This window comes from Colwellia sp. 5_MG-2023 (genome assembly GCF_030547795.1).
Classification (GTDB): Bacteria; Pseudomonadota; Gammaproteobacteria; order Enterobacterales; family Alteromonadaceae; genus Colwellia.
Genome location: NZ_JAUOPW010000006.1, coordinates 115,344 through 168,359, shown reverse-complemented (window position 1 = coordinate 168,359; position 53,016 = coordinate 115,344). Strand labels below are relative to the sequence as shown.

Genomic DNA, 53,016 nt, shown 5'->3' with positions numbered 1-53,016 from the left:
TTTTCTTGGTCGAAAGATCGGATCGTGGAACGGGCACTTAGTTCAATTTAATTAATTCTTATCCCGAGCTGAGGTTAGTTAACGTTTGGCTACATTGACAACCAAAAAAGGGATTACTAAGTTAATCCCTTTTTTATCAGTTATATAAATGGTATTTATATAACTTGCTACTAGTTTTTTAAGTGAAGACATTCATCATTCAGGTATTCCATAGACTCATTAACAAACACTAAAGTTCGCTGGCGATAACAAAAATAGCTATTAATACCTTCAGGAAAATGCCCAGATATGGTATTACCTATTTTCTTTGCTGTATTTATGATGTCGTTATCAATACGAAAAGGGTGCTTTATAATAAAATCTTTGTTGAGACGCCACATAATATCTAAGCCTTCGCTCGATGAATATTCAGAAAGTTTTTGATAAAGTGTTTCCCCTTTTCTAAAAGGACGATTTTCTTCAGTGCCACGCCAGCTTCTAGGGTAAGAACGGGTACTTATCTGTTTAGCTTGTAATATTTTAACTAAATCACCTTCGGGCTCAGGCAAAAAGATAACATTATTTACTATTTTTCTGTCTTCTTTATCGCCATACACTTTAGCATAAAAATTAGATAGTCCTTCCGCTGCAGCATTTGGCCTTTTAGATTTTAGTTGCTTTTTTATCGCGTCACTAGCTTCAGCTGTTAATGATTGTGCATCATCTTGATTTGACGAAAGCAGTAAATCCTTATTGAGAAAAAAAGCAATAGCAAGCCCAATTAAGATAGCTGCAATAATAGCACTTCGAATCCAAAACCCCATATAGGTACACTTCCAATTGCTATAATGTTAAATATAATATAAGGCTATACCATACAAAATAGTTAAAAAATTATCAAAGAATAATCGTATATAGTGTCATTGATTATTCATTACTTGTAGTAAGAGTTATTTGTAAAAAGAAGGTTCATCTGGATTTGGGCGAGTTTTAAATCGTCGATGCAACCACATATACTGTTCTGGTCTTTGAGATATCGCTTTTTCTAATTCTTGGTTTACACGAATTAAATCAGCTTCGTCATCTTTACTTGGAAAGTTATCGAATGGTGGTGAAATTGTTAAAGTATAGCCACTGTCATCTTCATTTCTAATGGGAACAATCATCATTGTTTCAACATTTTTTTGTCGAGCAAAAATTAATGTACCTGTTGTTGTCGCGGTTTTTTTAACGCCAAAAAAGGGTACAAACAAGCTACGGTTTCTACCGTAATCTTGATCGGGTAGGTAAATACAAGCTTCTTTATCTTTCAACGCTTTTATAAGGCCTTTAACATCTTTTTTACCCAACATATATTTATTTGAACGCCCACGTCCACGAAATTGGAAAAACTCCATTAAAGGATTATTATGTGGTCGATAAAACACTACCATTGGGTGTCCATAGCCTATTCCACGAGCATTGATTTCTACACTTAAGTAATGCATTGCAAGCAGCAGAATGCCTTTACCTTCACTTTGTGCTTTTTCTATATGCTCTAATCCAATCACATTAAACTTTCGTTTAATACGCCAATCCGGCCACCACCAACCCATGCCAGTCTCAAATAATGCAATGCCCGTGTTTTCGAAGTTTTTCTTTAATATTACTTCTCTTTCTTGCTCGCTCATTTCTGGAAAGCACAACTTTAAGTTAACATCCGCAATATGTTTTCTTTTGGATCCTATTTTATAAAGTAGACGTCCTAGCATTCGACCTAAGCCTAATTGCCACTTGTAAGGGAGCCACGAAATACTATAAAGAATAAAAACCCCTAGCCAAGTTAACCAGTATTTAGGCAATAAAAAGGCTAGTTTAAAATCAGGCTGTAAAACTTTATTTTTACTCACAGTGTTTTCTCTTGATAGGATTAAGGAGATTATTTGATGTTGATTATATCGATTAACGGCAGTTATGTGAAAGAAGAACTGACGGTTTTATTAAAAGTGCGGTTACTTTTAGTTGTAATCTAATTGTTCAATGTATTTTAAGTAAAACGGTATTAGTAATTAAGGTGCTTTTATTATAAAAAAGGGGACGTATTAAATAGGTCCCCTTAGTTACTTTATTTTTGAATATTACTTTGCAGCCATTAATCCTGTATTAATAGCTGTGATGTCTTCATCGGTAATAGTACCGCCAGCACGTTTTAATAATAATACATTTTGGATGTAAGCATAACGCGTTGACGATAGGTTACGTTTGGCATTGTATAAGTTACGTGTGCTATCTAATACGTCTACAATAGTACGCGTACCCACTTCGAAACCAGCTTCGGTGGCTTCTAATGCTTTGGTTGCACTTAGCACTGATTGTTCAAAAGCTTTAATACTTGAAATACTTGCTACCACTGTGTTGTATGCATTACGAGTAGTACGAACGACCGAACGGTGTGTTTGCATTAAATCTTGGCTCGCTAGGACAAAATTATTTTGCGCTGTACGGACACTGCTTTCTATTGCACCACCAGAATAAATAGGTACATTAAGAGTTACGCCTACAGAATAATCATTTAAAGCTGGAGTATTCACATTAATTGAGTTTATATTGGAGTCGCTATCATTACTGTTATAACTAGCGTCAAAATCTAAAGTTGGATAATGACCGGCTTTAGCTGAACTAATTGTTTGCTTGGCAATTTCAATACCAACTCGCGATGCAATTAAATCTAAGTTTTTTGCTTCAGCTGCTTTTTGCCATTCATCAGCACTATTTGGAGTAGGTGTTGATGTGCTAAAACGATCTGTATTTAATACATTGATGCTTTTAGGGTAGTTATTAGTAATAACACGCAACTCTTCTTCTGCACTAAAAATTGCATTTTTAGCACGAATTTCCTCTGTCACCGCAGTATCATATTGAGCTTGAGCTTCATGTACATCTGTTATTGCTGTTAAACCTACAGAAAATCGTTGCTTGGTTTGTTCAAGTTGGCGAGCAATAGCGGCTTTTTCTGCTTGAGCAAAAACTAGGTCATCTTTGGTGCTTAATAAAGAAAAGTACGCTTGTGCAACACGTACAATTAAATCTTGTTTTGCTACTTGATAAACCAAATCACTTTGGTGTGCTGATTTTTCAGCTATGTTTAAACGTAACCAACTATCATGATGATAAAGTTGCATATTTAAATTCGCGCCATAACCTAACGATTTAAACTCTGTTGTGTATACATCGTTCAGATCATAGTCATAACTTTCGCTTTCACCATCACTGTAATTCGCATATGCGCTGATTTGTGGTAATAATGCTGAACGTGCCAGTGTAATGTCTTCTTTGACTATTTCAAATTGAGCTCGAGCTTTTAAAACAACGGTGTCGTTTAATAAAGCTTGTTGATAAACCGATAATAAGTCTTCGGCTTGAGTATTAGTTGCTGTAATTGAACCTACAAGAGCTATAATTATTGTACTTAAAGTTTTTTTCATGAGTCGAGCTTTCCTTGGGATATGAGTTCCCGTTTATAGTGATATAATGAAATATCGTTATATATACAAGATTATGTTACAGGGGTTTTAAAACTAACCAAATAAAATCAATAATTGATAGTGTAACAAATTATGATTAAAAAGAGAGTGTTTATGCAAGATAATCAAAGTAAATCAATACCTATGTTGCAATATAACCAAAATGACGTATCAATAGCAGCAATTAATACTAAGTATCAAGGTTTTTTTAAAGTAGATGAATATCAGCTTAAGCATAAACTGTTTTCACAAAAATTCAGTGAAAGCATTACACGTGAAGTATTTGAACGTGGTGATGCAGTTGTAGTGATGCTTTATGATGCTATCGAAGATAATTTATTATTTTTAGAACAATTTAGAGCAGGTGCATTACGTACAGAACAAACTCCTTGGTTACTTGAGTTTGTCGCTGGGATGTTTGAAAGTGACGAGGACCCAATTGATGTGGCGATACGGGAAACGAAAGAAGAAGCGGGTATTAGCTTAGAAGCTAGCGCTGTGAGGCCTATAATGAAATACCTTTCGAGCCCTGGCGGAATGAGTGAATGTATTCATCTATATTGGGCTAAGTTCGATAGCAATAAAGTATCACCGGGTAGTATTTATGGTTTAGATGATGAAAACGAAGATATATTACTTCATATTATTTCGCGGACAGAGGCTTTAGCACTATTAAAAGAGGGAAAAATTATTAACGCATCCACCATTATTGGTTTGCAATGGTTAGCGATGAATTATCCCAACCTGTAGGTTGAATTTATGAGGCATATGCTTCAAGATCAACTATTCCTCGGTTTTAATAAATGACATACATATAGTACACGAAGTACAACTATATGTATAAAAAATACAACAGCATAGCCCAGCATAGGATATTAGTGAGTTTTTTCCCAAATAGCACAGTAAATAGAAGAACAAGGTATCAACCTAACTTAGTTAGCTTGATGACCTTGTGTGCTAACAATTATTTTTTATTATTGAAAGTACAAGCTGATCAAACAGCACTTAATCAACAACGCCATTTCTTTATTAATGAGCATCTTACTTATGTGGTTACGGTGAATGAAGTCACTCGCTATACATCACTGATTACTTTTGAACAAAAAATGTTTACTCAAACGGCCAATAAAAGTAAAACATATACTCAGTCGCTTCAACCTCGTATGAGTATTCGTTTATACCACGATGCTCGTATGGCTGAAGTCATTAGTAATCAAGATGTTTTTCAAGTGCAACCTCGTTATGATTACCCAAATAAAGATATGCATCAACAAGATGAAAAACAACAAATCAATCAATTTTTAAACGAGTGGTTACATCTTTGTCTAGAGCATGGTCAGGTTCATTTAGCGCTAAAAACGAACGGATAATAAACACATGAACAATTCAAAAAAAACTTTTATTATCGCTCAATTTAGTGATTGTCATTTATTTTCCGATAAGCAAGCTAAGCATCTAGGTGCCAATGTTTGGCAAAATTTGAGTCGAGTATTAACTGATATTGCTCAACGAACAAATATTGATAGTATTGTTTTTACTGGTGACCTTACTCAAGATCATAGTGAAAATTCTTATCAACATTTTGTGCATGCTGTTAAGCAAGCAAAATTCGCTATGCCGGTATATTTCTTAGCGGGTAACCATGATGATCGTGATTTATTGACGCAACATTTAATAGCGCCTACTTTTCAAACCAATAAAACACTTGATAATGATTTTTGGCAAATACAATTATTAGATAGTAAAAGTGATACACCGTCAGGCTTAATTTCCGCACAAAAATTACAAAGAGTATCGCAGCAAATGGATCGTACTAAATTTCAATTGTTAATGATGCACCACCATCCTATTGATGTCGGCTACTATATTGATAAGCATGGATTATTAGCACAAGAGGATTTTTGGAATAAAATTGCAGAGTTAAATGAAAAAAACGCTAAAATTAAAGGGATTGCATGTGGACATGTTCATCGAGGAGTGCATTTATCTAAACAAAATGTTGATGTCTATACTTGCCCGGCAACTTCTGTGCAGTTTGGTGATACAAAAGAAGAAATAGGCTCTATTTTACCAAGTTATCAACTCCTTTATCTTGAAAGAGATGGTACAATGAGTCGTGAAATTATTGTGTTTTAATATAGCTTTTTTATATAAAAGACTATTGAAGATAGGGAAATATTATTTAGGATGAAATATATAACAATATGAAAAAAAATATTCTTTATCTACATGGTTTTAATTCATCTCCTTATTCATCAAAAGCGGAGCAAGCTCGCCAGTATTTTCAGGATAATTTTCCAGATATTAATTTTATTTGTCCTCAGTTAGCTAATTCACCTACGGAAGTATTGTTGCAGTTAGAGCACATTCTTAAATCAGATAGCTTAATGGGTGTAAATAATAGCACTTGGTTTTTAATCGGCTCATCATTAGGTGGTTACTTCTCTCATTATTTAGCAAATAAATATCAACTTTCTGCGGTATTGATCAATCCAGCAATTAAGCCTTATAGTTTATTAGAGCACTATATTGGTGAACAAATAAACCCTTATACCAATACAGTTTATCAAGTAACAGAGCAACATATGCTTGATCTTAAAGCGATTGAACAAAGTGCTCCAATGGATAGTGATGAGAAAAAAAATAATTACCTAATTATGGTACAAACAGGTGATGAAGTGTTAGATTATCAACAAGCAGTTGAGAAATTTAAATATAGCCGTCTTATCATTGAACAGGGCGGTAATCATAGTTTTGTTGGATTTGATAAAAAACTTCCAATGATTGCAGAATTTTTTCAACTATAAGCCAAGTTGGGAAAATAAAAACGATACATATACTTACATAGATAGAAAATAAACCATGACCGACCAATATAATTCAGATTCCATTGAAGTACTTAGCGGCTTAGATCCTGTACGCCACCGCCCTGGAATGTATACTGATACCACGCGTCCTAATCACTTGGGTCAAGAAGTTATTGATAACTCAGTGGATGAAGCTCTCGCTGGGCACGCTCAAAATATTAGTGTTATTTTAGATACCGATCAGTCACTTGAAATAACTGATGACGGTCGAGGTATGCCAATAGATATTCACCCTGAAGAAGGGGTATCAGGTGTTGAGCTTATTTTTTGTAAATTACATGCAGGTGGAAAATTTTCCAATAAAAACTACCAATTTTCTGGTGGTTTACATGGTGTAGGTATTTCGGTTGTTAATGCTTTATCAACCCGGGTTGATGTAACGATTAGGCGCGACAGTAAAGTTTATGAAATGGCGTTTGAGAATGGTTATAAAGTTGAAGAGCTAGCTGAAACAGGCACAGTAGGAAAACGTAATACCGGAACGCGTGTCAAGTTTTGGCCTGATCCTAAATACTTCGATTCAGCAAAATTTTCGGTATTAAAATTAACACACTTATTAAAAGCTAAAGCAGTATTATGCCCAGGCTTAACGATTAAGTTTCATGATAAAATTGAAAATAAAAAGCATGAATGGTGTTATGAAGACGGATTAACTGACTACCTAAAAGAATCAGTTAAAGGCTATGAAAGCTTACCTGAACAGCCTTTTGTGGGTGACTTTACTACGCAAACCGAAGCAGCAAACTGGGCTGTAACTTGGTTACCTGAAGGTGGTGAAAGTGTTGGCGAAAGTTATGTAAACTTAATCCCAACAGTCGCTGGTGGTACACATGTTAATGGTTTGCGCCAAGGTTTATTAGAATCTATGCGTGAATTTTGCGAGTTTCGTAATTTAATTCCGCGTGGTATCAAACTTACGCCTGACGATATTTGGGATAAATGTAGTTATATTTTATCCATAAAAATGCAAGATCCGCAATTTGCAGGTCAAACTAAAGAGCGTTTATCTTCTCGTCAATGTGCAGGCTTTGTAACTGGCGTTGTAAAAGACGCTTTTAGCTTATGGTTAAATGAACATACCGATATAGCTGAATCGTTAGCTGAATTTTGTATTAGTAACGCCCAAAAACGTATGCGTGCTAGTAAAAAAGTAGTGCGTAAAAAAATAACACAAGGTCCTGCGCTACCAGGCAAGTTAACTGATTGTGGTAGCCAAGATTTATCTCGTACGGAATTATTTTTAGTTGAAGGTGACTCTGCTGGTGGTAGTGCCAAGCAAGCACGTGACCGTGAAACACAAGCGATAATGCCATTGCGAGGGAAAATTCTTAATACTTGGGAAGTAGAATCTGGGCAAATTCTTGCTTCACAAGAAGTACATGATATTTCTGTTGCTTTAGGAATTGACCCTGATAGTAATGACTTATCAGAATTACGCTACGGTAAAGTGTGTATCTTGGCCGATGCTGACTCGGATGGACTTCATATCGCGACATTGCTTTGTGCCTTATTTACACAACACTTTTTACCTTTAGTACAAGCCGGACATGTTTATGTTGCTATGCCGCCCTTGTATCGTATTGATGTTGGGAAAGAAGTATTTTATGCCCTAGATGAAGCGGAAAAGGATAGTATTCTTGATCGAATAGCTGCAGAGAAAAAGCGTGGTAAAGTTAACGTACAACGCTTTAAAGGTTTGGGTGAAATGAATCCTCTTCAGCTTAGAGAAACGACGATGGATGCCAATACTCGTCGTTTAGTACAACTGACTGCGTTAGATGAAGAACACAGCGAAACCATTGAAATGATGGACATGCTTCTATCCAAAAAACGCTCAGGAGATCGTAAAGAATGGCTCCAAACTAAAGGCGATATGGCTGTAGTACAATAATGTTTTAGCCATAAATTGACAAATTTAGTACATAAACCTGTAATTAATAATAAGTGTTTATGCTATTTTCTTACTATTTTTAAGCGATAATTTATGGCAACTTATACTCTTCAATGCCAATGATCTTTTGTGTAAATAAATATATCGATGTTACTCGAAGTTGATGTTATTAAATATTAAATTTAACGTCGTTTAGCTTGAATAGCATTTGTTTAAAAAATTCACTTTATACTAGTTTGATAATTATCACATTTATAGGCCAATTGTATTGTTATTTAAGCGTATTTCACAGTGTTTGATTTTACTATTTTCTTTTGTGTATATTGCAACGAGCTTAGCTGTAGCTATACCAAAGAAAGAAGATAGTGTTGTTGGCTTTGATGAAGCCGCAATAAAAATAGAACAATTAATTGATAACAATATACCTTTAGCGAAATTTGAATTAGAAAAATATGCTAAATTAATTGGTAAATTACCTTTAGAGCAACAAATTACCTATCAGCACTTGTTGACTGATATTTATATTTTGCAAGGGAAGTTTCATTTAGCAAAACAAAGTGCCACCGACGGCCTATCACTAACCTTACAACTTTCTAGCCCTAGTTTATTAATTTCTGAATTACTTTATAACCGCGGTTTAGCCTATGAAAATATTGGTGAAACTGAGCTGGCGGCTAAAGATTATGAAAGTGGCTTAGCATTAGCTAAATCACTGCATGATAATGTTTTAATCTCAACGGGGTTGATGAAATTAGGGGGAATATATTATTTAACTGATCGATATGAAAATTCGTTACTCGTCTTAAATGATGCTTACAGTATTGCTAAGCAAACCGATGACGAAAAGCTCAAGGGAGCTGTGAATTTTGAGTTAGGGACTTTATATACTCACCTAAATAGAAATAAGCAAGCAATGGTTTATTATCAGCAGTCTTACGAACATTATAAACGTTCTAATCAAGCAATATTATCACTGAACGCGTTAGTGAATATTGGTATGAATCATGTTTCTGAAAATGAGTATGAACAAGCGATAATTGCCTATGAAACCATTATTAATGAACCAGATAGTGCTGAAGTTAATAAAATTATGTACAGCGCTTATTTGGGATTATCATGGGCTAATTTAAAGAAAAATAATCCTAACCCTGAAGCAAGTTATCAATATTTATTACTGTCTAAGCAGTATATAGGGAATATTGAACAATATGATATTGAATTACAATATTATGTCGATGAAGCTTTTATATTGTTTGAACTTAAACGCTTTAATGAAGTTATTGATAGTATTAATCGAATTGATAAAATTTTAGTAAGTCAAATGCCGTTAGGTCACTTAAAAATTCAAACACGTATCAATATTGTTGATTTACAATCTAAAACATATTTTGAATTAGGTGATTATCAAAAAGCTTATGAGTTACAAGAACACCGCTTAGTGCTAACTCGGTTATTACGTGATGAAAAAGAAACACAGTCAATTGCAGCAGTACGCTTAGCGCTTGAAGCTAAAGAGGCGGACCTACACAAAAAAGTATTAGAAAATAAACAGGCCTTGCAACAAATATCGTTGTTAGAAGCAGAGCAAAAGCAGAAAAGACAGAAGCTTTATTTACTTTATATCGCCGTTGTTGCCTTAATATTTGCATGGTTATTAGTTAAGTTAGTACAAGGTCAACATAGGTTATATCAAGTATCGAGTATTGATATGCTTACAGGTATTTCAAATCGCCGTGAATTGATGAAGAAAGGTAAAAAACTATTTCAACAATCGAAAACTAGCAATACAGAATTTAGCGCGCTAATGATTGATATTGATTATTTTAAAAAGATAAATGATCAATTTGGTCATGAGTGTGGCGACCTAGTGCTGAAAAAAGTGGTAGAACTTGGCAAAGCATTAATGCGCAAAACAGATGTTTTTGGTCGTTTTGGTGGCGAGGAATTCGTTGCACTTTTACCAAATACGTCTAAATCTCAAGCTAATATTATTGCCGAACGTTTTCGGGTCGCTGTTGAAGCATATATTTGGGATAGTAATGGTTCATTACCGGAATCATTGCATGTCACTATTAGTATTGGTGTCGCTAATAGTATCGACTTTACTAATGGCGAGTCGACTGATCTCTCCACCTTAATTAAAAAAGCGGACGAGCTACTTTATCAGGCAAAAGAGCAAGGCCGAAATAGGGTGTGTAGCTAATGATTATGCGTTGGGCTCTGTTCTTATTTTTTATTGCATCTATTTTGTTAAATGCTGCTGTGGCGGCAGAAGGCTTACCAGGTGAGCATAATAAAGTGATACCAGCTAAAGAGTTTAAACTTCGTAAGGATATTGTCGATTTAGCTGAACAATCCGTCCCTTTACCGGAGAATGTAAGTGCTTTATTGAATGATATATCAATATTAAATAGTGCTGTTAACTATGCTGAACAGTATTTGATTTTATTGATTAAAGCAAAGGTAAAGCAACAAGCTCAGCAACATAACGAGGCGATTTTGTTAATAGAACAAGCTAAATTATTATCAAAATATATTACTAAAGAGCAGTTAATTCGCCCGCTCTTTGCAAACGCTTATTTGGTTCTCGCTGATAGCTACGCTGAAGTTAAAGATTATGATAATGCTTATAAAAACAAGAAGATTTTTGTCGATAAATATAACGAGTATCGCGATAAGACACGCCAAAAAAATATTGAGAAATTAACTGAGAACTCTGAAGTTGCACAAAAAATATCAGAAAATAAATTACTGGCAAATCAAAACAAGTTAAAAGAATTGCGTATTGCCGATGTACATGCCCAGCAAGAAGATCAACAAAGACGATTTTTATTCATTTTTTGTACTATTTTATTGTTTATTTTATTACTGTTAAGGAAACTTAAAGTTAGAAAGAAACTGTTAGTATTAGCGAAAACAGACAGTCTTACCGGCTTATTGAATAGAACCGAGCTATTTAATCAGGGGCATAAACTAGTTCAAGACACCAAAGAGCAAGGTTTAGAGCTGAGTGTATTACTGTTAGATATTGATCATTTTAAATTGATAAATGATAAATATGGTCACTCTGTTGGCGATTTAGTGTTAGAAAAAATAGCCAGCCTTGTAAGTGAAACCATGAGAGCCCGAGACGTTTTTTCTCGTTTAGGGGGAGAAGAGTTTGTTTCTCTTTTACCTAATACTAATCTTGATCATGCCAAAGCAATTGCTATGCGTGTAATAGAGAAAATAGCACAATATAATTTTAATGAACTAGGCGTTAACGAGAATATAACGGTAAGTATCGGTGTGGCTAATCTGAAAGATACTAATCCTGAATTTGATGATATTTTACATGCAGCTGATTTAGCTATGTATCAAGCAAAAGCCGAAGGAAGAAACCAAATGGTTAGTTATGAAGCTATTGTTAGGGACAGAGAAAGGCGTTCTAACAATTAGACTAACTATTTGAATTCACTTGGCTATCAAAATCATATAAGCTGTAGTTAATATTGGCGTTTATTAATTGTTACAAGAGAAATTAATCGCATTAACTTTTGCGATACTAATGTTTATGGGAATAGGAAAATCATTTCATGTCTGATGTGCTCGAATATAGTCCAGACGGGGTAGAACAAGTTCCTCTACGACGTTTTACAGAAGAAGCTTATTTAAACTACTCAATGTACGTTATTATGGATAGAGCCTTACCGCATATCGGTGATGGCTTAAAGCCAGTACAACGTCGTATTGTTTATGCGATGTCAGAGCTTGGTTTATCGGCGACGGCAAAGTATAAAAAATCTGCGCGTACTGTTGGTGATGTACTAGGTAAATTTCACCCGCATGGTGATAGCGCCTGCTATGAAGCTATGGTGTTAATGGCCCAACCATTTTCTTATCGTTATCCGTTGGTTGATGGTCAAGGGAACTGGGGGGCGCCAGATGATCCTAAATCATTCGCGGCAATGCGTTATACAGAATCTCGTTTATCACGCTTTAGTGAAGTTTTACTGGCTGAATTAGGGCAAGGAACGGTTGACTGGGTGCCAAACTTTGATGGCACTATGGAAGAGCCTAAAACTTTGCCTGCTCGTTTACCACATATTATGCTTAACGGTATAACAGGTATTGCCGTTGGTATGGCGACAGATATTCCACCGCATAATGTACGTGAAATAGCGGATGCTTGTGTGCATTTAATTGATGAGCCTAAAGCTGAAGTCTCAGATTTATTAACCTTTGTTAAAGGCCCTGATTACCCGACAGATGCTGAAATCATAACACCTAAGGCTGATATTGAAAAAATATATCAAACTGGGCGAGGTAGTATCAAAATGCGAGCCGTTTATGATATTGAGCATGGAGAAGTTGTTATTACAGCTTTACCTCACCAAGCATCAGGCGGCAAAATATTAGAACAAATAGCAGGACAAATGACGGCGAAGAAATTGCCTATGGTTATTGATCTTCGTGATGAGTCTGATCATGAAAATCCTGTTCGTTTGGTTATTGTTCCTCGCTCAAACCGAGTTGATATTGAACAATTAATGCAGCACCTATTTGCCAGCACAGATTTAGAAAAAAGTTATCGTGTTAATATCAACATGATTGGCTTAGATAACCGTCCAGCAGTTAAAAACCTAAGGGAAATATTATCTGAGTGGCTTGAGTATCGCCGGGAAACAGTACGCCGACGCTTACAATACCGTTTAGACAAAGTACTTGCACGGTTACATATCTTAGATGGCTTACTCGTTGCTTATTTGAATATTGATGAAGTGATTGAGATCATCCGTGGTTATGATGATCCAAAAGCAGAATTAATGTCACGCTTTGCGCTATCTGAAATACAAGCACATGCTATTTTAGAAATTAAATTAAGACAATTAGCTAAATTAGAAGAAGTAAAAATTCGTGCAGAGCAAGACGAGTTACGTAAAGAGCAAGATTATTTAGAAAAAATTCTTAACTCAAAAGCACGTATGAATACGTTAATGAAAAAAGAAATATTAGCCGCGTCTAAAGAATATGGTGATGATCGCCGTTCTAAATTAGTAGAGCGCAGTGAATCAAAAGCATTAACTGAGAAAGATCTTGTGCCAAGTGAAGCTGTAACTGTTGTTGTGTCAGATAAAGGGTGGGCTCGTTGTGCCAAAGGCCATGACATAGATGCTACTGCGTTAAGTTATAAATCGGGTGATTCTTATTTATGTTCAGCTAAGGGACGGAGTAATCGACCTGTTGCCTTTATTGACTCGTCAGGACGAGCTTTTACTACGGATGCTCATACATTACCGACAGCGCGAAGCCAAGGTGAACCACTAACTGGACGGTTTAGTTTGGCGGCAGGCGAAAACTTCGTTCATTGTGTTATGGCTGAAGATGACGCTAAATATTTATTAGTGAGTGATGCTGGTTACGGTTTTGTTAGTAGCTTTAGTGATATGATTAGTCGTAATAAAAATGGTAAAGCGATGATCTCCTTACCGCAAGCGGCAAAAGTATTAGCACCACAATTAATTGAAAATATTGATAGTGATTCATGTCTTGCTATTACAACCGAAGGACGAATGTTAGTCTTTCCTGTACAAAATCTACCGATACTGAGTAAAGGTAAGGGGAATAAAATTATAAATATTCCAACTGCTAGAGCAAAATCTAGAGAAGAGTTTGTAACGGTATTGGCAATAGTGCCAGATGGCGCTTCGGTAACAATTCATGCTGGTCGTCGTAAGTTAACTTTAAAATCAATTGATATTGATCATTATCGTGGTGAAAGAGGGCGTCGAGGTAATAAGCTGCCACGAGGTTTACAACGAGTTGATTATGTAGAAATTGAACCTGTTAATGCTAATCTTGTACAAGAATCAGCGTTAGAGCCTGATAATAATAACGATAGCACACCAACAGAATAGCCATAGTAAATAAAGCTTTTAAGGGGGGAGGATCTCTCTTAAAAGCTTTATTTAAGCGCAATTAACTAAAGTGTAAATAACAATTGTTTTCATTGTTTAATCTCTGATTTAGGAGTATCATTTTAACAATAGTAATTCTCATTAACCTTAATCTTAAGTTTAGTTTTAGATATTTTCACTGTGCTTAACGCATATCTAAAAGCAGAGAATATTCCATTTTTACCTTACTGATCACTTTATTTTATAGTTTGTGTGATAAGTGTAGCTATAAGGCATAACCAATGACTTTAGTTGATGTAGCAAGAAACCAAGTAGTTAAAATTAGTGCACTCCCACTTGATGAAACATTATCCGCTCAACTTTTAGAGCAAGGTTTTACGTTACGAACTGAAGTGGCTTTAGCTCATAAAGCACCTTTTAATGGCCCATTAGCTTATCGTTTACACAACACCAAAATATGTATTCAACGTTCTGTAGCTGCACAAATTCAAGTTACTGCCGTTTAAGTCTATCTAATTAAACTTAGGGTTATCAGTTTTAAATAAAACTGTTTTCAGTAAATCTTATATGAGTTTTTTTTCATGAGTTGTTGTTCTAATTCTTCATCCTGTTCCGAGGAGGTATCACCCTCTAAAGATCTACATTACGCTTTGGTTGGTTTTGCTAATTCAGGTAAAAGTACGTTATTTAACCTTTTAACATCTCGCCATAATAAATCGTCTAAGCAAAACGTTGGTAATTTTTCTGGTATTACAGTATCTGCTAAAAAAGCCTCACTACAATTAAATAATGTTGATGCTTACCTTTCTGATTTACCTGGTTTAAGTTCACTTTCTCAACGTGGCGAACAAGGTAAAGATTTATCTATCTCACAGCAATTTATTCAGCAAAAAGATATCGATTGCATTATTAATGTTGTTGATATTAATCAATTAAGCCGACAGCTGTACCTTACTACCCAATTGCTTGAATTGGGTATACCTATGATGCTTGTATTAAATAAAACCGATAGAAAAAAGCATGCTTGGGTTGATATTGATAAGTTAAGTGAAGAATTAGGCTGTCCTGTTGTTGCTGTAAGCGCTCAAAATAAAAGCACATTTGATATTATAGAAAGAAAACTACTTGTTTGCTCTACACAAGAAAAATCAGCACCAAGTCAAGAAAGTCTTCAACCAGAAAGTTTATCATCAATTCAGGCGAGGCAAGATTTTGCATCTGATATCATCGCTAGAGTTAGTGTAACTGGTGGTGGCGCAAGCTTTTCTGATTACTTAGATAATGTTGCATTACATCCACTTACTGGTGTACCAATATTTTTAGGTATGATGTATTTACTTTTTATGTTTGCTATTAATGTAGGAAGTGCGTTTATTGATTTTTTTGATATTCTTAGTGGTACCTTTTTTGTTACTTACCCGCTCCATCTCCTTGAGCCTTTAAATTTACCGCCATGGATTTTAACTATCATTGAAGGGGTGGGAAGTGGTATGCAAACGGTTGCTACTTTTATTCCTGTTATCGCTTGCTTATTTATTGGTTTATCTTTACTTGAAAATTCAGGCTATTTAGCGCGGGCTGCTTTTGTGGTTGATAGCGTAATGCAAAAAATTGGTTTGCCGGGTAAAGCGTTTGTACCACTAATTGTTGGCTTTGGTTGTACTGTTCCTGCAGTGATGTCGGCTAGAGTGCTGGATAGTGAAAGAGAGCGTATCACTACGGTTATGATGTCCCCTTTTATGTCATGTGGGGCTCGTTTGCCTGTCTATGCTTTATTTGCCGCAGCTTTCTTCCCTGATAGTGGTCAAAACTTGGTATTTCTTTTATATTTAATTGGTATCGCCGCTGCTATTTTTACAGGTTTTTTACTGAAAAAAACGGTGTTGTCGGGTACCAGTTCGCTTAATATTATGGAGCTACCACCATACGAAGTTCCGCATATTCGTGCTATTAGTAAACGCGTATGGCAACGAACTTATAGTTTTGTTACTGGGGCTGGTAAAACAATTGTTATTGTTGTGTGTTTATTAACCTTTTTTAACTCTATTGGTACTGATGGTAGCTTTGGTCATCAAGATAGCGAGCAATCTATTTTAAGCCGAAGTGCACAAGTAGTGATGCCCGTATTAGCTCCTATGGGAATTGAAGAAGAAAATTGGCAAGCTGGCGTTGGTATTATTACTGGTATTTTCGCAAAAGAAGTACTTGTTGCCACCTTTAATAGTTTATATTCCCCACAAAATGTGCCGGATAAAGGTGAACCTTCTTTTGAGGCGAGTTGGCAAGCAGCAACAGCCAGTATTAAAGAAAACCTGCTAGGTATTGCGCCAGATGATCCTTTAGGTATTAATGTAGGTGACTTGACGGATATAGAAGCTGTTGCTCAAGAGCAAGGAGTAGAGTTAAGTACTTATCAAGTAATGCAAGCTGCATTTGTTGGTCAGTTAGGAGCATTTAGTTATTTACTCTTTATTCTTTTATATACGCCCTGTGTTGCTGCAATGGGAGCAATAAAAAATGAAGTTGGAAGCCGTTGGGCAGGTTTTGCCGGCCTGTGGAGTTTTACCTTGGCTTATTTAATGGCAACTTTATGTTTTCAAGTCGGAAACTTTTTCGCTGCGCCTTTAATTGCCAGCCTCTATATTATTGCTGTATTACTGAGTTTTACTGGGATATATTTTTGGCTTAAACATAAGGGACGTAAGGTGTTAACGATCCCTGTCTCGGTGAGTTATTCATAACGTATCACTGATTTTAAAGCCTTTTATTACTAATTAGTGTATTCTTATTAATTAAATAGGCGATATTTAGAGTAAGGAAACGTAAGTGCGATTTTTCAAGTTGATTACGATAACGCTTGTTTCCTTATTTATCATTGTTACTGTCATTTTTGCCGGTATTTATAATGCTCGCATTTCAATTATAAATAACATCGCACAAAACCAATTTAGTTTAGTTCCCGTAAAAGCTACATGTTTTGAATTTAGTCTGACAAGTGATCTGTCAATTGCTGTGGATAATTTATGTTTACAAAGCCCAAAGGCGGATATAAACATTGTTGATACCATTATTCAGTGGCAGTACTCTCCTTTTAATATCACTAATATTGATGTGAATCTGCTTGAAATAAACGCTAAAGAGCATTTTTTTTCAAACATCAATCAGGTTTCTTTAAATAAGAAAGAAAGTACTACTAATGAAAGTATTAACGACTTATTATCGACGACACTAAGAACGTATGTCGAGCAGATTAAGCAACTTCAATTGCCGTTAAACTTGAATGTGGAACAAATTTCTTATTTACCTTTTACTGCACAAGATAAAACTACAATAGCAAAAGGGGTGACTTTAGAAAAAGCTCAATCACCTTATATTGCTCAGATCTCAAGCCTAGATAATACCTGGTTATTTTCATTGAAAAACCAAGACAATATTGCCTTTGCGAACCTTACATTAGTTCATGAGTTAGCAGGTTTTTCTATTACGTTTTCAAGTGAGTTAGAGCCATTAAAAACATTTGTTAGTGAGCACCGGTTACCGATCAGCACTAGATTACAACAGGATTTAAATGCTCATGAAGTCACAGGAAGTATTAGTTCATTAATAAAGTATCAAGCTGATAAGCTCAGTATGGAAAATCATATTACCGGCTTTGTATTAAACTCCGCTACTGGTATAGGTGATAGTGGTGCATTTAAACTCTCAGGGGAGCTTAATTTTAATAATCAGTTTGATTTAGATTCCAACGAGGTGAACAGTAAAAACAATGAAACCTTTAAAAAGAATAATAATACATCATCGAATAACAATAATGAGGCACTGACTCTCCAATTTATAGAACAAAATGAATTACTGTTGGAGTATCAGCAAGTATCGCTGTTGGCGCTACTCGAAAGAATTCAAGTTTCTCCAATAATAATGTCGGTAATGAAAGATAACCCAATACCGCAATTAGCACTTAAGCTCCAAGGCGATGCAGTAGTTAACTTTATCAAAGATGAACTAAAGCTTAGCTATCTAGAAATGAATGCGGGTAATGATGAAGTCACACATCAAGTTGTATTAGATAATAGTGCAGTAGCCTTGGCTAACACCGAAAGGTTTAATGCATTTACTGTTGAAGATTTTGTTCTTGATAGTGAAGTTAACTTGATAAGTATACCTAGTATAGCAAAGCTAACAACTACGCCAATTAATATACATTTGGCAGGGTCATTGCAGTCACTAAATAATCAAGCAAGGCTAAACTTAGCGGAAGACTCTGTGATCGAGCTTAACAATATAAAGGTGGTAGGGAACTCAGAACAAGGTAGTCAAACATTATTCAGTGTAAAAGCATTATCAACAGAACTGAAGGGACATGTGGCATTGTTAGAAGATAATAAGCTTCATATGAATATATCCGTTCTAAATAAAGCGAAACAAATGAATGTACCTAAGGCCATACAAGTGAACTCTTTTGAGTTGTTTAGTGAGGTAAAAGGCTCTTTGGATGATATAAGTATTAAAACCAGTACTAATGCTGATGGTGTGGATTTGGGTAATATTTTTATTACTGGCACAGTACAATCGCCGGCAATAGAAGTAATCGGAACAGGTTTACCGCTGACTGATTTACTCTCATTAAATATTAAATTGCCTATTAGTGTTGAGCTTATTGAGGGGACATTAAACTACAATGTATCGGGTCAACTACCAGACTTAAATCATATTACTCAAACTCACTTTGATGCCAATGTAGGTATTAAATCACTTAGTGGCGAAGTTGATGGTATTTGGCTACAGGACCTAAATTGGCAGCAACAATTCACCATAGAATCAGGAAATATAACTACAAACGCTAATAATAAAGAGAATATAACGATAGCGTTAATTGAGTCATTTACGCCTATTTCAAACCTTTCTGTTAATACTCGTTGGTCGTTTAGTGATAATAACTTCAAACTTGCTGTTAACAATCTTAAAGCTGATGCTTTTAGCGGAAGCATTTTTGTTCCTGATATGCACTGGCCTTTTGTCAAAGGGCATTCAGCTAATGTTCAGCTAGATAGTATAGACTTAGCGCAAGTGTTGGCATTAGATAAAAAGCAAGGTATTGTTGTTACAGGTGATATTTCAGGGCAAATTCCTGTTATGTTTGATGGTGATAAACTCATTATTGAAGCAGGCGAACTATACAATGTTAGTAATGGCTTAATACAAGTGATTAACAATCCTGCAGTAGCAGAGTTAAAAGCTAATAATAGTCAGTTACAATTAGCATTTGATGCACTGCAAAACCTGCATTATCATCAGCTTTCCTCTACAGTTTCAATGTTAGATGATGGTTATATGCAGTTAGATACAATAATAAAAGGTCGAAATCCTGATATTGATAACGATGTAAACTTGAATTTGAATTTAACTTACGACTTGTTAGGCTTGCTTGAATCCTTGTCAATAACACAACGTTTTGAAGAAATAATTATCAAAGGTTTACAAAAAAATAAGGAGTAAGTATGCGTAAAATACTAATAGCAGTATCCATTGTTTTCACTATGAGTGCTTGTACACATAAAGTAGAAGTTAGCGCAAAAGAGCCAATTACTATAAATTTAAATTTAAAAATAGATCATGAAATAAAAGTCAAAGTAGATAAAGAATTAGATGACATTTTTAGTGATGAAAGCGATGTTTTTTAGGGAGATATTATGAATAATGTAACGAAAAAATTAATAAAAAAATTAAGTGGTGTTCTTTTTATTTCAACAATCACTTTCTCTGCTTGGGCTATATCGCTAGGTGCAGCAAAGCAGCAAGGTTTAGTGGGTGAAATGTCTAATGGTTATTTAGGTGTTGTTGTGAATAGCCCTGAAGCTAAAAGCTTAGTTAATAGTGTTAATCAAAAACGTAAACAAATTTATATGGATTTAGCACGTAAAAATAAAATTACTATGGAGCAAGTGACGGCGTTGGCGGGAAAGAAAGCATTAGCTAAAACAAAGCCTGGTCATTTTATAAAAAATACTTCAGGACAATGGATTAAAAAATAAGTTTTGGAAGGCAAAGGGAGCTAGCGTCCCTTTGCCCTGATATTGCTAGCCGTTTATTATGAATGATGTACTTGCTGTAAAGACAAAGAAAAACAGCTGCCTTGGCCTAATTCACTCTCAACAACTAGTTCAGAATTTAATATCTTGCTCAGTTTTTGACTAATGGCTAAGCCTAAGCCGGCATGCGTTGTATTATCTTCAATAGCATTACTTGCTCGATACCTAGCATCAAAAATATAGGCAATATCTTCTTTACTAATGCCCGAGCCGTTATCGGTTACTGCAATTTTTATTTTGTCTGCTAACTGATTAACAATAATTGCAACTTCTCCATTCTCTGTAGTATGTCTTATCGCGTTTTCCAATAAGTTTGTGATTATACGTTCAAGTTTGGCGATATCAGAATAAACTACAAAACGGCATTGTTGCGGCTGCAGGCTTAAACGAATACCTTTCTCTTGTGCTTTGAGTGAGAACTTAGCAATAATGTCATGTAGTAATTCACCAACAGCAAAGGTCTCAAGACTCACGGTTACTTGACCATCTTCTAAATGTGCTAATTCAAAGATTTGATCAATCAAGCGTTTTAATTGCATACCATTTCGTTGAGCTGTTGCCATATAATCAGCACGAGCAGATTCTGTTAATTTGTCACCCTTTATGACTATTGTTTCTATATATCCTTGCATAGTCGCTAATGGTGTACGCAAGTCATGAGATAAATGGGCTAATAGCTCACTTCTAACACGATCATTTTCAGTAAGTTGTGATAGTTGTTGGTTAATTTGATTAACCATGGCATTAAAGCTTGACCCAAGCATATGAACTTCATTGCTTTGAGGGTTTTTCCAATGTGTTAATTTAACCTTAGATTGATCAAATTTAACTTCGTTAATGGCTTTCATCTCATTTGCTAGTTGTTTTATTGGTGCTGTGAAGTAACGAAATACTGCTAAAAGAATAAGTAGAAGCAGTAATAAGGAACCAATAAAAATTGCACCAAACTGCTGTAAATGTTCATCACTTTTCACTTGGCTAAAAATAGAGTCGTATATTTCTCCGCCTATAATAATATATAAATATCCTTGTAAATTATCACCACGATAGATTGGTGCGGCTGAGAATATTTTTTGTTTATTTAAATGACGAGGATCATCACCTAGCACAGGCATAATGTCAGGGTTCGAGATTAAGTTAACTAAGGGGCTTAAGTTAATTTTCTGGCGCTTTATTTTGTTAGCATCAGCTGAATAAGTAATAATATTTCCAGCAGGGTCGAGAAAGTAAAACTCAAATGAAGGACCCAATAACATTAGCGTATGAAATAAGTTTTTTAATGCCGCTTTATCATAGACACCATCTTGTAATAGCGGATTATCATGTGCTAAATGTTCGGCAAGTTGACTATGTAATTTTTGCTCTGCTTGTAATTTTGAATGTTCAGCTAAGGAGTTGCTCCAATAAAAAAGCATAGATGCTAAGATAATGAAAGCACAGCACACCGATAATGCTAGCCGTTGATAAAGTGAAAATTTCATGAAGAACTCTTTAATTACTAATGGATGACTATAAAACGGCTGCAGAGTTTAGCTTGTAGCCAACCCCCCAAACTGTTTGAATAATTTGCGGCTCTGCACAGTTTTCTTCTAATTTATTACGTAAACGATTTATATGAGAGTTTACCGTGTGCTCATAACCACTATGATTATAGCCCCAAACACCATCAAGTAATTGAGCGCGAGAAAATACCTGGTCAGGGTTTTTACACAAATAATCAAGTAATTCAAATTCTGTAGAAGTTAAATTAATCGCATTGTCTTTATAAGTTACTTGATGATAACGCTGATCAACTAATAGTTTCCCTATGCAAGTACTATGCTTTTGTGCTACCTCATCTTTTTTGTTTTCTTTAGGAACACTTGTTTGGTTTCTTTGAGAGTAAGCTTGAGCTCGTCTTAATTGTGCCCGAACTCTTGCTTGTAATTCTCTAATACTAAAGGGTTTTGTCATGTAGTCATCAGCACCAAGTTCGAGCCCTAGCACTCGATCTGTTTCCGATGTTTTTGACGTTAGCATTATGATTGCCTGTAATGGTTTCTCTTGACGAATTTGTCGACAAATATCTAATCCATTGATGCCAGGAAGCATTACATCAAGCATAATTAGCTGGTAATTTTGCTTTAATGCCTGTTCAAGCCCTTGTTGTCCGTGACAACAAATATCACTATCAATATCTAACTCTGACAAATGCACTTGGATCAAGTTGGCAATATCATATTCATCTTCAACAATTAAAACGGTATCTTTCATATTACTGGCCAGTTAGTAGCGCAAGTTAATTTAACCTGATATAACTGGCCAAGTTCAACTTACTGTGTACGTGTGATAGTTAATTTAATCGCAGGGTTATCAAAACGATGCGCCTGAGTTAAAACTGAGCTAGATAATCCATCGTCTTGACTGACAACACCTGAGTGAATAGTAACGAAGTCAACATCATCTCTTGCTTCATCAAAACCAGTACCGCCATCTGCTGGGCCAGGGATGGTTCCCATCGCTTCACTATTAGCTTCAGTACCTGCATCATAAACATTTAAGTTCCATGATTTTACGTCATCAATTGCCATTGTAGATATATCTATACCAGTTAGACCCGTAAAAGCATCATTTGTATTCACTAACATTGTTGCAGCAGTGAAATAAATAGCATTTCTATCTGTTGTTGTGATTGCGACAGTGTCCGCTGAGCCAGGTATAATAACTCCTTCGCCTGATCCAGAAGCAAGTACACTTGAGTCTGCTATTAATTGACTGTTATCACCACTTTCGGCTAATTGCTCTAAAGCTATTGAAGACGCTTCACCTGCCATCCACATTTTACTGTCACCATGAAACATAACTGCAAGTGGTGAAAGTGGTTGCGCATAAGTTAAATTAGTTACAGTAACTGAATAACTATATTCATCTGGTGTAGCCGGTGTTTCAATAACGGGGGCTGTATCATTATTGTCGCTACCACAAGCTGATAAAACTAATAATAAGCTTGATGCAATTATTCGTTTACTTTTTTTCAAAGTATTGGCTCTGGCGCTATTGTTATTTAAAGAAAAGTTCAACATATTCTTCTCCTTATTGAACAGTAATAGTTAATTTAGCAACAGGGTTTAACCAACGGTGGATACTACTGTTTAAATCGCTTTTGCCGCCATCAGCCATCTCATCACCTAAGTTTCCGCGATGAATATGTATAGTTGTATTGCTCTCTGTATCAGTAACACCTGTCCCATTTGTGCCAGCATCGCCACCTGGTGCAGCTGGAATTCCTAATACTCCAGGAGCCGCGCCACCATTTACTAGTTCATTGTTGGCTTCAGTACCTGCATCATAAGCATTTAAGTTAATAGTGTAAGTACCAGCTTCAGTTGGAATTTTCCAACTATCTAAACCAACAAAACCATCATTTGAAGGTAAAATCATTGCTGCTAATGATAAATGCGTGTTAGTACTGTCATTTGTTAAAGTATAAGTAGTTGATAAACCAGGAGCCAAAAGACCTGCCGCAGGGTTTTCATTAGTATTAGCATCGATATTTGATAATAAGCTAACTAAGCCTGATATATCACCACCTTCAGCCATTGCTTGTAGCTCTGCAGTAGCAGTAGTACCAGACATGAAAATATGATTGTCACTTGAGTGAGCAGATGTAACGATGGGGGTGAAATGTAAGCCTTGCGTTAAATTAGTGACTGTAATTGATAAATCTTGTGCCATAACCGCAGAGCTCGAAAATGCGATTGCGCTCACGCTAAGTAAAGTAGTTAATTTTTTAGATGCTATTTTCATGGTTCCGTATACCTTCTCTTAATATTTATATTTATGGTTTATTTTTAAACTCAGGAGAAAGTATGCAGGAGAGTTGTTGTGGGAAGGTCACAAAGTTATCACGGTTTCATTACTTAATTATCACAAAGTTATCACAGCGCTATTGAAAGATAATCGGGACAATTACTTGCTTTACTTGCTGAGGATTAAAAGGCTTTTGTACGCAATTTTCAATGCCTAGTTCATTAATATGCATAAGGCTCTTATCGGTTAGTACTTTGCTCATTGCTATTATTTTAATATTACAGGTACTCGGCGTACTTTTTATTCTATTACACATCGAGAAGCCATCAATATTAGTCATCATTAAATCTAGCATTATTAAGTCAGGCTTGAATCGATGTAGTAAGTCGCCTGCATCAAAGCCATTATTTGCGCATATGATTGTTACGAAAGGTAGAGCGTTTTTTAGAGATTTAGCCAGCATATTTAAAAATTCTTCATTATCATCAATAATGAGAATTGTAAACGTAGTGTTAATATCTTTTGAATTCTTAGTTTTTGATAATAAAGGTAAAATATCATTTTTATCAAAACGTCGATGGCCGCCAAGTGTCGTTATAAAGGGTAAGCGCCCGATATTAGCCCAATGTCGTATAGTTGTTGGCACAACGTTTAATAATTCTGCCGCTTCAGAAGTTGTTAACAGGGATTTTTTTGTCATCTTCAAACCATACGTCATTGTAAGTTAATTCATTCTAACTCTCTGTTCAGCTTATATATTAACTTAGATCAATATAATGTGTTTTTATTTCATTTGTTGTAAAATATGGTGTGTTTTGTCGTTTTTGTCGTTTTACACGGATGAAGTAAATTAGTGTAAATAAATATACTTATACAACGAGAAGTCAAATGAATAAGAGAAATAAATCAATAATTAATGAAGAAGTTAATTTTCAGCAGGACGATGAGTTAGTTTCAACAACCGACAAAAGTGGTGTCATTACTTACGCAAACCCTGCTTTTTGTCGAATTTCTGGTTTTTCTCTTGAGGAGCTAGTAGGACAAAACCATAATATTGTTAGGCACCCTGATATGCCTGCCGTAGCATTTAAAGATTTATGGAAAAAGTTAGCGGCTGGTTTACCTTGGCGTGGTGCAGTAAAAAACTGTTGTAAGGATGGTCGTTACTATTGGGTTGATGCTTTTATAACGCCAATTTTTGAACAAGGTAGCCTTGTTGGTTATCAGTCTGTTCGAACAAAACTCAATGAAGAAACTAAGCTCAATGCAATTAAAGCTTATCAAGCCGTTAATAGCGGTAAATCACTGAACAAATGGTATGAAAATACTCTAATTAAAAACTTAGCCTACTGGGGAAGCAGCTTTGCAATTATATGCAGTGCATTATATTACCCATACACGATGTTTTTACTTCCTTTTATTCCCTTTTTTATATACAAAAACGAACTGATTAGTGTACCTCAATATTTTAGTAGGTTAACGCAAGAGTATGACAGCCTTTCTCGTGCTATATATTCAGGAAATAAACCACAAGGTATTGCTGATTTTCATTTCAAAATATCGGATGGAAAAATAAAAACAATTTTAGGGCGTATTTTTGATAGTAGTAAAATATTAACGTCAGGTGCTGTTAATTTATCTGAAGCTGCGAAAAAGGCGAAAGAAGGCACTGAAAAAGAAACTCATGAACTTCATCAAGTTTCAACTGCAGTAGAAGAAATGGTGGTCACTATTGAAGAAGTTGCTAAAAGTACAACATTCACCTCGCAAAAAGTTAATCAGGCACATAACGACTGTGAAACAGCTACTCATGCAATGCAGCATACGATGGATCAAGTTAACTTACTTGCCCAAGAAGTTGCTGAATCTGCTTCATCAGCCTCTGAACTCGCGAGCGAAGCAGAAAAAATTGGGAGTATTATGAATGAAATTCAAGGTATTGCCGATCAAACTAATTTATTAGCGTTAAATGCTGCCATCGAAGCAGCAAGAGCTGGTGAGCACGGTCGAGGCTTTTCTGTTGTTGCAGATGAAGTACGAGCTTTATCTAGTAGAACACATGCCGCAACAGAGCAGATACAAACATCTATTTCAGAAATTCAAAATACATTACTAATATGGTCCAAAACAATGGCCAAAGGCAAAGACTCTGCTGATGAATGTGTTGATAAAGCATCAGGAGCACGTGATGTGGTCAATAAGGTGTATGCACTACTTACCGATATATCTGATCTTACACTTCAAATATCAAGCGCATCAGAAGAGCAAAGTATGGTGTCACAAGAGATAAGCCGAAATATTATTAATATTAGTGATGCGTCTCAAGAAAACCTACAACAGGTTAATACCGTTGAATATGAAACAGACGAAATTCGTAGCCGTGCCGATGCGCTTGGTTCATTAGGGAAAGCGTTTACGAATTCGAACAGATAAGGTAATGATGAAATACGTAGAACTTCTTATGTCACTAACGGATAATGCTTTGCTTAATGATGCCTTAAATGTTGGTGATATGACACCACTAGTTGAAGATGGTTTTTATTCTTTAGCATCATTATTATCGATTGATAGCGCCGCCTTATGGTTGTTGAGTGAAGATAATAAAAGTTATAAATGTGAAGCTAATCTTTTTGATAGTAACCTTAGTGTAATAGCACCTAAATTAGTTAATAAAATAGATGATCCAGAGTTTTTCCGATTTTTAATGAGTACCTCTGAAGTTCTCATTGATAATGAGAATAGTCATACCTCTCTTGATCTGAATATAAATAAGATGGCACTGATTTTTAATGTCACTTCTATTTTGTTAATTCCCATTCACATCAAAGGAATAAATAAAGGTTTTATTTATTTAGGAGATAGTAAAAAGGCTATTCAATGGAGCACTGAAACTCTTTTTGTTTGTAAAATTTTAGTACAATTATTTAGCCGAGCGGTAATGGCTATAGATAAAAAAGTAGTAGAAAAGGAGTTATTACAGCAATATCAATTAATGAAGGAAATAGAGTCACTTGCTAAAGTCGGTGGTTGGGATTATGAAATATCTACAGGTAAAATTCATTGGACCGCAGAAACGTTTCGTATCCATGGGCTATCTGTTAACCATAATCTTGGTTTGAGTGAGTGTATTAATTTTTATAATGTCGAGGCTCAAAAATTAATAGAACAAAGCTTTAATTTAGCGGTGTCACAATTAAAACCTTATGTATTAGAGTTACCTTTTATTGATGGAAAAGGTCGCCATAAATGGGTAAGAACAACAGGTCAAATAAGAAATAACTCACAAGGTATTGCGACACATATTTATGGCGCATTTGAAGATATTACGGAACAAAAACGATTACTTAACACGCAAAAATCAACAAGCCAAAACCTAAAAACTATCGTTGATAACTTAAATGACAGTATTGTCACTATTTCTAGTCAAGGGATTATTCGCTCTGCGAACCGAATAGTTGAAAAAACTTTTGGGTACACGCCTGAAGAATTAATAGGTAAAAATGTCTCAATGTTAATGCCTGAGCCATTTGCTTCTCGTCACGACAAATATATGAGTAATTATTTGGAAACAGGAGATGCAAAAATTATTGGTATTGGTAGAGAGCTACCAGCAATGAAAAAAGATGGTAGCACCTTTCCTATGGAGTTATCTATATCAGAAATATTAAATGCAGAAGAAAAGTTATTTATTGGTATTGTTCGAGATATCACTGAAAGAAAAAAAGCCGAAAAGGAGATTCATAAACTGGCCTATTACGATGAATCGACTGGAGTGTTGAATCGTTATTCTTTTGAACAAGCACTAGAGAAAAAGTTCGCTAAAACCTTATCAATGAATGAGAATTTAACTGTGTTCTTAGTAAACATAGATAAGTTTTCGCAAATTAATTTAGCTTATGGTGAGAAGATCGGTGATAAAGTTCTTAATGAAACGGCAGCAAGGTTAGCTGAGAGTTTAGCTAATGTTGGTGCTTTATATCGAAGTGGCGCAGATAGTTTTTATATTATTTTAAGCGCGAATGAACATGTTAGTAGTGATAATTCATCAATTCATTCCAATAAAATGTTAGCTGATTCCTTATTAGAAAGCGTTAGACAACCCATTATCATTAAAAAGCATTTAATCAATGTTCAAGCAAGTATTGGTATATTAAATACACCTACCGCAGAAATGAATTATATTGATATCAAACCTTTATTAGAGTTAGCCGTTTCTAATGCTAAAAATAATGGTGGGAATAGTTATGTGTTTTCAAATAAAAATGAAACACTTATTTTAAAACGATACTCTGAATTATCACTCGCGATGAAAAGTAAAAGTTTTGTCGACGAACTTGATCTGGCATTACAACCTCAATATTCAATAGCGGGAGATATTGTTGGAACCGAAGCTTTAGTAAGGTGGCGCTCACCAACATTAGGTTTTATCTCTCCAGCAGAGTTCATACCATTAGCTGAACAAAATGGCGCAATTATCAAACTGGGTGATTGGGTAATTGAAAAAGTGTGTATGTTAATAGCGCAAAGACAAAAGTTTTCAGCGGAAGTGACTCCAGTTTCTATTAATCTCAGTGCCAAACAAATTGCTCAGCCCAACTTTAATCATAACTTGTTAGTTAAACTTGATAAGTACCAAATACCTTATTCAATGGTGATTTTAGAATTGACGGAAAGCGCGCTGATTGCAGACTTTGATCTTGTCATTAGTAAAATGCAGTCATTAAAAGAAAAGGGAATTAATTTCTCGTTAGATGATTTTGGGACAGGTTATTCAAGCCTAAGTTATATTAATCATTTACCTATATCAGAACTAAAAATTGATAAATCTTTTGTTGATAATATTATTAATGTTATTGATGAAGTTCCCATCATTAATAGTATTATTCATATGGCTAAGGCATTAAGTCTTATGGTAGTTGCGGAAGGGGTGGAAACAAAAGAACAACTTGAGTATTTATCTGAGCGTGGCTGTAACATAATACAAGGGTATTATTTTTCTAAGCCCTTAACGCCTGAACAATGGCTTAAAAACTGGCTCTAAAATATTTTATTGATCAGTATTTGAAAAGATAATTTACAAGTTTCAAATTAGTTGTTTTTTTCAAGCCATTGCTTAGGTGAAATCCCTAACTTTTTCCTAAAGACCCTTGCTAATGCCGAGCCATTTTCATAACCAACGGCATTAGCCACTATTGCTACAGGTTTATTTTGTTTTAATAATACTTTGGCGACATTAATGCGCCAATCAATTAAGTAATTTCCTGGACTTTGACCAACAGTACGTTTAAAAATATCTGCAAATTTTGAGCGTGACATTAATGCCAAATCTGCCAGTTCCTCTAACCCCCATTGTTTTTCAGGTGTTGCGTGTATAGCTAATAAAGCAGTTGATATATGAGGGTGAGCTAACCCTGCTAGTAAACCGTGTTGAATAATATTATTGTCGAGCACATGTCGAAGTATGTGAATAAGAAATATATTGGTTAATGACTCAATCATCGGTAGCCGCCCACATCGCTCTTGAAATGCTTCCTCGAATAACCATTGTGCCGTTTGGTTTAGCTTTTCACCGTCGTTAAGCTTAAATATTAATAACGATGGTAAGGCGTCTGCAATAGGGTTAGATGTATTCTCGTTATAAATAATATTGGCGCAAACGAGTTCAGGAGGATTTTCTTCACTGGCAATAATACGATGTGCATGAGGTGTGGGGATATATAGTACGGAGGGCTCATTAATGAACAATGATTTTCCATGTTCATCGATCAATGTTAACGCACCGCCCCGAAGTAAATGTAAATGACCTTGGTTTGGTGACTTGTTGAAGCTACTAATGCCACATAAATTGCCAGTAAAAAATACTGAGGTATTCATCGAAAAGCGTTGCAAGATAACTGATAGTTGATCCATTTTATTCTCTTTTAACTGTTTTGGACGATTGGGTTCAAAGTTTAGACTATGTCATTCCTTTAAGTTGATTGAAAGGACTATATTATTAACCAAGGAACAGATCCTTATTAATAGCTAACCTTAAATATTATATATCGGAGCAACAAAATGAAACTTTCAACAATCATCAAATCAACTTTTGCCAGTTCAGCTTTATTACTAAGTAGCTTAAGTTTTTCCGCAAATATTGAAGTAAATGTAAACGACAATGATATTGCGATTAAAGGCTATGACGCCGTTTCATATTTTACAAAAAGCTCTCCAACGAAGGGATCTAATAAATATACAGCCGCGTATAACGGTGCAATCTATCAATTTTCAACCGCTGATAATCGTGACTTATTTCAATCAGAGCCAGCTAAATATGCACCACAATATGGTGGTTACTGTGCGATGGGAGTCGCGATGAACAAAAAGTTTGATACAGACCCAACTGCTTGGCACATTCGTGAAGGTAAACTGTATTTAAATCTAAATAAAGATATACAAAAACAATGGGTGACTGATATTCCTGGTTATATCGATACCGCTCAAACGAATTGGTCTGGTATTAAAGGATTAACTGAAGAACAAATTGAAAAAGTATTTGATTAGTACTTAACCTGAACTCGGTTTAAGGTGTTTTTGTTAAGCCGAGTTTACTTATTGATAAGAAGAATTAAAGATGAAAAAGCTAACATTAACCGACTCGATTGATGAATTATTGCGAGAGAATGAATATTCATTACTTTATTTTACTGCGTCGTGGTGCGGTCCTTGTAAATCCATGTCTCCTATTGTTGAAAGAGTGTCTGGATTGATGAGTGATCGATTTAGCACGATTAAAATTGATGTTGATACTGTAGCACAAGTTGCTTCAGATTACGGTATACGTAGTGTACCAACATTAATGCTAGTGAAGGACGATGTAATTATTGATCAACGTGTTGGTGGTTTACCGCCACAACAATTAATGCAATGGTTAGAGCGGCTTACTTAATTATTATTTTATATCATTTAAAGCTTAGTTCAGGCATTAATAAATAATGAGTAAGTCTAGCTGTCGCCACTATATTTTACTGCTATTAAGGCACTATCCTTAACGAACTATTATTAATAAAGTAACAGTAAAAGTTGGCTATGCTAGTGGTTGTATTATTTATGATTATTTATATGTTTAAGTGTGCTTTTTTTGTTACGAATTAACTTAAGGTCGTGTCGATAACATCAATACCATTTATTAATAATTCTGATATGGTAGCTGGTGCTTAACAATTAACATTAGTTGACTGATAAGGTGAGGTTAAGCCTTTGTTATCATTTTCACGTTAGCTTTTGAATCGTATTTTTGTATGTGAAACTAATTATTAACTGAGGATGTAGTAGATGAGAAAAAAAGTAGAATTTCCTAGTCAAGGCCAATCCTTGGCTGGCTTATTAGAAACGCCAGATCAAGCAATACGTGCCTATGTTTTGTTTGCTCATTGTTTTACGTGCGGTAAAGATGTCGCAGCGGCTTCAAGAATTAGTCGCTTTTTAGTACAGCATGGTTTTGCTGTGTTTAGGTTTGACTTTACGGGGTTAGGAAACAGTGATGGTGATTTTGCGAACACTAATTTTTCCTCTAATACGGAAGATTTACTTTCGGCTGCAAAATTTTTAGAGCAACATTATGAAGCGCCACAATTATTAATAGGGCATAGTCTTGGCGGAGCGGCTGTATTAGCTATGGCTGACCAACTTCCAAACGTAAAAGCTGTTGTGACCATTGGTGCTCCGTATGAAGCAAGTCATGTAATACACAACTTTGATGCACATATTGAAACAATAGAGAATGACGGGCAAGCAAAAGTAAGCTTGGGAAAACGAGAGTTTACCATTAAAAAGCAATTTTTAGATGACTTACGTAATCAAACAACGGCTCATATTCAACACCTAAACAAGGCTTTACTCGTATTACATTCACCTATTGATTCAACTGTCGATATTGCTGATGCGGAAAAAATTTATAAAGCGGCTAAACATCCTAAAAGCTTTGTTAGCTTGGATACCGCTGATCACCTTTTATCCAAATCAATAGACAGTGAATATGTAGCACAAACTATTTCGGGGTGGGCAAGTCGTTATATACCTATGCCGAAAACGACAAGTCAAAGTGTTAGCAAAGGGCATGTATTAGTTGCCGAGCTTGATCATAAATTCCAGTTAGATATTTCTACTGATCATCACCATTGGTATGCCGATGAACCAACAGAGCAAGGTGGTAAAAATTCAGGCCCTGATCCTTATGAACATTTACTTGCTGCCTTGGGGGCTTGTACCGCGATGACTATTCGCATGTATGCTGATCATAAAAAGATACCACTCGAGCATGTAGAGGTCTCTTTATCTCATGTACGTGATTCTTTAAAAAGAGAGGATGGTACTGCTGCTGGGCATGATGAAAAGGTGGAAGCACTAATCCGTAAGGTACAATTATTAGGTCCACTAAGTGAGGAAGAAAAAGAAAGGCTTATGGAAATAGCTAACCGATGCCCGGTACATAGAACATTACACAACAATCCCCAAGTATTGACTACTTTGGTGGAGTAACTGCTTATCTGAATTGTTGTAGACTAGTATTTGGTCTACAACTTTATTAGTTTAAGTGCCAGTTAACGTTTCCAGTTAAGCTAATTATTTCAGATCATTCAGGTTGTTAAGTTCATTTGTAAAAGTAATTGTTCGCAGTCTATTTATTGTTTCGCATTAGCAACACTAACGTTTAATTCAAAGCTAATGTTGCCAAAATTAGCGTTGTTTATCTATTCTGACAGTACTGTTTTCTAAATAAATCATTCTCACTTTATCTGAAGAATGAAATGTCATTTGTGGATCTACATCTTGTATCACCATAAACTTTTCACCATTGTCAATTTCTATCATTAATTCAACCAAGCGAACAATAACTTTTTTAGGCTGGTTATGATGATTATTGGCAGTGGAACCACCAATAATGGCGCCTAATATTGTGGCTACATCTTTACCACTACCACCGCCAAATTGATGACCAATAGCACCACCTATTAGCGCACCACCAAAGGTATGCCAACCATTCCTTTTATCTTGAACAAGTGTTTCATTTGTAATGTTACGTACTGATATTACGGTGCCAAATAAAACTTTCTCAACAGGTACCGCTTTATTTCTATCGTAGTTGGCATAGCTATCATTGCTAAATAAAAATATGATAAATAAAGCCAATATTTTAAGACTTGTTAATTTCATGATATTATTTGCCTTCTATTTATTGAATTACCAGCTTACAAACTCTTTTTCTTTCGTTTTACGGATTTCTGTTTCGTCGGCCCATTCTACTAAGCCGCTTTTTAAATCCATCAGGCGCATAGTAAATTTATAATACACATCAGACTTATCTTTATTTGATTTCACAATACTGGCTAAATTTCCGTATAACATATATTGTGCGCCGACTTGCTGGCCAAAAGCGATAGCTTTACTAGCATCAACCATACCACTACTTTGTTGAAATTCAAGTTGCTCACGTACCGCAGCAACACGCCCCATATCAACAAAACGGAATTTACCTGAGCGTAATAGTTTGGTAGAAATAGAATCAGTAATTGATTCGGTGTCTATATGCTCGCTGGTTTTATTTTTGATGCTTTCTACAAAAATAATTGGGCGAGTATTGGCCGTTAATGTGCCAACAACGGGTGATAGTAATAAAGAGTCAGTCATTTGGCTGGCAACTTTCTGTAAATCAGTTGAGCCAAAGTTAATATCGGTAGTTTCTACCGCTGTGGCATCACCATATCGAACGACTGATTTATTGGTACAGCCACCTAGTGCTGCTATGGCAATACATAAGCTTGTTGCTAATACTATTTTATTCATTATTTTTTCCTTAATAACTTGTGCTGTTAATTAAAACTTAAAAAACTTTTCGGGTACTTCACGGACATAAATGCTAAAGGTCGACGCCTTGTTTGATGGCGCTAAGCCTGTGGCAGTTGCTGTTTGCATACCGTGTAATTCAAGCGCTTTCCATGGACTTTTTCCTACTTCAATAGCAAAACCGTCTTGATCAAACCATTGAAATTGATACTGTAATTGTAATGATTTTTTATAAGTGCTCGTTAAAATTGCGTTGACCTCTAATAAACCATTATTAGTGCGTGACTTGATATCGCTAATATATAGTTTTGAAGCAAGTTGTTTGTTGTCTATTTGTAAGTGTTCACTAAACGCTTGCTCTGGTGCTATTTGATTACTGCCAACACCTGAAGTAACCGGTGCTATGTTTTGACAAGCACTGAGCAAAAAAGTGCCCACTATTAAGGCTAAAATGGTGCGAGATTTATGGTTCATAAGTAAACTCCTAAGTTAGGTCTATTTTAGCATTATAAGTTACAATTTATATGCTAAAGATTATAGGTTTGATATTGATGAAAAGCACCTATAGCGGTTAATTTTATTAATGTAATTCTATTGGGATTAACTGATATCTCAACGGATTGGTTGACCCCATTTAAATTAAGCGAAATATTATGCTCACCTACCGGAAAGTCTAAGCGCATTATATGAATGCTATCAGGTAGAGTACTCCAACTTCGCGTATCCGCTTTTTCTGTTGCAAGGTTATAAATACTAGCAAAAAAGTTTCCAAGCTCTCCATTCTTTCGTGATAGTTGCTGCCTAAGTTCTTCTTTGGCAACTACTCGAACTATTTGTCTGGTGACCATTGCGGGTAAATCATCTTTTAATTGCCTTGCTGCTAAAGATTGTAATCGTACTATTTCTTCTGATTGATAGCGTTTACCTTGGTACTGTAAGCTTAATGGTGAATAACTCGTTAAATAATTCTGGTAGCTAGGTAAAGCGACACTGTAAAAGCGCGTTTGATTGTAACGAGTAAAAATAGGTAAGTTTAGTGCTATTTCTTGTTTTGCTGCTACTATGCCATTTTCTGTAATTACAATAACTTGCCCATTGTTTTTTTTATCTAATTTGTTGTTTTTATTAATGATGGTGTCAGGTAACGTTGTTTTTAATAAACTTATATCAGCACTCATAGATAAGTTATTTGCTAATCGCCAAACATCTTGCTGTATATAGCTATTGTTAGGATAGATTTCCAAAGCTTTTTTGTAATCAATGTATGCATCATTGCTTTGGCCTGCAGCTTCATAAAGTAAGGCTGATAAATAAAAAGTGTAAGCATTTTGAAAACCATTTTTAACATTACCAATAGCATTATTCATGGTTGGATATTTACTGTCGAGTTCGTTAATACTTAAACCTTGCGCTGACATTTGCTCTTGATTTTTTAAAATACTGTCAGCGTTACTCTTCAGTGCTTGCTCTTGTACTAAGTTAGCACGACGAACCTCTACCAGAGCACCGGATAAATCTTTTTGGGCTAAGTAATTAAGTGCTTGATAGGTATGTAGCATACTTTGCTCATAGAATGGAATATCATAACGAGTAGCGTTGTCATTACTCATTATTGCCGCAACATTTTCAACACCTCTACTAAGTTCAACTTTTGCAGAAAGCTGAGCTTGTTGAATGAGCTGGTATACTTGCTCGAAGTCTACCTTGCTCTGTTTAACATCTGCTGCTAAAAAAGCTAGGCGAGCTTTTTCCAGTAAATGCAAATTGTAGCTACTATCGCCTATTTTACGTGTAGGTATCAAGTTAATAGCTTGTTGAAAATCACCTTGTTGTTGCGCTTGTTTTACTTCTCGCATTTGCTGATTATAATTACTGAATAAGTCATTAAATGCACTAGTGCTACAAGCACTTAGTAGTAGTGATAGAAGTATGAATATGATGATTTTTATAAAGGTTACTTTCATACGGTTAACTTATTTTTATCCTAGATCGTGAGCTACTTAGACATAAAGTACTATTTATTAGTTCGACCTAGTTTACTCCTGACTGGTATTATATAGAAAATAAAGCTGAATAATTACCTAAAAAATTACTTTAACGCGAACTATGGAGCAATACGCATATTATTCAGTATTCATAAAATTATACTTTCCTGATATTGGTTAGTTCTATCTAGAGTTTGCTTTATCGGTTAATGAGTAAACTCATTTACAGGTTAATACATGGTTTATTGATTTTAGTCATCAAAGTCACGTTCCTTGTTAGACAAATATTGACTTGCTTCAGCGTTGAATTAGAATTTGATAAAAACGAATACACGAATAAAATTTCACTTACTCGATATACATTTAAGGTGTTTATACCTATGTCAGAAGAACTCAATAATTTAAAACAATCACAACAAAATAAAATTCGTTTTAATTGGCAAGATCCGCTGCTGCTAGAGTCATTATTAACTGAAGAAGAGCGTATGATACGTGATAGTGCTCATCAGTACTGCCAAGAAAAGTTAATGCCACGTATTTTATTAGCGAATCGGCACGAACGTTTTGATATTGGCATTATGAAAGAGCTTGGTGAATTAGGTTTACTCGGGGCAACTATCGATGAAAAGTATGGTTGTGCCGGGGTTAACTATGTAACTTACGGCTTAATTGCCCGAGAAATAGAGCGAGTAGATAGTGGTTATCGTAGTGCAATGAGTGTGCAATCATCATTAGTGATGCATCCAATACATGCTTATGGTAGTGAAGAGCAAAAAATGAAATTTCTTCCTAAACTGGCGAGTGGTGAAGCGATTGGTTGTTTTGGTTTAACTGAGCCTAATTCAGGTTCGGATCCTGCAAGTATGGCAACTAAAGCGATTGAGGTTGATGGTGGTTATCAACTTAACGGAAGTAAAATGTGGATCACTAATTCACCTGTTGCGGATATATTTATTGTTTGGGCTAAATTAAATGGTGTGATTAAAGGGTTTATTCTTGAAAAGGGAATGGTTGGTTTAAGCGCCCCAAAAATAGAAGGAAAATTCTCATTACGTGCGTCAATCACCGGTGAAATAGTGATGGAGGATGTTTTTGTGCCAAAGGAAAATATGCTTCCTAAGGCTGAAGGGCTGTCAGGTCCATTTGGTTGTTTAAATAAGGCTCGATATGGCATTGCATGGGGGGCATTAGGTGCTGCAGAGTTTTGCTGGCATGGAGCTCGCCAATACACCCTCGATCGTGAACAATTTGGTAAACCGTTAGCTGCAACACAGCTTGTTCAGAAAAAATTAGCGGATATGCAAACAGATATTAGTGCAGGGTTATTAGCTTGTTTACAAGCAGGACGACTAATGGATTCAGGGCAATTAGCCCCTGAAGCTATCTCTTTAATTAAGCGTAATTCATGTGGTAAAGCATTAGATATTGCTAGGACAGCTAGAGATATGCATGGTGGTAATGGTATTAGCGATGAATTTCATATTATTCGTCATGTGATGAACTTAGAAGCGGTAAATACTTATGAAGGTACACATGATGTTCATGCACTTATTTTAGGTCGAGCTCAAACTGGTATTCAGGCGTTTTTTTAAGATTAAGCAAGTCATACTAATTAAAAATTTTTAGTGTAGAATAGTAGAAATATTATTGTAATTATATTTCTACTTACTTGCACTTTGAGACAGCATAAAGATGACCACACTTAGAAAACAAAATGAATCGAATTTGGTGTATGCTTTTAAGCGATTATTAAAAGGACAATGCTATGGTTCGCAAGGACAATTAGCTGAAGCGTTAGCTGAGCAGGGCTTTGAAAATATGTCTCAAGCTAAGATATCTCGCTTGTTATCTAAGTTAGGTGCAGTAAAAACACGTAATGCTAAAAATGAAATGATTTATATTTTACCTGATGAATTAGCTGTGCCAAAGTCGAAGCACTCTATTGAATCAGTAGTACTAAGTGTTAAACATAATGGTATGCAAATTATATTAAAAACAGGTATTGGCGGCGCACCTTTAATTTCCAGAATGCTTGACAGCATGGGTGAATCCGCGGGAATTTTAGGAACACTTGCAGGTGATGACACTATTTTTATTGCACCGGTAGAAGCGGAAAGAATAGAAGAAATATCACAATCGATTCGTACTTTACTTGGGGTTAATGCCAGTTAATATAAAGTGATAAAATTTAAAATTCATGATGGCTATCAATTTATAAACTCTTAATCGGCCAATTAACCTAACTCTAAATCTACTTAAATAGATTGCAATAAAGCCCAGAATAGCTCGTTTTTTTACCCTTTAAATAAAATAATAGCGAGTTATTCTCCTGTCATAATCAGCACTACTCTAGTAAGTTAACATCGTTTTAATTATCAGTTGAGTTATCATTGTTAATTAAACTAAGTTGATCAAAGTTATTATTTTATCCATACTCATATTCTCTGATTAATTATTTTTCAGGTTATCAATAAAGATGAAATATATATTTTATACTTTTTTAGTTTTCTTACCTATGGTGTTATGGGCGGAGCCCGTGATTCCGAAAAAAAATACTGTAATTGATTTAAAATTACCTGCTACCTCTAACCATGCTGCATATGCCAAAGAACTTTTAACACAAGCGTATGCATTAATAGATTATGAAATCAATTGGGTAAACTTCACTAGCTCACAGGAGTTAGAGCTTGTTAATAGTGGTCGATTAGCTGCAGCTATTGCAAGAAGTTCTATCATTGAAGGTCAATTCCCTAGACTGGTCAGAGTCCCCTATGAATTATTTGATTTTTCCCTACTTAAAGTGAGCGATAGGCGTCGCTGTGGTTATTGTTTAAATGAAGATATAAAGTCTATTGTTTATCCTAAAGGAGCTGTTTTATCCGTAAATTATGCAGAATCCTTACGTGATGATGTAGAAAAGTTAGGGCTGAATACCTCTAATTACCTGAATGAGATGATTTTAAAAAGACGAGCAGATTCTGTTTTAATCATGGATTTTTTATTATCTCCTGAAGTGTATGATAACCCACACTTTATTGTAGAGACAATTATGCATAAATATGATTATCACTACCTATCACCAAAATATAAACACTTAGCAAAACCACTTCTTGCCGCTTTTAAAACATTAGATGCCAATGGGACTGTGGCTAAATTACAACAAAAGTATAATATTAATTCTGTTTATCATTTAAGTGCACCACCTAAAGAGGTAAGTTTCATTTCAGGGACTTGGGATGATTATAGTAATGCTGATAGCAGTGGTATCTATTGGGATATTATTGAAAAGGTATTTAAGGATGACTTTACGCTGACTAAAAGTACCTCAATATGGGCTAGGGCCGTTCATTCTTTCGAGCAAGAGCAAGTTGATGTATTGATCGGTGCATATAAAACAGATGTGTCAGTTGACGCTCTTTTTTCTTCATTTCACCTTGATTATGAATATCCTCTTTATGCCTTTGCTCGTAATAACAATACGTTAGAGCGGATTAAACAAAAAGATACTACCTTGACTGCTTGTGTCGACTCAGGAAGCTCTTTGCATAAACATATTGCGTTTATTGCGACAGATAATATTGTTGAGACATCATTTATACAATGCGAAACGTTATTAAAAAATAACAAAATAGATATTTTGATTGAGTATGATTATAACTTGGAGCCATCTACACAGGCTTTACCTAAGATGGTGTTAATAGAAAGCTCTCCTTTATTTCTAGTTTTTCATAACACAGAGAAAGGTCGATTTTTAAAATATTATTTCGATAAAAATATAGCAGAGTTAGCTAGAAATGGGGTTTTAAGAGAGCTTTTTCCTGATCTGAGTTCTTTTAATAGGGCTCATATTCGTCCTTGAATTAACTGTTTGAAGTGATGATTATGTTCGTGATTAAGATATTTTAAACTTCTTGAAGCAAGCTAACTTTACTGTCTTTATTTTGCTATAATTAGTGACAAGGCTGATGAAAAAATGAGATGGTTAACTTATGGAATACGAATTTATACATGATGCAATAACGGGTGATGCAAAAGCGCGATTTTCCTTAGAGCATGAGGTAATAGGCCCATGGATTGAAGTCGAATTAGGAAGTGATCACACCAAATTAAAGCACCTGTTAACAGTGATTGATGATATTGAAAAGGGTTCTCAAAATGAGGTTGTTATTACTGGGCATGAATATACAATATCAATCAATCAAGATGATGTTGAAATACATACTAATGCAAGCCTAGATGGCATAGAGTCATTACCCGAAATGTTAACAACGGAACACATTCACTTTGATGAAAGTGAAGGAGCTGCTTGCGGCATTGATGATTTTAAAAAATTATTAGTTTCATGGGCAAAATTTAACAAAAATCTATAACGATGATTTTTAACGCATTTAAAGGTAATAAGACAATATTTTAGCTTATATAGCGCCATTAATTTGAAGAATAGTTTCTGGTAATTCTTCTTTCTTTATTCCTAAAATAGAAAGTATCGGCTTTTCTAAATAAGGCCAGTCAGAAGATGCTTCATCTAGATTCTTTAATGATACTACATGTTCAGCTAGCTTTAATATCGCAAATAAATCTTGCTCTGGTGAGCCATTTATTTTATCTAAATAATCTCTTTCGTGGTGTTGCAATATTATTTGGCATACATCTTTTGGTAAACGCCATGAGCTAGCCACATAATAGCCTAAAATAGCGTGATTCACCTGAAAATGTTGCTCTTCTAACGTGATTAATGATAAGTCAGAAGTCAATGTTAATTGCTCTACAACCGCTTGATAGTTAGTGTGTTTCATGGCCATCACTGGAATACCGCAATCATGGAACAATCCTAAACTAGAGAGTTTATCCATCGCAATATTTTGTTTGAATCTTTTCCCTATAGCTACAGTAGCATTAGAAATGTCTGTTGTGGTACGCCAAAAATCTTCTAGATTAATACTACAATTTTTAGGATCAAAACTTTTTTTGATGAGGCTGTTCGTGATCAGCATTACTACGCCATAAATACCGATATATTTTACTGACATTTTGATATCAGTAATGGTTCTATCTAATCCATATAATGGCGAGTTAACTGCTTTTAAAATGGCAGCACTAACCGCAATATCTTGGCTAATACAATCGGCAATAGCATTGATGTTAGGGTAGGGGTCGGCCATTAATTTTAAAAGGTTAAGAAGTAATTGAGGCTGTGCAGGAACCGCAAAGCCTTTGCTAATATCATCTAAAACATTTTGATCAACAATAAGCATAACAAGAATAGTAATGTAAATTTAAAAGAGTGGTAAATTCTAAAGCATATTAATGATAATTACTTAATAATATTAATATTAATAAGTAAATTTGTTAAAGTTTATCTTTATATTGCATATTTTTAAGGTTTTTATGAAAAATTGCGCAATTTTAACAATGGAAAACCTGTCTGACTTTGAGTGTTATGACAGTTTACTTGATAAACCTTTAGCACAGCGAGGCTGGCAAACTCAACTAGTGTCATGGCGTAGTGAAAATGTAGACTGGCAACAATTTGACGCTGTTATTATTCGAAGTCCATGGGATTATCAAGATGATGCTAGTTCTTTTATTTCGGTATTAGAAGAGATTGAGCTTTCAAGTACCGTCTTACAGAATTCGTTAGCTACTGTTCGTTGGAATATTGACAAAATATATTTAAAATCACTCGCCGAACAACAAGTCAATATTGTGCCAACTTTGTGGAGGAGTAACTTTTCAGCTAAAGACATCCTTAGTTTTTTTGACTACTTTAATTGTCAACAAATTGTGATAAAACCAAGAGTAAGTGCTAATGCAGATAATACTTTTTGGCTAAAAAAAGAAAGCTTTGAAACGGTTTTAAGTCAACTGGAAGCTATTTTTTCACAAGCTGAGTTTATGGTTCAACCATTTATGAATAGTGTCATTGAGGAGGGCGAGTTTTCATTATTTTATTTTGATGGCGAGTATAGCCATGCTATTTTAAAAACGCCAAAATCCGATGATTTTAGAGTGCAAGAAGAGCATGGTGGGCAGTTACAATCAATAGCTCCTGAGAAATCGCTATTAGCACAAGCGCAATATACTTTAACTGCGATTACCAAGTTAACAGGAGAGATCCCTTTATATGCACGTATAGATTTTGTTCGAGATAATAATTCTAAGGTAGGGTTTGCTTTAATGGAAGCTGAGTTAATAGAACCTTCACTTTACTTTAATATGGATAAAAATTCAGCGGATAGCTTTGCGGGGGCTTTTGTTAAACGGATGAGAGAAACTAGCTAAAATAGATGATTAATTCTTATGTATAATGCCCTTAAATATTATATTTATGGGCATTATATTTATTTTACAGCATACTTATAATTTACATAGCAAAGTAGCTAACGTGTTATATAAATCATTGTTGTGAAAAAAAGTATAATTACCGCATTAAATATTAAAATATATGTAAAACCTTTAATACCTTCTTTTAAGCTATAGCCATGGTTATCGAGGTACCACCACCAAATAGCACTCATGAGAATAGGTAATATAAAGAAAAATTTAATCATGTTAATGTCCTGATGAATTAGTTGTAAGCCCAGATTTCTTTGTTTTTATTGGTTTAACCACTTCATGCCAGGGAGCTACTTTCAAAAGCATTAACATACCGGGCACAGCTAATGCGGTACATAGAAAATAAAATTGAGTCCAACCTATTTGTTCAACAATAAAACCTGTTGTGGCATTAGCAAATGTTCGAGGCAGTACAGCTAATGCCGTAAAAAGAGCTATTTGTGTAGCCGCAAAAGCAGGGTTGGTTGTACGTGCTATAAAAGCGGTAAAAGCCGCAGTGCCTAAACCTACACCTAAATATTCAAACCCCATTGCTATGGCTAAAGCATAATTATTATGACCAATTTCAGCAAGGGCAGCAAACCCAAGAATACTTGCTATTTGGACAAAACCAAACAACCACAAGGCACGATTTATACTGACCTTTATCATGACAAGACCACCCACAACTATACCGACTGTCATAGCAATGAGTGAGGATGTTTTAGCGATAACACCAATTTCTGTTTTACTAAATCCCATATCAATAAAAAATGGCGTTTGTAGGGCTGTGGCCATATTGTCCCCTAATTTATATAACACTAAAAAGGCGAGTGTATAGCAGGCTGGTTTAAAGCCATTACTTTGTATAAAGTCTTTAAAAGGTAGAATAACTGCATCTTTTAAGGATTTAGGGGCGCTTTGCTCAGTATCTAATTCTTTAATAAATAAGGTTAATAAAACACCGACAACCATAAATGCAGCAACAATCATAAAAACAGATTGCCAACTAATATGATCGGCAAGGATAAAGGCTAATGAGCCAGGTACAAGGCCAGATAAACGATATGCTTGAACATGGATCGAGTTTCCAAGACCTAATTCATTATCAGGGAGTAATTCTCGTCTATATGCATCTAAGACAATATCTTGACTAGCACTAAAAAAAGCTACTGCGGCAGCCAAGTAGGCGACAGACCAAATATTGGCTACGGGGTTTAGCCAACCAAAAGCAGCGATTGAACCAAGTAATAATAGCTGTGTTGCTAGCATCCAACTTCGTCTTCTACCAAGGCCGCCTAACGAATAACGATCTATCAAGGGAGACCAAATAAATTTCCATACATAGGGAATGCCTATTAAAGAAAATAAGCCTATTTCTGCTAAACTAACGCCTTGATCACGAAGCCAACCAGGTACTAATTGATAAAGTACAAATAAAGGTAAGCCAGAGCTAAAACCTGTAAAAATACAAATTAGCATACGCTTGTTTAAAATAGCTTGTTTAAACGATGTATTCGACATTAATTACTACTGTGTAAAATTGATTATACAAGCTTATCAGACAGTTGAGCTGAGCAGAAGAACATTAATATGATTAAGCTCAATGTTGATTAAGCAATAGGCCGCCAGCCGATACAATCAATAGGATAACTACCAACACCATTAAAAAAATCAAGGCAGGTGTTAATTTCACTTTTAAAGAATAAATCATCTTTTAAAGCTTGCGCACCATTGACACTTATTTCATGAACTAAATGCCAAAAAACACGTTCTTGCGCGCTACTCGGTGTTTCATCTACTACATTTAACAAAGTCCATTCACTCATAGTATCTATAATAAAATTATCTAATTCAGTATAGTGAATAGTCCTGTTGATAACGGCGTTAACATACGCCACCATTTGTATTACTTTAGCATTGATAAATTGCTCAATTATCATGAAGGACCCCATGAAGACATCCTTGCTTCCCGAAAAATTTAATGGATGAAACTTATAAGTTGTCATGCTCGACAACGAAGGATTAAAAGAATTAAGTATATACATTTATTAATGTTAAAGGTTTTTTTGTCAAAAAAAACTAGCTATTATTTTTAATAAATATGTAACATTATATTAATTCATTATAGAACGAAGCAATTTTTTAGCTAGTTAACAAGAAAACATTCATACGTTAAAGCGACCTTATGACGCTATTACTTGAGTGTCTTTTAGGTCATTACTCCGCGGGTAACAGTGTTGCCTTAATTAACATTACAGGCTTTACTGGTACATTTTCCCAACCGACAGCTTCGTTATATTCAGTTTTTACCTTAGCTATCGCTTCCAGTACTTCTTCACCTTCCATAATCATACCAAAAACAGCATATCCCCAACGTCTACCGGGATCTAAGTTAGAGTTGTCATTAATATTAAAGAAGAATTGTCTGTTGGCTGTATGCGGTCTATTTTCTTTTGCCATAGCGATCGTGCCTACTTCATTTTTTAAACCATTACCTGATTCGTTAATAATGTCGCCGTTCGTTTTTTTAGGAACAAAGTCAACATCATAGCCACCACCTTGTACTATAAAGTCTTCGACAATACGATGAAAAATAGTATTGTTGTATTCACCGGTAACAACATAAGTTAAAAAATTATCAACAGTTATTGGTGCTTTAACACGATCTAGTTCAATAACAATTATTCCCATTGTAGTTTCTAATTTCACTTTTGGGTAAATATTGGTTGGATCAATGGCAAGGTTTTTAGAGAAGGTTACTGCACTAAATAAAGTCAAACTAAGTAGCAGTGCACGGGTAAATGTATGAGTAGTCATTAAGTTATAAAACATTCGCATTGTATGAATTCCTCTAAGGGAGTTATATTAAAAAATCATTGATTTTTTGATTTGCTATAATCTGCTGTAATAATTTGGCTAAACGTTCATTAAAATTACGTTCTAATACGGCAATATCAGCCTTGAATGGCCCATCACTATTACCACGGTTTTTAAAGGTACTCGTGAGTGTTTCCGAGCCATTATTCACGATCACTTTTAATATGATTTCTGTTTGTACTTTATATTCGAAGGTTGCTTGTTCAACATTGATAATCGCTTTATCAATACTGATATTAATGTTGTTAATAGCATTATTGTTCAGTGTTAAATGTTGCTTTTTCCAATGTTCGGTTAAAGTATCTTGAATCGTATTTTCAAGCCTTTCTTGAGCTGAAACGAGTATAGCTGCTTTACCCTCTCGCATAATTTGCACGATATGATTTGACGTGCGCATGTCGACAACATCAAGCTGAGCTTTTTTATTGCTTTGCACAGTATTCGATACGTTCATTATTTCAGGGGCAATAATTATGTGGCTAGGAACATTGGCACATCCATATAACCCTAATAAAAGTAGACATGCCGTAACTTGATGGATAACAGTATTAAATTTCATGAGAGGTCGTCGCTTTTCTTGTTAATCAATTTTTTGCAATGAGTCATTATTTTCAACATCAGTATATAGACTAGAGTATCATATCGGACTATCGCTTTATTGCCGATTGTGTAACAAATTTATCATTACTGGCAATTAGCTTTTCATTACCAAAAATCCGTTTTAGTTTTATATGATATGCCAATTGCCTATTACCAATAATGCGTAACTCTCCTCCTTTTTTCAATACTCTATGGCTATCTTTGAACATTTGCCATGCAATATGGTCTGTCGTCGCGGCTTGCTGATGAAAAGGTGGATTACATAAAATTAAGTCAACACTATTACTTTCAACATTGCTTAAACAGTCATTGAGCTGAAACTGACAATGCGTGATTAAATTAGGTAAGTTATTACTAATATTTTCTCTGGCAGATGTTATTGCCATATGAGATTCATCAAAAAACTGTATTTTTGCGCTAGGTTGTTGAGCTAATATGCTTAAACCGATAACGCCATTACCGCAACCTAAGTCTATTACTTCACTATTTTCTGCTACACAGGGTAAGTTCTCAATAAAATATCGAGCCCCTATATCGAGTTTTTCTCGTGAATACACATTGGCATGATTACTAATAGTAAAATCACAATTTAGCGCTTTATTCGGGAGTGGCCATATCGTTGGAAAAGGTGATTTATGCTTTTGTTTTTGATCAAATTGACAAAACACTAAACGGGCTTTTTTTACCGCAAGCGAGGTTGTTGTTGTACCTAAATATTTTTCAAATAATTTCAGTGTCGAACTATGAATATCTTTTGCACGATCAGCTGCAATAAAGATAGGTTTTTGTCCTGTTACATTTTGATCAACACTATCCTTAATCATGATTAATTGTTCTATTAACAACGATTTACTTTTAGGTATTTTAAATAGAATAACCTCAATATCTTGAGGAAGAGTGTCTAAACAATTCAGTTGCGTGATATTGTTATTACTCAATGAATTTTGCTCAATATTACAAGCAATTCCTTGGCTGCTAATATAGGAGTCATTAACACAATAGACATCTGGGTTATTTGGTTGAGTGATACTCGTCGTTTTGGGAAGGCAAAAGTGTGTCGTTAATGCACCAAAAGCATCATTAAAAATGACTATGCGAGATTTTTCAGAGAACAGTTGTTCAGTATTAATATAATTGAGTAAATATTCATCAGCAGCATCCCATGCTTGTAAACTGCGATTTACTTGGGCTAATGGAAAACGAACCAGTGTTAATTGTTTATCATGAAGAAAAAAAGGGCTAAGCATTTTAAAAGTAATGTTGGAGAGAAATTAATATGAGTTATTGTGACATATCCGCAAGCGACTTCAAAATATACTTGTTTAAATGTTGCTTCATCCCCATAAAAGTAACTAAAATAAAAAAAGATTTAATAAAAAATTAAATAGATTAATAATACCAAACTAAATTTACTGTTAAATTTTTACTTTTGTCTCCTTGTTTATGGCATATAGAATTTAATCGACTAAAATTATTAGTACACCTTTCATTTTCTCGAGAATAATAATGTTTATAGCTACCGTCATTGAAGAAAAAATTCTCTCTGCTTTTTCCCCGTTACACTTAGATGTAATTAACGAAAGCAATAATCACAATGTACCGCCAGGAAGTGAGTCACACTTTAAAGTGACAATCGTTTCTAATAAGTTTGAGGGAGAACGCTTAATTAAGCGTCATCGCGCAATTAACTCTTTATTAGCTGAAGAGCTAGCAGGAAAAATACACGCACTTGCACTACATACATATACAGAAAAAGAGTGGCATGATTATTATGCTGACAATACGCCGTTGTCACCGAACTGTTTAGGTGGAGGTAAGTAATTTAACCACTTATTACTTCTTTTTTTAACTGCTCGTACCTCTTTGAGTTATTAGCAAGGTACAATAGCGGAAAATTCTCATACTATCGTGGTGTAATATGAGAATAAATTTATTCTTTATAAAAGTAATTTAAAAGGTTTTCTTATGGTTATCAAACCAAAAATTCGTGGTTTTATTTGTACTAATGCTCACCCAGTAGGCTGTGAAGCACATGTTAACGAACAAATTTCTTATGTTAAAAATCAATCATTTAGTGATAACGGTCCTAAAAACGTTTTAGTTATTGGTGCATCTACTGGCTATGGTTTGGCTTCTCGTATCACTGCAACATTTGGTCATAATGCTAGTACATTAGGTATATTCTTTGAAAAGCCACCAACAGAAAAGAAAACAGGCTCAGCAGGTTGGTATAATACTGCCGCTTTTCAAAAAGCAGCAGACGACGCAGGAATTTATTCTAAAAATATTAATGGTGATGCTTTTTCTCACGAAATTAAAGCGCAAGCAATTGAAACAATTAAAGCTGATTTAGGTAAAATCGATTTAGTTATATACTCATTAGCATCTCCACGTAGAACTGATCCTGATACGGGTGAAGTATACTCTTCTACTTTAAAACCAATTGGTGAAAGTGTTACCACCCGAAACTTAAATACTTCTAAACGCATTATTGATTCAGTTTCAGTAGAAGCTGCAAATGAAGAAGAAATTCAAGGTACTATCGATGTTATGGGTGGTGCTGATTGGGAGCTTTGGTTAAAGGCATTAAAAGAAGCTGATGTGTTAGCACAAGGTGTTAAAACTGTTGCTTATACTTATATTGGTAAAGAGTTAACATGGCCAATATACGGTAAAGCGACTATTGGTAAAGCAAAAGAAGATTTAGATCGCGCGGCTACAGCTATTAATGCTGCAACGGCGAGTCTTGATGGTCAAGCGCGTGTTACATCACTTAATGCAGTAGTAACGCAAGCAAGCTCAGCCATCCCAATTATGCCTTTATATATTTCAGCTATGTTTAAAGTAATGAAAGCTGATGGTACCTATGAAGGTTGTATTGAACAAATAGCTAATTTGTTTAAAGAGAATATTTATAGTAATAGTCCTCGTCTTGATGAAGAGGGACGTTTTCGTCAAAACTACAAAGAGCTAGAAGATAGCGTTCAACAACGTATAACTGACATTTGGAATACTGTAGAAACAGAGACTATTGATGATTTAACAGATTATGTTGGCTATCATCACGAATTTTTAAAATTATTCGGTTTTGATGTGGATGGGGTTGATTATGACGCAGATATCAGTCCGGAAGTCGGCATTAATAATCTGAGTTAATATCTTTTGAAATAGTGAATATTTAAAACCGATGCATGTCATCGGTTTTTTCTTTTTGAAGGACTTAATATACTCAACTATAATGAAGATAACTTAAAACTTTTTAGCTAATGATATGTCTACTTCTTTGTTTTCACATTTTTTTGAACGTAATGATAGTAATTATGTCGATTACAATAGACGTCTGTATTCTTTTTTAGGTTTTAGTTGTTTTGGCTGTATAGCACTATCATTCTTTAGCTATATTAATTATATCAATAACGATAAAGTCATTTTCTTAACTGTCTTTGTTACCCTTCTTATTTTTCTTGCTAATTTAGCGTTATTTTATTTATATAAATGCTTAGATTTAAGTTGTAATGTCATTAGTTTAAGTATTGTTATTTTTTGTATAGTATTAGTTTATCAAGGAGGAATTGATAACACTGCGCTTTATTGGACCTTCCCATTTCCGCTAGTACTTTTTGCTATGCTTGGTTATCTTTATGGGTCTATTACTAACGGATTTGTATTTGTATCCTTGTTACTTATGCTTAATAATCAGGAAATATTAATCGCGCATTATTCTGACTCAGAAGTTATTCGTTTCCTTTCTTCTTTTTTTGTCGTCAACATTCTTAGTTTTATTAACGAATATTTTCGCGAGCACAGTCATTCAGCGATGACAAATATTAATATATCTAAAGAGCAGCAAGCGAATACTGACATACTTACTAATTTACCTAATCGCCGTTTTATTGATGCCGTTTTTTTCCCTGCTAGCAAAGCGAAAGTGCCAAACAGGTTTCCTATGGTACTAATTATGGCTGATGTTGATAACTTTAAAAGCTTTAACGATCATTATGGTCATCACACCGGTGATCGTATTTTACAAAAATTAGCGCGTACAATGGAAAAGTCGATTCGTGATGAAGATATTGTTTCTCGAGTTGGGGGAGAGGAGTTTTTAATTATTTTTTCAAATACGGACTATGATACCGGCATGAAAATAGCTGAAAAAATCCGTTGTGCGGTCAGTGAAATGAAGCTAAAAGATGAAAACCAAGAGTTGAAAATAACAATGAGCCTTGGGGTAACGATTGCTCATACATATAGCGAAATTGAAAGTAAGTTAAAAGAAGCAGATGAAAAGCTCTACCAAGCAAAAAATAGTGGGCGTAATTGTATTTTTTAAAATTTAGTTAACTGACTATTTTTATGTGCCAATAGTATTAAATTAACGACTTAACGTATTTTATTGTAATCTTCATTATTAGAGAATATCCTAAAAAACTAATTGATCTGTATCATAAAACCAGCCTTTTTTATTCAATAAATGCTTAAGTAGAAGCTTTTGTTCTTTTTTTAGTCCAAAAGATACCACTATAGTCTAAATTGTAGTGAAAATTTGTTAATGGGCGTAGAATGAAAAGACTTTTTTGTGGTAATATTTGTGTCAGAAAAGTTTAACTTAGAGCCAGTGGGTCTTATTTTTTCATATGAAGGAATAAGTTCTTTACTGAAATACACTGAAATCAATTACTTATATGTCTTTTTTTGTTGGGTTATGCCAATTATTAAGGATAAATATGTCGTTGATTTTTTACTCCCATCAAAAGTAGTGCAAGTGTTTATGATTACAATAAAAAAAGGCTTAGATGTTCCTGTTAAGGGAGCTCCACAGCAGGTAATCCATGATGGTCCGTCCATCAAAACCGTTGCAACATTAGGTGAAGAGTTTGTGGGGATGCGTCCAACCATGTTTGTAAAAGTGGGTGATCGCGTTAAAAAAGGTCAAGTAATTTTTAGTGATAAAAAGAACCTTGGCGTTAAATTCACAGCTCAAGCTTCCGGTGTTGTTAAAGAAATTAACCGTGGTGAAAAACGTATTTTACAGTCAGTCGTTATCGATATTGATGGCTCTGATAAAGAAATATTTGCTAGTTACTCTGCCAATGAATTAGGTGCTATATCACGTGAGAAAGTGGTTGAAAACTTAGTTGAATCTGGTCTTTGGACTGCAATTAGAACTCGCCCATTCAGTAAGATTCCAGCAATTGATAGTACTCCTCAAGCTATCTTTGTTAGTGCGATGGATACAAATCCATTAGCTGCTAACCCTGAAGTAATTATTGCTGAGCAAGCAGAAGCTTTCCAACAAGGTTTAACGATTCTGTCTCGTTTAACTGAAGGTGAAGTTTTTGTGAATAAAGCACCAGGGGCTAATATTCCTGTTGATGCTAATGCGACTGTAACTGAATTTGCAGGTAAACATCCTGCTGGTTTAGTGGGTACGCATATTCATTTCTTAAAAGCTGTAAGTGCTGAAAGATTCGTTTGGCATGTCGGTTATCAAGATGTGATTGCTATTGCAAAATTATTTACTACAGGTGAACTTGATAACACCCGTGTTATTTCGATTGCCGGACCAGCAGCTAAAAATCCTCGTTTAATTCGCACTACTTTAGGTGCTAATACAGGTGAATTAACTGCCGGTGAAACTATTGATGGTGAAGTGCGTGTAGTCTCAGGTTCATTATTAATGGGCGCAACGGCAACAGCAGTACATAGCTATTTAGGTCGTTATCATGTGCAAGTGTCTTTGATTCTTGAAGGACGCGATAAAGAGTTTTTGGGATATATGTATCCAGGCCCAAATAAATTCTCAGTGACACGTGCTTATATGTCTCACTTCTTCCCGAAGAAGTTGTTCAACATGACAACAACCACTAACGGTAGTTCACGTGCAATGGTACCAATTGGTAATTTTGAACGTGTTATGCCATTAGATATTTTACCTACCTTGTTGCTACGTGATATTTGTTCAGGTGATACTGATAGTGCGCAACAACTAGGTGCCTTAGAGCTAGACGAAGAAGATTTAGCACTGTGTACATTTGTTTGCCCAGGCAAAACAGATTACGGTGTCATTCTTCGTGACTGTCTAACTACTATCGAGAAGGAAGGTTAGTCATGGGCTTGAAAAAGTTTATTGAAGATATAGAGCCGCATTTTGAAAAAGGCGGTAAACATGAAAAGTGGTTTGCATTATATGAAGCTGTTGCAACGGGTTTATTTACTCCTGGCTATGTAAGTAAGGGTAAAACTCACGTTCGTGATAGCATTGATTTAAAGCGTATTATGATCACAGTATGGCTTGCGGTTTTCCCAGCCATGTTTTTTGGTATGTATAACATAGGTTATCAGGCAGTTGATGCTTTGGCAGCTGGTTATTCTTTACCACAATCTTGGCAGGTTGATTTATTCAACTTTTTAGGTGGTTCATTAACAGCAAGCTCAGGCTTATTGGATATGACCTTCTATGGTGCCATGTTCTTCTTACCTATTTACGCCGTTACTTTTATTGTAGGTGGCTTCTGGGAAGTACTTTTCGCTGCAGTACGTAAGCATGAAGTGAATGAAGGTTTTTTCGTTTCTTCTATTCTTTTTGCACTAATTCTGCCGGCTAGTATTCCTTTATGGCAAGTAGCTATTGGTATTACCTTCGGTATCGTTATTGCAAAAGAAATTTTTGGTGGTACAGGTAAAAACTTCTTAAACCCTGCATTAGCGGGTCGTGCGTTTTTATTCTTTGCTTATCCTGCACAAATTTCAGGTGATGCTGTATGGGTTGCTGCTGACAGCTTCTCTGGCGCTACAATGTTAAGTGCTGCTAATCAAGGCCTTGTTGATTATTCAATTAATGCAGATTGGTGGAACGCTTTTTGGGGATTCATCCCTGGTTCTGTAGGTGAAGTATCAACTTTTGCTATCTTGCTTGGTGGTGCTTACATACTTTATAAAGGTATTGCTTCTTGGCGCATCGTTTTAGGTGTGTTCGGTGGTATGGTAATTACTTCATTAATATTCAATGCTGTTGGCAGTGATACTAATACAATGTTTGCTATGCCTTGGCATTGGCATTTAGTTATTGGTGGTTTTGCTTTTGGTATGATGTTTATGGCAACAGATCCTGTTTCAGCATCTTTTACCAATACAGGTAAATATTGGTTTGGTGCTTTAGTTGGTGTCATGGTTGTACTAGTTCGTGTAGTAAACCCTGCATTCCCAGAAGGTATGATGTTAGCTATTTTATTCGCTAATTTGTTCGCACCATTGTTTGATTACTTTGTGGTAAAAAGCAATGTTAAACGGAGGCTTGCACGTAATGTCTAGTAATAAAGAAACTCCATTAGGAACGATATTATTCGTTCTAGCGATCTGTTTAGTCTGTGCTGCTTTAGTATCTATTTCAGCAGTT

Annotated in this window: 48 protein-coding genes (1 of these 48 cut by a window edge); 29 read left to right on the top strand and 19 right to left on the bottom strand. The window is 35.2% G+C overall.

Annotated features, from left to right (window positions below):
- Positions 1 to 170: 170 nt before the first annotated feature.
- The 3 genes from Q4496_RS07205 to tolC all read right to left on the bottom strand — a co-directional run bounded on the left by Q4496_RS07205 (position 171) and on the right by tolC (position 3,443).
- On the bottom strand, positions 171 to 803 hold the full coding sequence (locus Q4496_RS07205) for a TcpQ domain-containing protein (RefSeq protein ID WP_303610142.1): 633 nt from the start codon (positions 801 to 803) through the stop codon (positions 171 to 173).
- Positions 804 to 929: 126 nt separating this feature from the next.
- A complete protein-coding gene (gene lpxL, locus Q4496_RS07200) occupies positions 930 to 1,868 on the bottom strand; it encodes an LpxL/LpxP family Kdo(2)-lipid IV(A) lauroyl/palmitoleoyl acyltransferase (protein ID WP_215973275.1) in 939 nt (312 codons plus the stop codon).
- 228 nt (positions 1,869 to 2,096) lie between these two features.
- The gene (gene tolC, locus Q4496_RS07195; protein WP_215973274.1) at positions 2,097 to 3,443 is read right to left on the bottom strand and encodes an outer membrane channel protein TolC; all 1,347 of its coding nucleotides are present in this window, start codon (positions 3,441 to 3,443) and stop codon (positions 2,097 to 2,099) included.
- 153 nt (positions 3,444 to 3,596) lie between these two features.
- Between tolC and Q4496_RS07190 the strand changes: the two genes are divergently transcribed.
- The 13 genes from Q4496_RS07190 to Q4496_RS07130 all read left to right on the top strand — a co-directional run bounded on the left by Q4496_RS07190 (position 3,597) and on the right by Q4496_RS07130 (position 20,169).
- Positions 3,597 to 4,232 (top strand): NUDIX domain-containing protein, encoded by a 636-nt coding sequence (locus tag Q4496_RS07190; RefSeq protein WP_215973273.1) that lies wholly within the window; start codon positions 3,597 to 3,599, stop codon positions 4,230 to 4,232.
- A gap of 128 nt (positions 4,233 to 4,360) precedes the next feature.
- Positions 4,361 to 4,852, top strand: coding sequence for a DUF1249 domain-containing protein (locus Q4496_RS07185; RefSeq protein ID WP_215973272.1), 492 nt, complete (start codon positions 4,361 to 4,363; stop codon positions 4,850 to 4,852).
- A gap of 7 nt (positions 4,853 to 4,859) precedes the next feature.
- The gene (locus tag Q4496_RS07180) at positions 4,860 to 5,618 is read left to right on the top strand and encodes a metallophosphoesterase (protein WP_215973271.1); all 759 of its coding nucleotides are present in this window, start codon (positions 4,860 to 4,862) and stop codon (positions 5,616 to 5,618) included.
- Between the two features lie 68 nt (positions 5,619 to 5,686).
- Positions 5,687 to 6,289 (top strand): YqiA/YcfP family alpha/beta fold hydrolase, encoded by a 603-nt coding sequence (locus Q4496_RS07175; protein ID WP_215973270.1) that lies wholly within the window; start codon positions 5,687 to 5,689, stop codon positions 6,287 to 6,289.
- Positions 6,290 to 6,344: 55 nt separating this feature from the next.
- Complete coding sequence (gene parE, locus Q4496_RS07170) at positions 6,345 to 8,240, top strand: DNA topoisomerase IV subunit B (protein ID WP_215973269.1); 1,896 nt, start codon at positions 6,345 to 6,347, stop codon at positions 8,238 to 8,240.
- Positions 8,241 to 8,508: 268 nt separating this feature from the next.
- Positions 8,509 to 10,443: a GGDEF domain-containing protein gene (locus tag Q4496_RS07165; RefSeq protein WP_215973268.1), complete on the top strand. Its 1,935-nt coding sequence runs from the start codon at positions 8,509 to 8,511 to the stop codon at positions 10,441 to 10,443.
- Positions 10,443 to 11,678 carry a GGDEF domain-containing protein gene (locus tag Q4496_RS07160; RefSeq protein ID WP_215973267.1) on the top strand — a complete coding sequence of 412 codons (1,236 nt, stop codon included), beginning with the start codon at positions 10,443 to 10,445 and terminating at the stop codon, positions 11,676 to 11,678. Before Q4496_RS07165 ends, Q4496_RS07160 begins: the two co-directional genes overlap by 1 nt.
- A 137-nt stretch (positions 11,679 to 11,815) precedes the next feature.
- A complete protein-coding gene (gene parC, locus Q4496_RS07155; protein ID WP_303610141.1) occupies positions 11,816 to 14,137 on the top strand; it encodes a DNA topoisomerase IV subunit A in 2,322 nt (773 codons plus the stop codon).
- A 281-nt stretch (positions 14,138 to 14,418) separates the two neighbouring features.
- Positions 14,419 to 14,643, top strand: a complete 225-nt coding sequence (locus Q4496_RS07150) for a FeoA family protein (protein WP_215973265.1) — start codon at positions 14,419 to 14,421, stop codon at positions 14,641 to 14,643.
- A gap of 75 nt (positions 14,644 to 14,718) precedes the next feature.
- Complete coding sequence (gene feoB, locus Q4496_RS07145; protein WP_303610140.1) at positions 14,719 to 16,878, top strand: ferrous iron transport protein B; 2,160 nt, start codon at positions 14,719 to 14,721, stop codon at positions 16,876 to 16,878.
- A gap of 85 nt (positions 16,879 to 16,963) precedes the next feature.
- On the top strand, positions 16,964 to 19,633 hold the full coding sequence (locus tag Q4496_RS07140) for a YdbH domain-containing protein (RefSeq protein ID WP_215973263.1): 2,670 nt from the start codon (positions 16,964 to 16,966) through the stop codon (positions 19,631 to 19,633).
- Between the two features lie 2 nt (positions 19,634 to 19,635).
- Entirely contained in the window at positions 19,636 to 19,818 is a 183-nt protein-coding gene (locus Q4496_RS07135; protein WP_159818498.1) for a YnbE family lipoprotein, read from the top strand.
- A 9-nt stretch (positions 19,819 to 19,827) separates the two neighbouring features.
- Entirely contained in the window at positions 19,828 to 20,169 is a 342-nt protein-coding gene (locus Q4496_RS07130; protein ID WP_215973262.1) for a YdbL family protein, read from the top strand.
- Between the two features lie 56 nt (positions 20,170 to 20,225).
- Here the strand turns inward: Q4496_RS07130 and Q4496_RS07125 are convergent, their stop codons facing one another.
- The 5 genes from Q4496_RS07125 to Q4496_RS07105 all read right to left on the bottom strand — a co-directional run bounded on the left by Q4496_RS07125 (position 20,226) and on the right by Q4496_RS07105 (position 24,715).
- Positions 20,226 to 21,707, bottom strand: coding sequence for a HAMP domain-containing sensor histidine kinase (locus tag Q4496_RS07125; protein WP_215973261.1), 1,482 nt, complete (start codon positions 21,705 to 21,707; stop codon positions 20,226 to 20,228).
- 28 nt (positions 21,708 to 21,735) lie between these two features.
- Positions 21,736 to 22,479, bottom strand: coding sequence for a response regulator transcription factor (locus tag Q4496_RS07120; protein WP_215973260.1), 744 nt, complete (start codon positions 22,477 to 22,479; stop codon positions 21,736 to 21,738).
- Positions 22,480 to 22,538: 59 nt separating this feature from the next.
- Positions 22,539 to 23,288, bottom strand: coding sequence for a spondin domain-containing protein (locus Q4496_RS07115; RefSeq protein ID WP_215973259.1), 750 nt, complete (start codon positions 23,286 to 23,288; stop codon positions 22,539 to 22,541).
- A 10-nt stretch (positions 23,289 to 23,298) separates the two neighbouring features.
- Entirely contained in the window at positions 23,299 to 24,012 is a 714-nt protein-coding gene (locus Q4496_RS07110) for a spondin domain-containing protein (RefSeq protein WP_215973258.1), read from the bottom strand.
- A 139-nt stretch (positions 24,013 to 24,151) separates the two neighbouring features.
- Positions 24,152 to 24,715, bottom strand: coding sequence for a response regulator (locus Q4496_RS07105; protein WP_215973257.1), 564 nt, complete (start codon positions 24,713 to 24,715; stop codon positions 24,152 to 24,154).
- 188 nt (positions 24,716 to 24,903) lie between these two features.
- Here Q4496_RS07105 and Q4496_RS07100 point away from each other — a divergent pair, with 188 nt between their 5' ends.
- Together Q4496_RS07100 and Q4496_RS07095 are read left to right on the top strand one after the other, a co-directional pair.
- Positions 24,904 to 26,448 (top strand): PAS domain-containing methyl-accepting chemotaxis protein, encoded by a 1,545-nt coding sequence (locus tag Q4496_RS07100; protein ID WP_215973256.1) that lies wholly within the window; start codon positions 24,904 to 24,906, stop codon positions 26,446 to 26,448.
- Positions 26,449 to 26,452: 4 nt separating this feature from the next.
- Positions 26,453 to 29,056, top strand: a complete 2,604-nt coding sequence (locus tag Q4496_RS07095; protein WP_303610139.1) for a GGDEF domain-containing phosphodiesterase — start codon at positions 26,453 to 26,455, stop codon at positions 29,054 to 29,056.
- A gap of 47 nt (positions 29,057 to 29,103) precedes the next feature.
- On the opposite strand, the gene Q4496_RS07090 is transcribed toward Q4496_RS07095, so the two are convergent.
- Positions 29,104 to 29,925: an AraC family transcriptional regulator gene (locus Q4496_RS07090; protein ID WP_215973254.1), complete on the bottom strand. Its 822-nt coding sequence runs from the start codon at positions 29,923 to 29,925 to the stop codon at positions 29,104 to 29,106.
- A 147-nt stretch (positions 29,926 to 30,072) separates the two neighbouring features.
- On the opposite strand from Q4496_RS07090, the gene Q4496_RS07085 reads away from it, so the two are divergent.
- The 3 genes from Q4496_RS07085 (at position 30,073) to Q4496_RS07075 (ending at position 32,535) form a co-directional block, all read left to right on the top strand.
- Positions 30,073 to 30,558, top strand: coding sequence for a YHS domain-containing (seleno)protein (locus tag Q4496_RS07085; RefSeq protein ID WP_215973253.1), 486 nt, complete (start codon positions 30,073 to 30,075; stop codon positions 30,556 to 30,558).
- 70 nt (positions 30,559 to 30,628) lie between these two features.
- Positions 30,629 to 30,943 carry a co-chaperone YbbN gene (locus tag Q4496_RS07080; RefSeq protein ID WP_215973252.1) on the top strand — a complete coding sequence of 105 codons (315 nt, stop codon included), beginning with the start codon at positions 30,629 to 30,631 and terminating at the stop codon, positions 30,941 to 30,943.
- A gap of 386 nt (positions 30,944 to 31,329) precedes the next feature.
- Positions 31,330 to 32,535, top strand: a complete 1,206-nt coding sequence (locus Q4496_RS07075; protein WP_215973251.1) for a bifunctional alpha/beta hydrolase/OsmC family protein — start codon at positions 31,330 to 31,332, stop codon at positions 32,533 to 32,535.
- 198 nt (positions 32,536 to 32,733) lie between these two features.
- Here Q4496_RS07075 and Q4496_RS07070 read toward each other — a convergent pair whose 3' ends face one another.
- From Q4496_RS07070 to Q4496_RS07055, 4 genes are read right to left on the bottom strand one after another with little or no spacing between them, the layout of a single operon-like run.
- Complete coding sequence (locus Q4496_RS07070) at positions 32,734 to 33,210, bottom strand: glycine zipper 2TM domain-containing protein (protein ID WP_215973250.1); 477 nt, start codon at positions 33,208 to 33,210, stop codon at positions 32,734 to 32,736.
- A 27-nt stretch (positions 33,211 to 33,237) separates the two neighbouring features.
- Positions 33,238 to 33,840, bottom strand: a complete 603-nt coding sequence (gene lpoB, locus Q4496_RS07065) for a penicillin-binding protein activator LpoB (protein WP_215973249.1) — start codon at positions 33,838 to 33,840, stop codon at positions 33,238 to 33,240.
- 30 nt (positions 33,841 to 33,870) lie between these two features.
- On the bottom strand, positions 33,871 to 34,314 hold the full coding sequence (locus Q4496_RS07060; RefSeq protein WP_303610138.1) for a YcfL family protein: 444 nt from the start codon (positions 34,312 to 34,314) through the stop codon (positions 33,871 to 33,873).
- A 53-nt stretch (positions 34,315 to 34,367) separates the two neighbouring features.
- Complete coding sequence (locus Q4496_RS07055) at positions 34,368 to 35,804, bottom strand: COG3014 family protein (RefSeq protein WP_303610137.1); 1,437 nt, start codon at positions 35,802 to 35,804, stop codon at positions 34,368 to 34,370.
- A 401-nt stretch (positions 35,805 to 36,205) separates the two neighbouring features.
- Here Q4496_RS07055 and Q4496_RS07050 point away from each other — a divergent pair, with 401 nt between their 5' ends.
- The 4 genes from Q4496_RS07050 (at position 36,206) to Q4496_RS07035 (ending at position 40,195) form a co-directional block, all read left to right on the top strand.
- On the top strand, positions 36,206 to 37,417 hold the full coding sequence (locus tag Q4496_RS07050) for an acyl-CoA dehydrogenase (RefSeq protein WP_303610136.1): 1,212 nt from the start codon (positions 36,206 to 36,208) through the stop codon (positions 37,415 to 37,417).
- Positions 37,418 to 37,517: 100 nt separating this feature from the next.
- Entirely contained in the window at positions 37,518 to 37,997 is a 480-nt protein-coding gene (gene argR / locus Q4496_RS07045; protein WP_159818530.1) for a transcriptional regulator ArgR, read from the top strand.
- Positions 37,998 to 38,361: 364 nt separating this feature from the next.
- Positions 38,362 to 39,684 carry a hypothetical protein gene (locus Q4496_RS07040; RefSeq protein ID WP_303610135.1) on the top strand — a complete coding sequence of 441 codons (1,323 nt, stop codon included), beginning with the start codon at positions 38,362 to 38,364 and terminating at the stop codon, positions 39,682 to 39,684.
- Positions 39,685 to 39,814: 130 nt separating this feature from the next.
- Positions 39,815 to 40,195, top strand: a complete 381-nt coding sequence (locus Q4496_RS07035; RefSeq protein WP_215973244.1) for a YacL family protein — start codon at positions 39,815 to 39,817, stop codon at positions 40,193 to 40,195.
- A gap of 45 nt (positions 40,196 to 40,240) precedes the next feature.
- Here the strand turns inward: Q4496_RS07035 and Q4496_RS07030 are convergent, their stop codons facing one another.
- The gene (locus tag Q4496_RS07030) at positions 40,241 to 41,080 is read right to left on the bottom strand and encodes an HDOD domain-containing protein (protein WP_215973243.1); all 840 of its coding nucleotides are present in this window, start codon (positions 41,078 to 41,080) and stop codon (positions 40,241 to 40,243) included.
- Between the two features lie 133 nt (positions 41,081 to 41,213).
- On the opposite strand from Q4496_RS07030, the gene Q4496_RS07025 reads away from it, so the two are divergent.
- Complete coding sequence (locus Q4496_RS07025) at positions 41,214 to 42,107, top strand: RimK family alpha-L-glutamate ligase (protein WP_215973242.1); 894 nt, start codon at positions 41,214 to 41,216, stop codon at positions 42,105 to 42,107.
- A gap of 270 nt (positions 42,108 to 42,377) precedes the next feature.
- On the opposite strand, the gene Q4496_RS07020 is transcribed toward Q4496_RS07025, so the two are convergent.
- From Q4496_RS07020 to Q4496_RS07000, 5 genes are all read right to left on the bottom strand, one after another.
- Positions 42,378 to 43,664: an AmpG family muropeptide MFS transporter gene (locus tag Q4496_RS07020; RefSeq protein ID WP_215973241.1), complete on the bottom strand. Its 1,287-nt coding sequence runs from the start codon at positions 43,662 to 43,664 to the stop codon at positions 42,378 to 42,380.
- 89 nt (positions 43,665 to 43,753) lie between these two features.
- On the bottom strand, positions 43,754 to 44,095 hold the full coding sequence (locus Q4496_RS07015; protein ID WP_303495256.1) for a hypothetical protein: 342 nt from the start codon (positions 44,093 to 44,095) through the stop codon (positions 43,754 to 43,756).
- A 265-nt stretch (positions 44,096 to 44,360) separates the two neighbouring features.
- The gene (locus tag Q4496_RS07010; RefSeq protein ID WP_252727503.1) at positions 44,361 to 44,981 is read right to left on the bottom strand and encodes a peptidylprolyl isomerase; all 621 of its coding nucleotides are present in this window, start codon (positions 44,979 to 44,981) and stop codon (positions 44,361 to 44,363) included.
- 22 nt (positions 44,982 to 45,003) lie between these two features.
- A complete protein-coding gene (locus Q4496_RS07005; protein WP_215973239.1) occupies positions 45,004 to 45,579 on the bottom strand; it encodes a YajG family lipoprotein in 576 nt (191 codons plus the stop codon).
- A gap of 88 nt (positions 45,580 to 45,667) precedes the next feature.
- Positions 45,668 to 46,867, bottom strand: a complete 1,200-nt coding sequence (locus Q4496_RS07000) for a methyltransferase (protein WP_215973238.1) — start codon at positions 46,865 to 46,867, stop codon at positions 45,668 to 45,670.
- A gap of 259 nt (positions 46,868 to 47,126) precedes the next feature.
- Here Q4496_RS07000 and bolA point away from each other — a divergent pair, with 259 nt between their 5' ends.
- The 6 genes from bolA to Q4496_RS06970 form a co-directional block, all read left to right on the top strand.
- Positions 47,127 to 47,441 carry a transcriptional regulator BolA gene (bolA, locus tag Q4496_RS06995; RefSeq protein WP_215973237.1) on the top strand — a complete coding sequence of 105 codons (315 nt, stop codon included), beginning with the start codon at positions 47,127 to 47,129 and terminating at the stop codon, positions 47,439 to 47,441.
- A 144-nt stretch (positions 47,442 to 47,585) separates the two neighbouring features.
- The gene (gene fabV, locus Q4496_RS06990; RefSeq protein ID WP_215973236.1) at positions 47,586 to 48,776 is read left to right on the top strand and encodes an enoyl-ACP reductase FabV; all 1,191 of its coding nucleotides are present in this window, start codon (positions 47,586 to 47,588) and stop codon (positions 48,774 to 48,776) included.
- 115 nt (positions 48,777 to 48,891) lie between these two features.
- Entirely contained in the window at positions 48,892 to 49,950 is a 1,059-nt protein-coding gene (locus tag Q4496_RS06985; protein WP_215973235.1) for a GGDEF domain-containing protein, read from the top strand.
- A 438-nt stretch (positions 49,951 to 50,388) separates the two neighbouring features.
- Complete coding sequence (locus Q4496_RS06980; protein WP_215973366.1) at positions 50,389 to 51,726, top strand: Na(+)-translocating NADH-quinone reductase subunit A; 1,338 nt, start codon at positions 50,389 to 50,391, stop codon at positions 51,724 to 51,726.
- 2 nt (positions 51,727 to 51,728) lie between these two features.
- Entirely contained in the window at positions 51,729 to 52,931 is a 1,203-nt protein-coding gene (locus Q4496_RS06975; protein ID WP_215973234.1) for an NADH:ubiquinone reductase (Na(+)-transporting) subunit B, read from the top strand.
- A protein-coding gene (locus Q4496_RS06970) for a Na(+)-translocating NADH-quinone reductase subunit C (protein ID WP_215973233.1) crosses the window boundary here: on the top strand, positions 52,924 to 53,016 show its start. Its footprint extends 678 nt past the window's final position; the window shows 93 of its 771 coding nt (coding positions 1-93); its start codon is at positions 52,924 to 52,926; its stop codon lies off the right edge, out of view. Before Q4496_RS06975 ends, Q4496_RS06970 begins: the two co-directional genes overlap by 8 nt.

Bases quoted from the DNA above. Each gene is read 5' to 3' on its own strand.
- Q4496_RS07205 (WP_303610142.1), bottom strand. From the start codon at position 803: ATGGGGTTTTGGATTCGAAGTGCTATTATTGCAGCTATCTTAATTGGG.
- tolC (WP_215973274.1), bottom strand. From the start codon at position 3,443: ATGAAAAAAACTTTAAGTACAATAATTATAGCTCTTGTAGGTTCAATT.
- Q4496_RS07190 (WP_215973273.1), top strand. From the start codon at position 3,597: ATGCAAGATAATCAAAGTAAATCAATACCTATGTTGCAATATAACCAA.
- Q4496_RS07180 (WP_215973271.1), top strand. From the start codon at position 4,860: ATGAACAATTCAAAAAAAACTTTTATTATCGCTCAATTTAGTGATTGT.
- Q4496_RS07175 (WP_215973270.1), top strand. From the start codon at position 5,687: ATGAAAAAAAATATTCTTTATCTACATGGTTTTAATTCATCTCCTTAT.
- parE (WP_215973269.1), top strand. From the start codon at position 6,345: ATGACCGACCAATATAATTCAGATTCCATTGAAGTACTTAGCGGCTTA.
- Q4496_RS07160 (WP_215973267.1), top strand. From the start codon at position 10,443: ATGATTATGCGTTGGGCTCTGTTCTTATTTTTTATTGCATCTATTTTG.
- parC (WP_303610141.1), top strand. From the start codon at position 11,816: ATGTCTGATGTGCTCGAATATAGTCCAGACGGGGTAGAACAAGTTCCT.
- Q4496_RS07150 (WP_215973265.1), top strand. From the start codon at position 14,419: ATGACTTTAGTTGATGTAGCAAGAAACCAAGTAGTTAAAATTAGTGCA.
- feoB (WP_303610140.1), top strand. From the start codon at position 14,719: ATGAGTTGTTGTTCTAATTCTTCATCCTGTTCCGAGGAGGTATCACCC.
- Q4496_RS07135 (WP_159818498.1), top strand. From the start codon at position 19,636: ATGCGTAAAATACTAATAGCAGTATCCATTGTTTTCACTATGAGTGCT.
- Q4496_RS07130 (WP_215973262.1), top strand. From the start codon at position 19,828: ATGAATAATGTAACGAAAAAATTAATAAAAAAATTAAGTGGTGTTCTT.
- Q4496_RS07125 (WP_215973261.1), bottom strand. From the start codon at position 21,707: ATGAAATTTTCACTTTATCAACGGCTAGCATTATCGGTGTGCTGTGCT.
- Q4496_RS07120 (WP_215973260.1), bottom strand. From the start codon at position 22,479: ATGAAAGATACCGTTTTAATTGTTGAAGATGAATATGATATTGCCAAC.
- Q4496_RS07115 (WP_215973259.1), bottom strand. From the start codon at position 23,288: ATGTTGAACTTTTCTTTAAATAACAATAGCGCCAGAGCCAATACTTTG.
- Q4496_RS07110 (WP_215973258.1), bottom strand. From the start codon at position 24,012: ATGAAAATAGCATCTAAAAAATTAACTACTTTACTTAGCGTGAGCGCA.
- Q4496_RS07105 (WP_215973257.1), bottom strand. From the start codon at position 24,715: ATGACAAAAAAATCCCTGTTAACAACTTCTGAAGCGGCAGAATTATTA.
- Q4496_RS07100 (WP_215973256.1), top strand. From the start codon at position 24,904: ATGAATAAGAGAAATAAATCAATAATTAATGAAGAAGTTAATTTTCAG.
- Q4496_RS07095 (WP_303610139.1), top strand. From the start codon at position 26,453: ATGATGAAATACGTAGAACTTCTTATGTCACTAACGGATAATGCTTTG.
- Q4496_RS07090 (WP_215973254.1), bottom strand. From the start codon at position 29,925: ATGGATCAACTATCAGTTATCTTGCAACGCTTTTCGATGAATACCTCA.
- Q4496_RS07085 (WP_215973253.1), top strand. From the start codon at position 30,073: ATGAAACTTTCAACAATCATCAAATCAACTTTTGCCAGTTCAGCTTTA.
- Q4496_RS07080 (WP_215973252.1), top strand. From the start codon at position 30,629: ATGAAAAAGCTAACATTAACCGACTCGATTGATGAATTATTGCGAGAG.
- Q4496_RS07075 (WP_215973251.1), top strand. From the start codon at position 31,330: ATGAGAAAAAAAGTAGAATTTCCTAGTCAAGGCCAATCCTTGGCTGGC.
- Q4496_RS07070 (WP_215973250.1), bottom strand. From the start codon at position 33,210: ATGAAATTAACAAGTCTTAAAATATTGGCTTTATTTATCATATTTTTA.
- lpoB (WP_215973249.1), bottom strand. From the start codon at position 33,840: ATGAATAAAATAGTATTAGCAACAAGCTTATGTATTGCCATAGCAGCA.
- Q4496_RS07060 (WP_303610138.1), bottom strand. From the start codon at position 34,314: ATGAACCATAAATCTCGCACCATTTTAGCCTTAATAGTGGGCACTTTT.
- Q4496_RS07055 (WP_303610137.1), bottom strand. From the start codon at position 35,804: ATGAAAGTAACCTTTATAAAAATCATCATATTCATACTTCTATCACTA.
- Q4496_RS07050 (WP_303610136.1), top strand. From the start codon at position 36,206: ATGTCAGAAGAACTCAATAATTTAAAACAATCACAACAAAATAAAATT.
- argR (WP_159818530.1), top strand. From the start codon at position 37,518: ATGACCACACTTAGAAAACAAAATGAATCGAATTTGGTGTATGCTTTT.
- Q4496_RS07035 (WP_215973244.1), top strand. From the start codon at position 39,815: ATGGAATACGAATTTATACATGATGCAATAACGGGTGATGCAAAAGCG.
- Q4496_RS07030 (WP_215973243.1), bottom strand. From the start codon at position 41,080: ATGCTTATTGTTGATCAAAATGTTTTAGATGATATTAGCAAAGGCTTT.
- Q4496_RS07025 (WP_215973242.1), top strand. From the start codon at position 41,214: ATGAAAAATTGCGCAATTTTAACAATGGAAAACCTGTCTGACTTTGAG.
- Q4496_RS07020 (WP_215973241.1), bottom strand. From the start codon at position 43,664: ATGTCGAATACATCGTTTAAACAAGCTATTTTAAACAAGCGTATGCTA.
- Q4496_RS07015 (WP_303495256.1), bottom strand. From the start codon at position 44,095: ATGGGGTCCTTCATGATAATTGAGCAATTTATCAATGCTAAAGTAATA.
- Q4496_RS07010 (WP_252727503.1), bottom strand. From the start codon at position 44,981: ATGCGAATGTTTTATAACTTAATGACTACTCATACATTTACCCGTGCA.
- Q4496_RS07005 (WP_215973239.1), bottom strand. From the start codon at position 45,579: ATGAAATTTAATACTGTTATCCATCAAGTTACGGCATGTCTACTTTTA.
- Q4496_RS07000 (WP_215973238.1), bottom strand. From the start codon at position 46,867: ATGCTTAGCCCTTTTTTTCTTCATGATAAACAATTAACACTGGTTCGT.
- bolA (WP_215973237.1), top strand. From the start codon at position 47,127: ATGTTTATAGCTACCGTCATTGAAGAAAAAATTCTCTCTGCTTTTTCC.
- fabV (WP_215973236.1), top strand. From the start codon at position 47,586: ATGGTTATCAAACCAAAAATTCGTGGTTTTATTTGTACTAATGCTCAC.
- Q4496_RS06985 (WP_215973235.1), top strand. From the start codon at position 48,892: ATGTCTACTTCTTTGTTTTCACATTTTTTTGAACGTAATGATAGTAAT.
- Q4496_RS06980 (WP_215973366.1), top strand. From the start codon at position 50,389: ATGATTACAATAAAAAAAGGCTTAGATGTTCCTGTTAAGGGAGCTCCA.
- Q4496_RS06975 (WP_215973234.1), top strand. From the start codon at position 51,729: ATGGGCTTGAAAAAGTTTATTGAAGATATAGAGCCGCATTTTGAAAAA.